The organism is Chromobacterium vaccinii (genome assembly GCF_000971335.1).
Lineage (GTDB): Bacteria > Pseudomonadota > Gammaproteobacteria > Burkholderiales > Chromobacteriaceae > Chromobacterium > Chromobacterium vaccinii.
Genome location: NZ_JZJL01000002.1, coordinates 112273 through 167842 on the forward strand (window position 1 = coordinate 112273; position 55570 = coordinate 167842).

The 55570-nt window shown below is 64.5% G+C and carries 55 protein-coding genes, 2 tRNA genes and 1 riboswitch (2 of these 58 running past the window's edge); of the genes, 18 read left to right on the top strand and 39 right to left on the bottom strand.

Annotated features, from left to right (window positions below; genetic code table 11):
• From VL52_RS01480 to flgA, 4 genes are all read right to left on the bottom strand, one after another.
• A protein-coding gene (locus VL52_RS01480) for a CobD/CbiB family protein (RefSeq protein ID WP_046155403.1) crosses the window boundary here: on the bottom strand, positions 1-34 show its 5' end (the start). The gene continues 887 nt to the left of window position 1, outside the view; 34 of the gene's 921 nt are visible here — the first part of the coding sequence; its start codon is at positions 32-34; its stop codon lies beyond the left edge, outside the window.
• Between the two features lie 143 nt (positions 35-177).
• Complete coding sequence (locus VL52_RS01485; protein ID WP_046155404.1) at positions 178-642, bottom strand: flagella synthesis protein FlgN; 465 nt, start codon at positions 640-642, stop codon at positions 178-180.
• A gap of 34 nt (positions 643-676) precedes the next feature.
• On the bottom strand, positions 677-976 hold the full coding sequence (gene flgM / locus VL52_RS01490; protein ID WP_021475492.1) for a flagellar biosynthesis anti-sigma factor FlgM: 300 nt from the start codon (positions 974-976) through the stop codon (positions 677-679).
• 89 nt (positions 977-1065) lie between these two features.
• Positions 1066-1743 (bottom strand): flagellar basal body P-ring formation chaperone FlgA, encoded by a 678-nt coding sequence (flgA, locus tag VL52_RS01495; protein ID WP_046155405.1) that lies wholly within the window; start codon positions 1741-1743, stop codon positions 1066-1068.
• 180 nt (positions 1744-1923) lie between these two features.
• Here flgA and VL52_RS25620 point away from each other — a divergent pair, with 180 nt between their 5' ends.
• Positions 1924-4014 carry an autotransporter outer membrane beta-barrel domain-containing protein gene (locus tag VL52_RS25620; protein WP_326980813.1) on the top strand — a complete coding sequence of 697 codons (2091 nt, stop codon included), beginning with the start codon at positions 1924-1926 and terminating at the stop codon, positions 4012-4014.
• 68 nt (positions 4015-4082) lie between these two features.
• On the opposite strand, the gene thrC is transcribed toward VL52_RS25620, so the two are convergent.
• From thrC to VL52_RS01520, 4 genes are all read right to left on the bottom strand, one after another.
• Positions 4083-5492 carry a threonine synthase gene (gene thrC / locus VL52_RS01505; RefSeq protein WP_046155407.1) on the bottom strand — a complete coding sequence of 470 codons (1410 nt, stop codon included), beginning with the start codon at positions 5490-5492 and terminating at the stop codon, positions 4083-4085.
• Positions 5492-5824, bottom strand: coding sequence for a hypothetical protein (locus tag VL52_RS01510; protein WP_046155408.1), 333 nt, complete (start codon positions 5822-5824; stop codon positions 5492-5494). The genes thrC and VL52_RS01510 overlap by 1 nt, the downstream gene beginning before the upstream one ends.
• Positions 5817-7127: a homoserine dehydrogenase gene (locus VL52_RS01515; protein ID WP_046155409.1), complete on the bottom strand. Its 1311-nt coding sequence runs from the start codon at positions 7125-7127 to the stop codon at positions 5817-5819. The genes VL52_RS01510 and VL52_RS01515 overlap by 8 nt, the downstream gene beginning before the upstream one ends.
• Positions 7128-7242: 115 nt before the next feature.
• Positions 7243-8475, bottom strand: coding sequence for a pyridoxal phosphate-dependent aminotransferase (locus VL52_RS01520; protein WP_046155468.1), 1233 nt, complete (start codon positions 8473-8475; stop codon positions 7243-7245).
• A gap of 235 nt (positions 8476-8710) precedes the next feature.
• On the opposite strand from VL52_RS01520, the gene VL52_RS01525 reads away from it, so the two are divergent.
• Positions 8711-9079, top strand: a complete 369-nt coding sequence (locus VL52_RS01525; RefSeq protein ID WP_046155410.1) for an Mth938-like domain-containing protein — start codon at positions 8711-8713, stop codon at positions 9077-9079.
• On the opposite strand, the gene VL52_RS01530 is transcribed toward VL52_RS01525, so the two are convergent.
• The 8 genes from VL52_RS01530 to queA all read right to left on the bottom strand — a co-directional run bounded on the left by VL52_RS01530 (position 9076) and on the right by queA (position 17182).
• Positions 9076-10389, bottom strand: coding sequence for an MFS transporter (locus VL52_RS01530; RefSeq protein ID WP_046155411.1), 1314 nt, complete (start codon positions 10387-10389; stop codon positions 9076-9078). The genes VL52_RS01525 and VL52_RS01530 overlap by 4 nt on opposite strands.
• Positions 10390-10648: 259 nt before the next feature.
• Complete coding sequence (locus VL52_RS01535) at positions 10649-11965, bottom strand: NAD(P)/FAD-dependent oxidoreductase (RefSeq protein WP_046155412.1); 1317 nt, start codon at positions 11963-11965, stop codon at positions 10649-10651.
• Between the two features lie 393 nt (positions 11966-12358).
• The gene (gene ubiB, locus VL52_RS01540; protein ID WP_046155413.1) at positions 12359-13885 is read right to left on the bottom strand and encodes a ubiquinone biosynthesis regulatory protein kinase UbiB; all 1527 of its coding nucleotides are present in this window, start codon (positions 13883-13885) and stop codon (positions 12359-12361) included.
• 7 nt (positions 13886-13892) lie between these two features.
• Positions 13893-14480, bottom strand: a complete 588-nt coding sequence (locus VL52_RS01545; RefSeq protein WP_046155414.1) for a ubiquinone biosynthesis accessory factor UbiJ — start codon at positions 14478-14480, stop codon at positions 13893-13895.
• 13 nt (positions 14481-14493) lie between these two features.
• Positions 14494-15009, bottom strand: a complete 516-nt coding sequence (locus tag VL52_RS01550) for a M15 family metallopeptidase (RefSeq protein ID WP_046155415.1) — start codon at positions 15007-15009, stop codon at positions 14494-14496.
• On the bottom strand, positions 15009-15743 hold the full coding sequence (gene ubiE / locus VL52_RS01555) for a bifunctional demethylmenaquinone methyltransferase/2-methoxy-6-polyprenyl-1,4-benzoquinol methylase UbiE (protein ID WP_021475505.1): 735 nt from the start codon (positions 15741-15743) through the stop codon (positions 15009-15011). The genes VL52_RS01550 and ubiE overlap by 1 nt, the downstream gene beginning before the upstream one ends.
• A gap of 2 nt (positions 15744-15745) precedes the next feature.
• Positions 15746-16117, bottom strand: a complete 372-nt coding sequence (locus VL52_RS01560) for a gamma-butyrobetaine hydroxylase family protein (protein WP_046155416.1) — start codon at positions 16115-16117, stop codon at positions 15746-15748.
• 42 nt (positions 16118-16159) lie between these two features.
• Complete coding sequence (gene queA, locus VL52_RS01565) at positions 16160-17182, bottom strand: tRNA preQ1(34) S-adenosylmethionine ribosyltransferase-isomerase QueA (RefSeq protein ID WP_046155417.1); 1023 nt, start codon at positions 17180-17182, stop codon at positions 16160-16162.
• Between the two features lie 272 nt (positions 17183-17454).
• Here queA and aroQ point away from each other — a divergent pair, with 272 nt between their 5' ends.
• From aroQ to VL52_RS01590, 5 genes are all read left to right on the top strand, one after another.
• Positions 17455-17925 carry a type II 3-dehydroquinate dehydratase gene (gene aroQ, locus VL52_RS01570; protein ID WP_186009440.1) on the top strand — a complete coding sequence of 157 codons (471 nt, stop codon included), beginning with the start codon at positions 17455-17457 and terminating at the stop codon, positions 17923-17925.
• Between the two features lie 41 nt (positions 17926-17966).
• Positions 17967-18425: an acetyl-CoA carboxylase biotin carboxyl carrier protein gene (gene accB, locus VL52_RS01575; protein ID WP_021475510.1), complete on the top strand. Its 459-nt coding sequence runs from the start codon at positions 17967-17969 to the stop codon at positions 18423-18425.
• Positions 18426-18547: 122 nt separating this feature from the next.
• A complete protein-coding gene (accC, locus tag VL52_RS01580) occupies positions 18548-19903 on the top strand; it encodes an acetyl-CoA carboxylase biotin carboxylase subunit (protein WP_021475511.1) in 1356 nt (451 codons plus the stop codon).
• Complete coding sequence (gene prmA, locus VL52_RS01585) at positions 19903-20799, top strand: 50S ribosomal protein L11 methyltransferase (RefSeq protein ID WP_046155418.1); 897 nt, start codon at positions 19903-19905, stop codon at positions 20797-20799. The genes accC and prmA overlap by 1 nt, the downstream gene beginning before the upstream one ends.
• Positions 20796-21863, top strand: a complete 1068-nt coding sequence (locus VL52_RS01590; RefSeq protein WP_046155419.1) for a DUF3426 domain-containing protein — start codon at positions 20796-20798, stop codon at positions 21861-21863. Before prmA ends, VL52_RS01590 begins: the two co-directional genes overlap by 4 nt.
• Positions 21864-21902: 39 nt before the next feature.
• On the opposite strand, the gene VL52_RS01595 is transcribed toward VL52_RS01590, so the two are convergent.
• Together VL52_RS01595 and VL52_RS01600 are read right to left on the bottom strand one after the other, a co-directional pair.
• Positions 21903-22223, bottom strand: a complete 321-nt coding sequence (locus VL52_RS01595) for an energy transducer TonB (RefSeq protein ID WP_052717286.1) — start codon at positions 22221-22223, stop codon at positions 21903-21905.
• 127 nt (positions 22224-22350) lie between these two features.
• A complete protein-coding gene (locus VL52_RS01600) occupies positions 22351-23238 on the bottom strand; it encodes a LysR family transcriptional regulator (RefSeq protein WP_046155420.1) in 888 nt (295 codons plus the stop codon).
• A 102-nt stretch (positions 23239-23340) separates the two neighbouring features.
• Here VL52_RS01600 and VL52_RS01605 point away from each other — a divergent pair, with 102 nt between their 5' ends.
• The 3 genes from VL52_RS01605 (at position 23341) to ptsG (ending at position 28621) form a co-directional block, all read left to right on the top strand.
• Positions 23341-23733 carry a DoxX family protein gene (locus VL52_RS01605; RefSeq protein WP_046155421.1) on the top strand — a complete coding sequence of 131 codons (393 nt, stop codon included), beginning with the start codon at positions 23341-23343 and terminating at the stop codon, positions 23731-23733.
• Between the two features lie 440 nt (positions 23734-24173).
• Positions 24174-26687: a phosphoenolpyruvate--protein phosphotransferase gene (gene ptsP, locus VL52_RS01610; protein ID WP_046155422.1), complete on the top strand. Its 2514-nt coding sequence runs from the start codon at positions 24174-24176 to the stop codon at positions 26685-26687.
• Between the two features lie 173 nt (positions 26688-26860).
• Positions 26861-28621, top strand: coding sequence for a PTS glucose transporter subunit IIBC (gene ptsG, locus VL52_RS01615; RefSeq protein WP_046155423.1), 1761 nt, complete (start codon positions 26861-26863; stop codon positions 28619-28621).
• Positions 28622-28689: 68 nt separating this feature from the next.
• Here the strand turns inward: ptsG and cfa are convergent, their stop codons facing one another.
• Together cfa and VL52_RS01625 are read right to left on the bottom strand one after the other, a co-directional pair.
• Entirely contained in the window at positions 28690-29844 is a 1155-nt protein-coding gene (gene cfa, locus VL52_RS01620) for a cyclopropane fatty acyl phospholipid synthase (RefSeq protein ID WP_046155424.1), read from the bottom strand.
• Positions 29845-29983: 139 nt separating this feature from the next.
• A complete protein-coding gene (locus VL52_RS01625; RefSeq protein WP_046155425.1) occupies positions 29984-30781 on the bottom strand; it encodes a Cof-type HAD-IIB family hydrolase in 798 nt (265 codons plus the stop codon).
• Between the two features lie 153 nt (positions 30782-30934).
• Here VL52_RS01625 and VL52_RS01630 point away from each other — a divergent pair, with 153 nt between their 5' ends.
• The gene (locus VL52_RS01630) at positions 30935-32134 is read left to right on the top strand and encodes an MFS transporter (protein WP_046155426.1); all 1200 of its coding nucleotides are present in this window, start codon (positions 30935-30937) and stop codon (positions 32132-32134) included.
• Between the two features lie 68 nt (positions 32135-32202).
• Here the strand turns inward: VL52_RS01630 and VL52_RS01635 are convergent.
• The 6 genes from VL52_RS01635 to hppD all read right to left on the bottom strand — a co-directional run bounded on the left by VL52_RS01635 (position 32203) and on the right by hppD (position 36638).
• Positions 32203-32278 (bottom strand) — tRNA-Phe (locus VL52_RS01635).
• A gap of 6 nt (positions 32279-32284) precedes the next feature.
• Positions 32285-32360 (bottom strand) — tRNA-Phe (locus VL52_RS01640).
• A gap of 156 nt (positions 32361-32516) precedes the next feature.
• Positions 32517-33161, bottom strand: coding sequence for a maleylacetoacetate isomerase (gene maiA, locus VL52_RS01645; RefSeq protein WP_046155427.1), 645 nt, complete (start codon positions 33159-33161; stop codon positions 32517-32519).
• Positions 33154-34131, bottom strand: coding sequence for a fumarylacetoacetate hydrolase family protein (locus VL52_RS01650; protein ID WP_046155428.1), 978 nt, complete (start codon positions 34129-34131; stop codon positions 33154-33156). Before VL52_RS01650 ends, maiA begins: the two co-directional genes overlap by 8 nt.
• A 175-nt stretch (positions 34132-34306) precedes the next feature.
• A complete protein-coding gene (locus VL52_RS01655) occupies positions 34307-35440 on the bottom strand; it encodes a homogentisate 1,2-dioxygenase (RefSeq protein WP_046155429.1) in 1134 nt (377 codons plus the stop codon).
• Between the two features lie 121 nt (positions 35441-35561).
• Positions 35562-36638, bottom strand: a complete 1077-nt coding sequence (gene hppD, locus VL52_RS01660; RefSeq protein WP_021476521.1) for a 4-hydroxyphenylpyruvate dioxygenase — start codon at positions 36636-36638, stop codon at positions 35562-35564.
• 422 nt (positions 36639-37060) lie between these two features.
• Here hppD and VL52_RS01665 point away from each other — a divergent pair, with 422 nt between their 5' ends.
• Positions 37061-37546, top strand: coding sequence for an Lrp/AsnC family transcriptional regulator (locus VL52_RS01665; RefSeq protein WP_021476520.1), 486 nt, complete (start codon positions 37061-37063; stop codon positions 37544-37546).
• A 60-nt stretch (positions 37547-37606) separates the two neighbouring features.
• On the opposite strand, the gene VL52_RS01670 is transcribed toward VL52_RS01665, so the two are convergent.
• The 3 genes from VL52_RS01670 to ahcY form a co-directional block, all read right to left on the bottom strand.
• Entirely contained in the window at positions 37607-38164 is a 558-nt protein-coding gene (locus VL52_RS01670) for a TIGR00645 family protein (RefSeq protein ID WP_046155430.1), read from the bottom strand.
• Between the two features lie 52 nt (positions 38165-38216).
• Positions 38217-39053, bottom strand: coding sequence for a methylenetetrahydrofolate reductase [NAD(P)H] (gene metF, locus VL52_RS01675; protein WP_021476518.1), 837 nt, complete (start codon positions 39051-39053; stop codon positions 38217-38219).
• A 123-nt stretch (positions 39054-39176) separates the two neighbouring features.
• A complete protein-coding gene (gene ahcY / locus VL52_RS01680; RefSeq protein WP_046155431.1) occupies positions 39177-40577 on the bottom strand; it encodes an adenosylhomocysteinase in 1401 nt (466 codons plus the stop codon).
• 72 nt (positions 40578-40649) lie between these two features.
• Positions 40650-40741, bottom strand: a riboswitch (S-adenosyl-L-homocysteine riboswitch).
• Positions 40742-40830: 89 nt separating this feature from the next.
• Here ahcY and VL52_RS01685 point away from each other — a divergent pair.
• On the top strand, positions 40831-42420 hold the full coding sequence (locus VL52_RS01685) for a histidine kinase N-terminal 7TM domain-containing protein (RefSeq protein WP_046155432.1): 1590 nt from the start codon (positions 40831-40833) through the stop codon (positions 42418-42420).
• A 50-nt stretch (positions 42421-42470) separates the two neighbouring features.
• On the opposite strand, the gene metK is transcribed toward VL52_RS01685, so the two are convergent.
• A complete protein-coding gene (gene metK, locus VL52_RS01690) occupies positions 42471-43640 on the bottom strand; it encodes a methionine adenosyltransferase (protein WP_046155433.1) in 1170 nt (389 codons plus the stop codon).
• A gap of 76 nt (positions 43641-43716) precedes the next feature.
• Between metK and VL52_RS01695 the strand changes: the two genes are divergently transcribed.
• The 5 genes from VL52_RS01695 (at position 43717) to VL52_RS01715 (ending at position 47343) form a co-directional block, all read left to right on the top strand.
• The gene (locus VL52_RS01695; protein WP_046155434.1) at positions 43717-44610 is read left to right on the top strand and encodes a lysophospholipid acyltransferase family protein; all 894 of its coding nucleotides are present in this window, start codon (positions 43717-43719) and stop codon (positions 44608-44610) included.
• Positions 44607-45473, top strand: coding sequence for a lipid A biosynthesis lauroyl acyltransferase (locus tag VL52_RS01700; RefSeq protein WP_046155435.1), 867 nt, complete (start codon positions 44607-44609; stop codon positions 45471-45473). Before VL52_RS01695 ends, VL52_RS01700 begins: the two co-directional genes overlap by 4 nt.
• A gap of 128 nt (positions 45474-45601) precedes the next feature.
• Entirely contained in the window at positions 45602-46270 is a 669-nt protein-coding gene (locus VL52_RS01705; RefSeq protein ID WP_021476512.1) for a CsgG/HfaB family protein, read from the top strand.
• A 32-nt stretch (positions 46271-46302) separates the two neighbouring features.
• Entirely contained in the window at positions 46303-46671 is a 369-nt protein-coding gene (locus VL52_RS01710) for a DUF4810 domain-containing protein (RefSeq protein WP_046155436.1), read from the top strand.
• Between the two features lie 9 nt (positions 46672-46680).
• On the top strand, positions 46681-47343 hold the full coding sequence (locus tag VL52_RS01715; RefSeq protein ID WP_046155437.1) for a DUF799 domain-containing protein: 663 nt from the start codon (positions 46681-46683) through the stop codon (positions 47341-47343).
• A gap of 63 nt (positions 47344-47406) precedes the next feature.
• Here VL52_RS01715 and VL52_RS01720 read toward each other — a convergent pair whose 3' ends face one another.
• From VL52_RS01720 to nuoH, 9 genes are all read right to left on the bottom strand, one after another.
• Positions 47407-48141, bottom strand: a complete 735-nt coding sequence (locus VL52_RS01720) for a ribonuclease T2 family protein (protein ID WP_046155471.1) — start codon at positions 48139-48141, stop codon at positions 47407-47409.
• Positions 48142-48288: 147 nt separating this feature from the next.
• Entirely contained in the window at positions 48289-48585 is a 297-nt protein-coding gene (locus VL52_RS01725) for a DUF2818 family protein (protein WP_046155438.1), read from the bottom strand.
• A 10-nt stretch (positions 48586-48595) separates the two neighbouring features.
• A complete protein-coding gene (gene nuoN / locus VL52_RS01730; protein ID WP_046155439.1) occupies positions 48596-50050 on the bottom strand; it encodes an NADH-quinone oxidoreductase subunit NuoN in 1455 nt (484 codons plus the stop codon).
• Between the two features lie 21 nt (positions 50051-50071).
• On the bottom strand, positions 50072-51571 hold the full coding sequence (locus tag VL52_RS01735; protein ID WP_021476506.1) for an NADH-quinone oxidoreductase subunit M: 1500 nt from the start codon (positions 51569-51571) through the stop codon (positions 50072-50074).
• Between the two features lie 40 nt (positions 51572-51611).
• Positions 51612-53663, bottom strand: a complete 2052-nt coding sequence (nuoL, locus tag VL52_RS01740) for an NADH-quinone oxidoreductase subunit L (protein WP_046155440.1) — start codon at positions 53661-53663, stop codon at positions 51612-51614.
• Positions 53664-53696: 33 nt separating this feature from the next.
• Positions 53697-54002 (bottom strand): NADH-quinone oxidoreductase subunit NuoK, encoded by a 306-nt coding sequence (gene nuoK / locus VL52_RS01745; RefSeq protein WP_011134506.1) that lies wholly within the window; start codon positions 54000-54002, stop codon positions 53697-53699.
• 28 nt (positions 54003-54030) lie between these two features.
• A complete protein-coding gene (locus tag VL52_RS01750; RefSeq protein ID WP_046155441.1) occupies positions 54031-54675 on the bottom strand; it encodes an NADH-quinone oxidoreductase subunit J in 645 nt (214 codons plus the stop codon).
• A 9-nt stretch (positions 54676-54684) separates the two neighbouring features.
• Positions 54685-55164, bottom strand: a complete 480-nt coding sequence (gene nuoI / locus VL52_RS01755; RefSeq protein WP_199776295.1) for an NADH-quinone oxidoreductase subunit NuoI — start codon at positions 55162-55164, stop codon at positions 54685-54687.
• 29 nt (positions 55165-55193) lie between these two features.
• A protein-coding gene (gene nuoH, locus VL52_RS01760) for an NADH-quinone oxidoreductase subunit NuoH (RefSeq protein WP_021476502.1) crosses the window boundary here: on the bottom strand, positions 55194-55570 show its final stretch. The gene runs 670 nt beyond the window's last position; the window shows 377 of its 1047 coding nt (coding positions 671-1047); its start codon lies off the right edge, out of view — the gene reads right to left on this strand; the stop codon is at positions 55194-55196.

The following is a 55570-nucleotide window of genomic DNA, read 5'->3' on the forward strand; positions in this document are numbered from 1 at the left end:
AAGCCAGGGCAAGAATCAGTGAAATCAGGGTCATGGATTCTGGTTAGCGGTTTTCACGGGACCGCTGGGGAAGATACCATAAAGGCAGGGGCGCGCCCACCCGAGATATCGCGGCCGCGCCAGAAACAACAAGGGGCGCCTCTCGCGCCCCGTGCAAATCTTTCCGGCAAAAACGGCTCAGGCGGACCCCAGCAAACGGCGTCCGGTCACCAGTTCCGGCGTCTGGCCGTCTCGGCCATAGCCCAGCGTCGCGGCGGCGGCGCTGCGCAAAACATCCAGCGACCCTTCAACCAGCGCAAGACGCTCGTTGACGAAAACGGCATTCAGCTGATTGATGCTCTGCGCGCGGTTCACCGCGTCCTCCAGCCGGGTCCACTCGACGCACGCTTCAGGCTTGTCCGCCAGCCAGATGTACAGCGTATCCTTGTCCTGCACGCCCAGCGACTCCATCAGCCGCCCTCGCTGCGACGACTGCGCGGCAAGCAGATCGAGCACCTCGCTCTTGCGATCCGCCAACCCTTCCAGCGGCAGGCTCTCGCCCTGGATCAGCAGCGCTTGCTCCTGCTCCAGCAAGTCGACCAGCCGGTCGACGATTTCGGTCTCGTCCCGGCAAAAATTGACGAACTGCTCGACGGCTGACATATCGCTTCTTCCGTTATCCGTCCCGGCCTAGGCCTCAACCATTCAACAACTCGCGGGCAGAGGAAATCAAGCCATCCGCGATCTTGTCTGCATTGATGTTGAAACTGCCGTTGGCGATCGCAGACTTGATCTGATCCACCTTGGCCGCGTCAAACGACGGCTGCTGGGTGCTGGGATCGTTTCCGATGGCGCTCAGCTTGCTAGCCAGCGAATCGATCTTCACGCTGTCGTCGCCAGCGCTCGCGCTGCTGCTGGAACTGGAGGAAGCACGGGGCGACGGCTTGCTCTGGGTGCTGTAAGTGCCCGACAGCTTGCCCGAATTGTCGATCTTCATGGCCTGACCTTCCCGTAGCTAAACTCAACTGATCCTATTATCGACCGAAAAAACAATCTCTTGAACTATTTTCTGCGAGATTCCCCAGTCTAGAAAACCACGGCCACGCTGCCGTCCGCCTGGACCGCGCCCCGAACCACCCGTCCGGTGCTCAGCCGCACGCTGATCTGCTCGCCCTGGGCCGCGTTGGCCAGCGCCGTGCCTTCGGCTTCGGCGCTGAAGCCATCGCCCTGCGCCAGGACCTTCACCCTTTGGTTGCTGCGCACAAGATACGGCGCGCGCACCATGAAGTTGCGCAGCCAGACGCCGGCCGGCGCGCCGGTCCGCAGCACCTGCCCCACCGCCTGGCTGGCGTCGGTCAGCACATTGCTGGCCAAGGCGGGATTGCTGATGTCCACCACCCGCACATCGTCGCCGCCGATGGTCTCGCCAGCCGCCATCGCGCGGTTCAGCACCACGCCCAGCCGCTTTTCATTGATCCTCACCGGAATGCGGAAGGACCAGCCCAGCTCCTGGCAGGACACCGCCACGAAAGTGGATCCGGTGGTCACGCCCGGCGTCGCCCAATCCGCTTTCGGCGCCTTGCAAGCCGGCACCGCCAACCGGCGGTCCAGCTGCCCCAGCGTCCATGTGGCGGCGCGCATTTCCAGCTCGCGCTTCAGAAACAGATTCGCCAGACGCTCCAGCTGCGCCAGATCCTGCGTTCCGCCGCCCCAGGCGAGGCCAGCGGCAAGCAGCCAGCACAGGCCGATGATTAGTCTTCGCATGTCGGCATTTTAACCGATGCTCCCTCCCGGCGCGACGGCGATTGACAAACGGTCGTCATATTCGAATAATCGTTTGATTAGAGCTTAGACTCTTGACACTAAATAACAGCAGACAACACCCCGAACGAAAAGAGGAACATGATGCGCAACCGCTTGACCACACTCGCCCTGGCCACCGCGATGGCTCTGCCCGCAGCCGCCCATGCTTACAGCAATTTCTATTTTTTCGGCGACAGCCTAACTGACACAGGTGCCTTTGGCGGACTAGGGGGCCTGCCCGTAAACGCGCGCTGGACCTTGGGGGTCAACACAGGCACCAACTGGTCTCAAGTTTTTGCAGGTCATTATGGTTTGACGGTCAGCGCCAACAATCCCGCCAATGCTGCTCACACAAGCAGCAGCGGGAACAACTATGCGCAAGGCGGAGCCCAAGCCCAAGCAGCCAGCCCGGCCACCCGCGAACCCAGCGATATCACGGACACCCCAACTGCAGACGCCATCAACGTCGCTGACTTGCAAGGTCAAGTACAAACCTACTTGGCGCAAACTGGCGGCAAAGCCGACCCAAATGCAATCTACTCGGTATGGATTGGCGGAAATGATGTAATCGCCGCAGCGACAAAAGCAGGCTCCGCCTATCAGACTGCTTACATCAACGCCCTGACAGGAGGCGCCAGCCAAACTGCAGCGGCAGCTGCGGGCAATGCCGCTGCGACGACCGCTGGGACAACATATCTCACGACCTCGGCCACCGCTACGATCCAATCAATCGGGGCCTTACGCGTCGCAGGTGCAAACCTAGTTCTGGCCCCCAATTTGCCAGATATCTCCGCTGCGCCGCTGGCAGTTCTCGCTACTCTCCAGGCCGCAGGCCTCAGCGGAAGCAATCTTCAGAATGCTTGGCAATCTGCATGGAGCGTCCTCAGCGCAGGACAAACCACAAACTCCAGCACACTTATTACTCAGGCCTTGAATGCCGCAGCATCCACATTGGGCCAGCCTGCTGGAACCTTTAACCAAACCAACTTGCTGACCCAAAACTTGCTGCAGCAATTGTCGGGTGGTTACAACCAATTGGTAGATAACGGCTTAGTTTCCGCAGGCTTGCAACACAATATCATTCGAGCCGACATCAATACGCTGTTTAAGGAAATCCTGGCCAACCCCCAAGCGTATGGCATTACCAATACATCTGGCTCGGCCTGCCCTCAATCCGCAATTTATTGCTATCAAAATACAAAAACAACACCTGGACTGATCTATCTATTCACCGATGCACTGCATCCGACCCCTACTGCCTATAAAATAGTCGGGGATTACTATTATGGTTTAACTCAGGCCCCCTACTTCGCCGCCGCCATCCCGGAATCGTCGCTGAACAACGCCCGCCAGCTCGGCGGCGCGCTGGACGCCCGCTACCAGGCCATCCGCTCGCAGAAGCGCGCGGTCGGCACGGTCAGCGCCTTCGCGGACGGCGCCTTCAGCGCCGACAAGGCCAGCTACGGCGGCCTGTCGGCCAAGCCCAAAGGCCAGCTGTACACGGTGGGTCTGGACTTCCAGGCGACACCAGCGCTGAGTGTCGGCCTGGCGATGTCACGCCAGCAGGGCAAGACTGATGTCGACAGCGTCGGCACGCCGGGCAGCATCAACGACCGCACCACGCTGATGAGCGGCTTCGCCAGCTACAACCAGGACAAGTTCTGGGTGGACGGCGACCTGCACCTCGGCTCCGGCGATCTCGACACCCACCGCAACGTGACCCTGGGGCCGACAACGGTGGGCATCGACGGCAAGACCCGCGCCACCCAGTTCGGCCTGCGCGCCGCCGGCGGCTATCGGATGCAGTACCGGGGCGTCACCACCGGGCCGGTAGTCGGCCTGGACTACGCCTACGCCAAGGTCGCCGGTTTCGCCGAACAAGGCGGCAACAGCAGCAGCATGAACTTCTCCAGCCAGAACGTCAGCTCGCTGGTGGGCCGCGTCGGCTGGCAGCTGGACGCAGACGTCGGCAGGTTCAGCCCCTACGCCAAGGTCAGCCTCGCCCACGAGTTCAAGCAGGACGACCGCAACGTGACCGCCGGCCTCGCCACCACCGTCGGCGACTGGACCACCAATCTGGGCAAGCCGGACGCCAACTGGGTGGAATGGACCGCCGGCGTCAGCGCCAACTTCAACAAGACCATCACCGCCTTCGGCCAACTGACCGCCACCAGCGGCAAGAACGGCGGCAACCAGACCGGCGGCAACATCGGCGTCGCCATGTCGTTCTGATCGTTTTGCTCAAAACGAAACAGGCTCCCTCGGGAGCCTGTTTTTTTTGCCTGAGCGCCGGGCTTGGATCAGCCCAACGTCTTCTCGATCAGCGCCTTCACCTGGCCGGCGTCCGCCGGCAGCGTCACCACCCGCTGCGGCAGCGATTCCAGCGCCTCGAACCCGGCCGGACGCGGCGGATCGCGGTCCAGCGCCTCGCGTATGGTCTCGGCGAACTTGGCTGGCAGCGCGGTTTCCAGGCACACCACGTTCTCGCCGCCGCGGCGCAGTTCGCGCGCCACCTTGATGCCGTCGGCGGTATGGGTGTCCACCACCACGCCGTCCTCGGCATCCACCTGGCGGATGGTCGCGATGCGGTCGGCGTGCGCGCTCTTGCCGGAGACGAAGCCGAACACGTCGCGCACGCGCCCCATCGCTTCCGCATCCAGCTGAAAGCCGCCGCCGGCGTCCACTTCTACCCACAATTGCTTCACTTTCGCCCCGTCGCGGCCGACCAGATCGAACACGAAGCGCTCGAAGTTGGACGCCTTGGAGATGTCCATCGACGGGCTGGAGGTGACGTAGGTGCGCTCGCTGCCGCGCGGCGCGTAGCGGCCGCTCTTGAAGAATTCGTCCAACACGTCGTTCTCGTTGGTGGCGACGATCAGGCGCTCCACCGGCAGGCCCATGCTGCGCGCCACGTGGCCGGCGCAGACGTTGCCGAAGTTGCCGGACGGCACGCAGAAGCTGACTTTCTCGTCGTTGCCGGCGGTCGCGCGGAAATAGCCGTTGAAGTAATACACCACCTGGGCGACGACCCGGGCCCAGTTGATCGAGTTGACGGTGCCTATCTTATGGCGCGCCTTGAAGGCGTGGTCGTTCTGCACCGCCTTCACGATGTCCTGGCAGTCGTCGAACATGCCCTGGATGGCGATGTTGTGGATGTTCTCATCCTGCAGGCTGTACATCTGCGCGCGCTGGAAGGCGCTCATCTTGCCGTCCGGGCTCAGCATGAACACATTGATGCCGCGCTTGCCGCGCATCGCGTATTCGGCGGCGGAGCCGGTGTCGCCGGAGGTGGCGCCCAGAATGTTCAGCGTCTCGCCGCGCTGGTCCAGCACATACTCGAACAACTGGCCGAGGAACTGCATCGCCATGTCCTTGAACGCCAGCGTCGGGCCATTGGACAGCTCCAGGATCGCCAGGCCGTCATGCAGGCGCTTGATCGGCGTGATGGCCTCGCTGCCGAACGTTTCCGCGCGATAGGCGCGCGAGACGATGCCTTTCAGGTCGTCCGCCGCGATGTCGTCGGCGAACAGGCGGATGATCTCGAACGCCAGCTCGGCGTAGCCCAGGCCGCGCCAGGCGTCCAGCGTGGCGCGGTCGATCCGGGGATAGCGCTCCGGCAGCAGCAGGCCGCCGTCCGGCGCCAGGCCCATCAGCACGGTTTCGCAGAACGGCAGCGGCGCCATGCCGCCGCGGGTACTGATATATCGCATCAACGTTGTTCCAGGTATTGGCCGCAGGCGGCGGAGGCTTCCTTCAGCCTCTGCTTGCCGCGCGGATCGTCCTTTTTGATCTGGCCGGTGACCACCCCCATCACGTCTTCCTCGGAGAAGGTGCCGGCCAGCTTCTCGCTCGCGCACTGGCAGTAGCGCTGCACCTGCTCGTTGCCGGGCTGGCCGACGCCGTCGGACGCCGGCGTGCGCTTCAGGCAGCTTCGCATCAGGAAGCCCTGCAGCAACTGATGCTGGCCGGAACTGAGCGGCGTCGCGGCGGCCATGCCGGAAAGCAGCGCGGCGCACAGGCCGGCTTGCAAGAACTTAGTCATTCAACTCTTCCATTCGCAAACGCACCACTTTGCCGTCGACGCTGTCCAGCGCCTCGATGCCGGCGATGGCGCGGTTGATCGCCTTCTCCAGCACCCGGTGGGTCAGGATCACCACTTCGGCCGTGCCGGCGCTGATCGAGCCCTTCTGGATCAGCGCCTCGATCGAGATGCCGTTCTCCGCCAACAGGCGGGTGATATTGGCCAGCACGCCGGCGCGATCGATCGCCCCGATCCGCAAGTAGTAGGAGCTGGTCACCTCAGCGATCGGCAGGATGGGCAGATCCTGCAACTGGTCCGGCTGGAAGGCCAGATGCGGCACGCGGTGTTCCGGGTCCGAGGTCAACAGGCGGGTGACGTCGACGATGTCGGCCACCACCGCGGACGCGGTCGGCAGCGCGCCGGCGCCGGCGCCGTAGTACAGCGTCGGGCCCACCGCATCGCCCTTGACCAGCACCGCGTTCATCACGCCGTTGACGTTGGCGATCAGCCGGCCTTCCGGGATCAGCGTCGGATGCACGCGCAGCTCCACCCCCTTGTCGGTGCGGCGGGTCAGGCCCAGTAGCTTGACGCGGTAGCCCAGCTCCTCGGCGTAGCGGATGTCGCGGCCGTCCAGCTTGCTGATGCCTTCCAGATAGCACTGGTCGAACTGCATCGGGATGCCGAAGGCCAGCGCCGCCATGATGGTCAGCTTGTGGCCGGCATCGTGGCCTTCGATGTCGAATGTGGGGTCCGCCTCGGCGTAGCCCAGCTTCTGCGCCTCGGCCAGCACGTCGGCGAAGCTCGCGCCTTTGTCGCGCATCTCGGTCAGGATGAAGTTGGAGGTGCCGTTGATGATGCCGGCGATCCATTCGATGCGGTTGGCCGCCAGGCCTTCGCGCAGGGTCTTGATGATGGGGATGCCGCCCGCTACCGCCGCTTCGAACGCCACCATCACGCCTTTTTCCTGCGCGCGGGCGAAGATCTCGGTGCCGTGCAGCGCCAGCAGCTTCTTGTTGGCGGTGACCACATGCTTGCCGTTTGCGATGGCCTTCAGCACCAGTTCCTTGGCGATGGCGTCGCCGCCGATCAGCTCGACCACGATGTCCACTTCGGGGTTGTCGACGACCTGATGCGCGTCGTCCACCACAGACACCTCCGGCCCCAGCGCGGCGCGCGCCTTGGCCGCGTCGCGGCTGGCGGCCACCAACAGGCGGATCTCGCGGCCGGCGCGGCGGCTGATTTCGCCGGCGTTCCGTTTCAGCACGGTGGCGGTGCCGCCGCCTACGGTGCCCACGCCCAGCAGGCCGATATTGATCGGTTTCATGCACATCTCCATTCAGTCCCTGGTTTTATTCCGGCCGAAGGCCGTCTGGACAGGCCGAGCCTGTCCAGACAGTCCTCAGGCGGCGGAGGACTGTCCGCCGCCCTAGGTCAAACGCTTACTCGGCGGCGCCGTGACGCTTGCGGTAGCTTTCCAGGAAGCGCGCGACGCGGCCGATGGCCTCGATCAGATCGTCCGAGTTGGGAAGGAATACCACGCGGAAGTGATCGGGCGCAATCCAGTTGAAGCCGCTGCCCTGCACCAGCAGCACCTTCTCCTGCTGCAGCAGTTCCAGGATGAACTGCTGGTCGTCGGCGATCGGATACACCTTGGGATCGAGCTTGGGGAACAGGTACAGCGCGCCCTGCGGCTTGGTGCAGGACACGCCCGGAATCTCGGTCAGCAACTTGTGCGCCAGATCGCGCTGGCGCGCCAGGCGTCCGCCAGGCGCCACCAGATCGTCTATGCTCTGGTAGCCGCCCAGCGCGGTCTGGATCGCGTGCTGCGACGGCACGTTGGCGCACAGCCGCATCGAGGCCAGCATGTTCAGGCCCTCGATGTAGTCCTTGGCGTGCTTCTTCTCGCCGGACAGGATCATCCAGCCTGCGCGGTAGCCGCAGGCGCGGTAGTTCTTCGACAGGCCGTTGAAGGTCACCACGAACAGATCCGGCGCCAGGGACGCGATCGAGGTGTGCTTGACCTCGTCGTACAGCACCTTGTCGTAGATCTCGTCGGCGTAGATGATCAGCTGATGCTGGCGCGCCACTTCGACGATCTGCTGCAGCAGCTCGGGCGGATACACCGCGCCGGTCGGATTGTTGGGGTTGATGATGACGATGGCGCGGGTGGACGGCGTGATCTTGGCGCGGATGTCGTCGATGCTGGGGAACCAGCCCTGCTCCTCGTCGCAGACATAGTGCACCGCGCGGCCGCCTGCCAGGCTCACCGCGGCGGTCCACAGCGGATAGTCCGGCGCCGGCACCAGCACTTCGTCGCCGTTGTCCAGCAATGCCTGCATCGCCATCACGATCAGCTCGGACACGCCGTTGCCGACGATGATGTCGTCCATCGCCACATTCGGCAGATGCTTCTGCTGCGCGTAGTGCATGATGGCCTTGCGCGCGGCGAACAATCCCTTGGAATCGGAATAGCCGGACGCCGCCGGCAGATTGGCGATCACATCCTCGATCAACTCGTCAGGCGCGAAGAAGCCGAACGGCGCCGGGTTGCCGATGTTCAGCTTGATGATGCGATGGCCCTCGTCCTCCATCTTCTTCGCGTGTTCGAGCACCGGACCGCGGATGTCGTAACAGACGTTGGCGAGTTTCTGCGATTTGTGTACTGGCTGCATGGCGGCGGCGGTTTCCGTTTCGGGCCGCCCGCCGGACGGAACGGTCTTGCGCTGGCGGTGTGGTTGTTTCATGGGATCTCTTGTCATTGTCCGGCCGACTGGAAACCACGCTTCGCGCGTGGTCGCGCCGGCCCCGGGTCTGGGTATAATCCTATCCCAATCTTTGGTGCGCTGCACAGCGCCGCCGCGCGGCCCGCCCGCCGCGCCACCAACACACGCCCATGGAGCCATTCCGATGAAAATGCATCAGTCGCTGGGACAAGGCAAAAACCTGTTCACCGGCTACGGCGAAGGCCACGTGCTGATCAACGCCGAGCGCCGCGACGGCAACCTGATCGTCAGCGCCGACGAGGTGGCGGCCTGGTCCGCGCCGGATTTCGCCAGCCTCGCCGCCGAACACTTCGAGGCACTGCTGGCCTACCGGCCCGAAGTGGTGCTGTTCGGCTCCGGCGCCGCCCAGCGCTTCGTCCATCCCCGGCTGTACGCGGCGTTGACCCAGGCCCGCATCGGCGTGGAATGCATGGACACCCAGGCCGTCTGCCGCACCTTCAACATCCTGCTGGCCGAAGACCGCCGCGTGGTCGCCGCGCTGCTGGCGATTTAAAGCGCCGCGCGCTTTCGCGGCCCGCCGCCGTCCCGGTGGTAGGCCCACACCACCGCGGCCGAAGCCAGCGACACCAGCGCCAGCAAGGCGAACAGCGCCGCCTGGCTCCAGGCCAGGCCGATCAGCACGCCGCCCAGCCACGGCCCCAACACCGAGCCGACGCGGCCGATGCCCAGGCTCCAGCCGACGCCGGTGGCTCTCAGTCCGGTGGGATAGGCGCTGGCCGCCAGCGCGTTGACCGCCGGCTGGCCGCCGATGATGAAGAAGCCGACGCAGAACAACAGCGCATACAGCCACAAGGCCTGCCCCTCCACCTGCCCCAGCAGCCACAGGCCGAGCGCGGCCAACAGAAAGCAAGGCGGCAACGCGCGTTGGAACCCGCCGCGGTCTATCCACCACCCCAACAGCAGCGTGCCGGCCACGCCGCCCAACTGCAGCATGCTGCCGGCCAGCAGCGCGTCGCGCATCTCCAAACCCTGCGCCCGCAGCAGCGACGGCATCCAGTTGGACAGGAAATACAGCACGATCAGGTTGAGGAAACTCAGCAGCCACAGCAGCAGCGTTCGCCGGGCCAAGCCGCCGCCAAACAGCGCGGCCACCGAGTTCCCGGCCAACGGCGTCTCCGCCAGCCACGGCCGGCAATCCGCCGGCAGGCCCGGCTCCATCCGCCGCAGCCAGAACAGGGCCTGGGGCGCGCGGCCGCGCAGCAGCAGAAAGCGCGCCGATTCCGGCAGTCCGCGCAGCATCGGCAGCCACAGCAGCAGCGGCGCGACGCCGCCGAACACGAACACCGCCCGCCAGCCGTGCGCCGGAATCAGCCACGCCGCCAGCAAGCCGCCCAGCAGCGCGCCGGCGGTGAAGCCGCAGGAAATGATCATCATCAGGCTGGCGCGCCGCCGCGCCGGACTATACTCGCCGGCCAGCGCCATCGCGTTGGGCATGATGCCGCCCAAGCCCAGGCCGGTGAGAAAGCGCAGAACGATCAGCTGCGGCAAGGTCTGCGCCGCAGCCGTCGCCAGCATGCCCGAGGCGAACATCAGCGTGCAGGTCAGCAAGACCGGCCGGCGGCCGACCAGATCGGACAAGGCGCCGAACAACAGCGCGCCCAGCAGCAGCCCGAACAGCCCGGCGGCGAACACCGGCCCCAGCGCCGATTTGGCGATGCCCCAATCCTCCAGCAGGGCCGGCGCGACATAACCCATCGCCTGCACGTCGAAGCCGTCCAGAATCATGCAAAGCCCGCCCAAGACCAACAGCCGGTGCTGAAATCCGCCCAACGGCCGCTCATCCAGCCACTTGCCCAACTCCATGCCCACCCCTTCGATATGCGAATGTCAAAACAGCATCGAAGAAAGGCGGCAATGGGTCAAGTTGCGGCGCAGCACACATTCAAGCGGATGCTATTTTTTGCCGGCGCGTGCCGAAGGGGGTATGGTCGCCCATCAGCCATCTACACGAACGCCAAAACCGGCAAACGTCCACTGCTTTGTCGCCAAAGAAAATGCCGCTCGCCAAATAGGCGAACGGCATCGATGCAGACGGGCTCCGCCCCCCCCCCCCAGATCAGCCTCAGTGCAGCTTCAACGCCGGCCGCGCCGCGCGGCGCAGCTTGTCGCCAATGAACAGCAGAATCGCCAGCGCCCAGCCATGCACGGCCGCCTGGTGCATCCGGTACAGCGACGCGTAGATCAGCTTCGCGCCGCGGCCTTCCACGTGGTAGTCGCGCTTCGGGCCCACCACCGCCGCCAGGCTGCCCACCGCGGTGTGCTTGCCCAGCGACACCATCATGCCCTGCGGCTTGAAGGCGAACGGCCGCGCCGGCTTGTCTTCCAGCCTGCGCGCCAGCTCGTCGGCCAGATAGCGCGCCTGCTGGTGAGCCACCTGGGCGGTGGCGGCCAGCATGCGGCCGCTGTCGCCGTCCGGCGCGGCCGCGCAGTCGCCCATCGCGTAGACGCAGTCGCCGCCGGCGCAATGCAGCCGGGTATCCACCACCAGCTGGTTGACGCGGTTGGTTTCCAGTCCGTCCAGGCCGGCCAGCCAGCTCGGCGCCTTGACGCCCGCCGCCCACACCGTGATGTCGGCCTCCACCTTGCGGCCATCGGCCAAGGCGACGCCGTCCGCCTCCACCGCCGCCACCCGGCTGCCGGTCAGCACCTGAATGTGCTTGCCGGCGAGCTGCTCCTCGGCATAGGCCGACAAGGACGGCGGCGCGGCGGCCAGGATGCGGTCCGCGCCTTCGATCACGCTGATTCTCACCCGTTCCGGCTGCAAGCGCGCGCCGTAGTGGTGCAGCTCGCACATGGTGTGGTTGAGCTCCGCCGCCAGCTCCACGCCGGTGGCGCCGCCGCCGACGATGGCGATGGACAGCGCGCGCGCCGGGGCTTCGCCGCTGCTGGCGCGGAAAGCCTGCTCCAGCACGCGGTGGCGCAGCTTCTCGGCGTCGTTTGGGGTATTCAGGAACATCGCGTGCTCGGCAACGCCCGGCGTGCCGAAATCGTTGGCCTCGGCGCCGACGGCGATCACCAGCCAGTCGTAGCCGATCTCACGCTCGGGGCTCAGCAGCTGGCCGTCGCTGCCGGGTATCGCCGACAGGCGGATGGTGCGGCGCTTCTGGTCCAGGCCCTGCATGAAGCCGAACTCGAAATCGTAGCCGTTGCGGTAGCCATGGGCGAAGTAGTTGACCTCGTCCTCGCCGGTGTTAAGCGCGCCGGTAGCCACTTCATGCAGCAACGGTTTCCAGATATGGGTGGGCGAGCCGTCCACCAGCACGACCTGCGCGCGATGGCGCGCGCCCAGCGTGCGTCCCAGCCGGGTGGCCAGCTCCAGCCCCCCGGCTCCGCCCCCGACGATGACGATGCGCGGCACGGCCGCGTTGCGGCTTAACATAAGCAGCTCCTGATGAGTGGTATTTTTTGCCAAGATTACCGCATTTTTCGTCCCGCCAGCGGCGTCCGGAGAAAATTAGCACCATGCCATGGAAACTTCATGCCGATAGCCTGGCCCCGCGGTCATTTGGCGGCGGCCGACGCCAGGCCGACGCCAGAAAATATGTCTTTGGCTCGCATCCGACGACGCTCGCAATACAACAGGCGCGGCGCGAAGGCGCAACACAGGATCAGGGCTTGGGCTCGCGTCTCTTATCCACAGCCACGCGCCGAACCGCCACTTGTCCACAGCCTAAACGCTCCTGGCATGAAAAACGGGCCGCGGCCGATGGCCGTTGCCCGTTTGCGCCGCAATCATCCAGGGAGGCGGCATGCTCCCATCGAAGACGCCTCCCTACCAAAGCATCTTCGCCAGCAGTCCTGCCAACAGGATGGCGATCAGCATCAGCAGGAAATTCTGCCGCTTCTGCTCGCGCATCAGGTGCATATAGCCTTCCACCAAGAGATCAGTCTTGGCCGAGCCCAGGGCCTCGTTCAATTTGCGCGGCAGGGTCGGCAGCGTGGTCGCCCACTGCGGCGCCTCGTTCTTCAGCGTCCGCAGCAGGCCGCGCCAGCCGATCTGCTCGTTCATCCACTTGGTCAGGAACGGCTTGGCGGTGTCCCACAGGTCCAGCTCCGGATCCAGTTGCCGGCCCAGGCCCTCGATATTGAGCAGGGTCTTCTGCAGCAACACCAGCTGCGGCTGGATCTCGACGTTGAAGCGGCGGCTGGTCTCGAACAGGCGCAACAGCACCATGCCGAACGAGATCTGGCTCAACGGCTTCTCGAAGATCGGCTCGCACACGGTGCGCACCGCGGCCTCCAGCTCTTCGGCGCGGGTATCCTTGGGCACCCAGCCGGATTCGATGTGGGCGGTGGCCACGCGGTGGTAGTCGCGGTTGAAGAAGGCCAGGAAGTTGACCGCCAGGTAATGCTTGTCGGAATCGGTCAGGCTGCCGACGATGCCGAAATCCAGCGCGATGTAGCGGCCGTCCGGCGCGACGAAGATATTGCCCGGGTGCATGTCGGCGTGGAAGAAACCGTGGCGGAACACCTGGGTGAAGAAGATCTCCACGCCGAAACGGCTGAGCTTCTTCAGGTCGACCCCGGCCTCGCGCAGCCTGTCGATCTGCCCCACCGGGATGCCGTGCATCCACTCCAGCGTCAGCACCTCGCGGCTAGAGTAGTCGTAGAACACCTCGGGCACGATCAGCATGTCCGAACCCTTGAAGTTGCGCCGCAGCTGCGAGGCGTTGGCCGCCTCGTGCATCATGTCCAGCTCGTCGTGCAGGTATTTGTCGAACTCGGCCACTACCTCGCGCGGCTTCAGCCGCTTGCCGTCGGAGAACAGCCGCTCCACCCAGCCGGCCAGCGTCCGCATCAGGGACAGATCCTGCTCGATCACCGGCAGGATGCCGGGCCGCAGCACCTTGACCGCCACCTCGCGGCCGCGGCGGCCGTCCGGCTGGCGCAGCCAGGCCTTGTGCACCTGGGCGACCGAGGCGCTGGCCACCGGCTTCAGGTCGAAATCGACAAACAGCTCCTCCACCTTGCGGCCCAGGCTGCGCTCCACCACCTGGCGGGCAATTTCGCCGTCGAACGGCGACACCCGGTCCTGCAGCCGCGCCAGCTCGTCGGCGTACTCCGGCGGCAGCAGGTCGCGGCGGGTGGACAGCACCTGGCCGAACTTGACGAAGATCGGCCCCAGGCCTTCCAGCGCCAGCCTCACCCGCTGCGGCAGCGGCGCCGAGGTGTCGCGGCGGACCGGACACAGGCCGAACAGCTTGTGCAGGAAGGCGAGCCTGGAATGCCCCTCGAGGAAATCGTCCAGGCCGTAACGGTACAGGGTGGCAACAATCTTCAGCGAACGCGATATCGACATAAATCCGTCAGGTCTGGGAATTCTGTTTATTGTTGAACGCGGCTTCCAAGAGCTCCAGCCGCTTGCCCAAGCGGCCGGCGTCGTCGCGCAGATGGTCCACTTCGGCGACGAAGCGCTGCACCAGATGGCGGCTGGCCAGCAGCGGCGCTTCCTCGCGCAGATGCTCGATCCAGCCGTCGGCCAGGCGGAAGGCCAATTGGCCCTTGAAGCCGAACAAGCCGCGCGCCAGGTTTTCCATCCGCTGCGCGGCCACGTCGCCGAACACCCGCGACAAGTCCTCGCTGGCGTGCCAGTGCAGCTGGCCGACGATGCGCCCCACCGCAGACGCCAGCTCGGCATCGCCCTCCAGCGCGATGTCCGCCAGTTTCGGCGCCTGGCCGGTCAGATGCGACAGCACCGCGCCGTGACGCAGCTTCAGCCTGGCCTCGGGCTCGCCGTCGCAGGCGGCCAGCCAGCCTTCTTCGGTGATCACGCCGGCCACGTGCAAGGGCGGCAGCGCGATCGCCACCCGGCGGCCGGCATGGGCCGCCAGCTCGGCGCGGCGCGCCGGGTGCTGGTTCAGCAGATGGTTGAAGGCTGCGATGGTCAGGGCCATGTGTCTGCTCCCACTATGCCCGCCAGCGCCAATGCCAGGGCTCGTATAAATAGCCGCTGGCGTTGCCGCGCGGGTAGCTCAGATGAAAACCGAAATCCGCAGCGCGGCGGCTCAGCCAGTCGAAAGCGGCGCTGGTTTCGAACACTTCGTCCAGCGGCGGCGATCCCGGCGCGCCGATATCGACGGCGCAACCGGTATGGTGTTCGCTGAAACCGGGCGCGGCACTGACGCGCAGTATCTCTCCCAGGCCCTGGCCGCGCGCCAGCTTGGCGGCGATGATCTCGTGCTGGCGCTCCACGCTGCGAAAGGCGGACAGCAGGTATATCTCCACGCTATCCTCCACCGCCGCGCTCCGCATCCTCTGCCAGGCCTCTGCCGCGGCGGGCACGAGATAAAACTCGCGCTCTTCCGCGTTGAGTTCCACCAGAGCCAGCTCAGCCGGCTCGGCATGGATTTCCAGCCCCCGGGCCTGCAGGATGGCCAAATCTATGCCCAGCTCAGCCAAACGCGCCGCTAGCTCGGCCTGCATCAGAACTTGACGCCCTTGTGCAGCGCAACGACGCCGCCGGTCAGATTATGGTAGTCCACCTTGCCGAAGCCCGCGTCCAGCATCATCTGCTTCAGCGTTTCCTGGTCCGGGTGCATGCGGATGGATTCGGCCAGGTACTGGTAGCTGTCAGCGTCGCCCGCCACCAGCTTGCCCATCACCGGCAGCGCCTTGAACGAGTAGAAGTCGTAGAACGGCGACAGCGGCTTCCATACCTTGGAGAACTCCAGCACGAACAGCTTGCCGCCCGGCTTCAGCACCCGGCACATCTCCTTCAGCGCCCCGTCCTTGTGCGTCATGTTGCGCAGGCCGAAGGCCACCGACACCGCGTCGAAATAATTGTCCGGAAACGGCAGCTTCTCGGCGTCGGCCAGCGATACCGGCAGGATCACGCCCTCGTCCAGCAGGCGGTCGCGGCCCACGGTCAGCATCGAGCTGTTGATGTCGGTCAGCCACACTTCTCCGGTCTTGCCGACGCGCTTGGCCCAGCCGCGCGACAGGTCGCCGGTGCCGCCGGCGATGTCCAGCACCTTGTCGCCGGCGCGCACGCCGGAGGTGGTCAGCGTGAAGTGCTTCCACACCCGGTGCAGGCCGCCGGACATCAGGTCGTTCATCACGTCGTACTTGCCGGCCACCGAGTGGAAGACTTCGGCCACCTTGCCGGCCTTGTCGCTCTCCGCCACGGTCTTGTAACCGAAATGCGTGGTCTTATCCATGTTCACTCCCTGCTCGCGCCGGCGGCGGCGAGCTTGTCCAGATATTGCTGCCAATACTGGCCGCGCTTGGCGCCCAGCTCGTATAGGTAGGTCCAGCTGTAGAGGCCGCTGTCGTGGCCGTCGTCGAAGGTGATTTTCAGCGCGTAATGGCCGACCGGCTCCAGCGCCGTGATGCCCACATGCATCTTGCCGGTCTGCAGCGTCTCCTGGCCGGCGCCGTGGCCGCGCACTTCCGCCGACGGCGAGTGGACGCGCAGGTATTCGCACGGCAGCTCGAAACGGGCGCCGTCGTCGAAGGCGATCTCCAATATCTTGGACACCTGGTGCAACTGGATTTCCACCGGCTGGGCGGCGTCGGGCGCGAGTCCGGACATGGGCATGATCCCTCTATATCTGATTGGACCGCGGCGGCGCGGTCAGGCCTTCTTTTCCAGCAGCATGGCGTCGCCATAGCTGAAGAAACGGTATTCCTTCTCCACCGCGTGGCGGTAGGCCTGGAAAATCTCGTCATAGCCGGCGAAGGCCGACACCAGCATCAACAGCGTCGATTTCGGCAGATGGAAATTGGTCAGCAGGCGGTCCACCACGCGGAAACGGTATCCTGGCGTGATGAAGATGTCGGTCTCGCCGCGGCCGGCGGTCAACTCGCCGCCGCGGGCGGCCGATTCCAGCGCGCGCACGCTGGTGGTGCCGATGGCCACCACCCGGCCGCCGCGGGCGCGGGCGGCGGCGACGGCGTCCACCGTGGCCTGCGGAATGTCGTAAATCTCGCTGTGCATCTTGTGCTCGGCCACGTTGTCCACCTTCACCGGCTGGAAGGTGCCGGCGCCGACGTGCAGCGTGACGAAGGCGGTTTCCACGCCCTGGGCCTTCAGCCCGGCCAGCATCTCGTCGGTGAAATGCAGGCCGGCGGTCGGCGCCGCCACCGCGCCCTGCTCGCGGGCGTAAACGGTCTGGTAGCGCTCGTCGTCGTCGTGCTCGGCGCTGCGCTCGATATAAGGCGGCAACGGCAGCCTGCCGGACGCCTCCAGGATGTCGTAGACGTTTTCCTCGGCCAGGAAGCGCAGTTTGAACAAGGCGTCGTGGCGCTCCACCATTTCCGCCTCCCAGCGGCCGGCGAAGATCAGCCGGCTGCCCGGCTTCGGCGATTTGGAGGCGCGGACATGGGCCAGCGCGGTGTGGTCGTCCAGCACCCGCTCGATCAAGGCCTCAACCTTGCCGCCGCTGGCTTTTTCGCCGAACAGGCGGGCGCGGATCACGCGAGTGTCGTTGAACACCAGAAGATCGCCGGCTTGCAGCCGGGACGGCAGGTCGGCGAAGCCCAGGTCGGACAGCGTCATGCCGTCCACGTGCAACAGGCGGCTGGCGCCACGCTCGGCCGGCGGGTGCTGCGCGATTAGCGCCTCGGGCAGGTGGTAGTCGAAATCGGAAAGCTGCATTGCGGAAACTATCGTTCTGAATCGGCGAATTATACCCGCGCCCACTCTCCGGGCACAGTGCCGCGCGTCGACAGCCCTTGCCATCTCCGACTTTTCGCCACAGTATTCTCCCGGCATGGCGAAAACGCGCGCGCCCGAAAAAACGCCGAAAAATCTAGGGCCTTCACTCTAAACCGCGCGAAGCGATGCGCGGCGCGGCGCACCAAACAACCGTTTTAAATCCCGCAAACGCTGGACATCTTGCGGCGAATTGCGGCAAACTCGCGGCCAAGATGAAAAACAGGAGCCTGGCCTTGAGCCAATCCATCCTCGTGCTGCACGGCCCCAACCTCAACTTGCTTGGCGTTCGGGAACCACAACACTACGGCCGGGACACCCTTGACGACATCAATCGGCGCCTGACTCAGCAGGCCAAAGCGGCGGGCTTTTCCCTGTCCGCGCTGCAGAGCAACGCCGAGCACATACTGATAGAACGCATACACCAATGCCTGGATGACGGCACCGCCTTCATCCTGATCAATCCGGCGGCGTTCACCCACACCAGCGTCGCGTTGCGCGACGCGCTGGCCTCGGTGAAGGTCCCGTTCATTGAAGTACATCTATCCAACGTCCACGCCCGCGAACCGTTCCGCCAGCATTCGTATTTCTCCGATCTGGCGATCGGCGTGATCTGCGGTCTGGGCGCCCATGGCTACGAACTGGCGCTTGCGCACGCGGTACGACACCTGTCCGCGCAAGCCTGACCATCGTTACAGAACAGAATATCCAAATCGAAGGATCGACAATGGACCTGCGTAAACTGAAAAAACTGATCGACCTGGTCGAAGAGTCCGGCATCGCCGAACTGGAAGTGACCGAAGGCGAGGAAAAAGTCCGCATCACCCGCGTATCCTCGGTCGCTCAACAAGCTTTTGTCCAGCCGATGGCGCAGATGTACGCCGCTCCGGCCGGCACCCCGGCCGCGGCTCCGGCAGCGGCAGCTCCCGCCGCAGCCCCGGCCGCCGACACCCAGAACGCGATGAAGTCGCCGATGGTCGGCACCTTCTACCGCTCGCCGAGCCCGGGCGCCAAGTCCTTCATCGAAGTGGGCCAGAGCGTCAGCGCCGGCGACACGCTGTGCATCATCGAAGCGATGAAGCTGATGAATGAGATCGAAGCCGACCGCTCCGGCGTGATCAAGGCCATCCTGGTGGAAGACGGCCAGCCGGTAGAATACGGCGAACCGCTGTTCGTCATCGAGTAAGCGCTCGGACGACATCGCGAGATTCAGGGCACGGCCAAGGTCTGTGCCCTTGTCGTTTGACGTGACAGCATGGGCCCGGACCGGCCAAGCGCCCGGACCGGATCAGCCCGCGGAGAGATTCCATGTTCGAAAAAATTCTGATCGCCAACCGTGGTGAAATCGCGCTGCGCATCCAGCGCGCCTGCCGTGAAATGGGCATCAAGACCGTGGTCGTGCACTCCGAGGCCGACCGCGAAGCCAAATACGTGAAGCTGGCCGATGAATCGGTCTGCATCGGCCCGGCCCCGTCGGCCAAGAGCTACCTCAACGTGCCCGCGCTGATCGCCGCCGCCGAGGTGACCGACGCCCAGGCCATCCACCCCGGCTACGGCTTCCTGTCGGAAAACGCCGATTTCGCCGAACGCGTCGAACAGTCCGGCTTCGTCTTCATCGGCCCGCGTCCGGACACCATCCGCACGATGGGCGACAAGGTGTCGGCCAAGCACGCGATGATCGCGGCCGGCGTGCCCTGCGTGCCCGGCTCCGACGGCGCGCTGCCGGACGATCCGGTCGAAATCGCCAAGATCGCCAAGAAAATCGGCTACCCGGTCATCATCAAGGCCTCCGGCGGCGGCGGCGGTCGCGGCATGCGCGTGGTCCACTCCGAAGGCGCGCTGATCAGCTCGGTGCAGATGACCCGCACCGAAGCCGGCGCGGCCTTCGGCAATCCGACCGTGTACATGGAAAAATTCCTGGAGCTGCCGCGCCACATCGAGATCCAGGTGCTGGCCGACGAATACGGCAACGCCATCTATCTGGGCGAGCGCGATTGCTCGATGCAGCGCCGCCATCAGAAGATCATCGAGGAAGCGCCGGCCCCGGGCATCACCGACAAGCAACGGCAGAAGATCGGCGAAGCCTGCGCCGAAGCCTGCCGCCGCATCGGCTACCGCGGCGCCGGCACCTTCGAGTTCCTGTACGAGAACGGCGAGTTCTACTTCATCGAAATGAACACCCGCGTGCAGGTGGAGCATCCGGTGACGGAAATGATCACCGGCGTGGACATCGTGCAGGAACAGATCCGCATCGCCGCCGGCGAGAAACTGCGCTATAAGCAAAAAGACATCGTGTTCGCCGGCCACGCGATGGAATGCCGGATCAATGCCGAGGACCCGTTCACCTTCGTGCCGTCCCCGGGCAAGATCGAGAGCTACCACCCGGCCGGCGGCCCCGGCATCCGCATCGACTCGCACATCTACCAGGGCTACACCGTGCCCTCGCACTACGACTCGATGGTGGGCAAGCTGATCGCTTACGGCGACACCCGCGACCAGGCGATGGCGCGGATGCGCGTGGCGCTGTCGGAGATGGCGATCTCCGGCATCAAGACCAATATTCCGCTGCACCAGGAGCTGTTCCTGGATGCGGCCTTCCAGCGCGGCGGCACCAGCATCCATTATCTGGAGCACCGCCTGCAGCAGAAAAAAGGGGAAGCCTGATGGCATGGTTGCAAGCCACCATTGATTCCGATTCCGCCGTCGCCGAACGGCTGGCCGACGCGCTGATGGATGCCGGCGCGCTGTCCACCGCCATCGAAGACGCCTGGGCCGGCACCGACCGCGAGCAGCCGATCTTCGGCGAACCGGGCGAGCCGGTGGACCAGTTGTGGAGCCAGAGCCGCATCATCACCCTGTTCGACGAGAACGCCGAAGTGGCGCTGCTGATCGCCGCCGCCGCCAATGCCTGCCAGCTGGCCATGCCGGCCTACAGCGTCGAGCGCGTGGAGGAGCAGGACTGGGTGCGGCTGACGCAGTCGCAGTTCGAGCCGATCCGCATCTCCGACCGGCTGTGGATCACCCCGACCTGGCACGAGGCCCCGTCCCCCAATGCGGTGAACCTGCAGCTGGACCCGGGCTTGGCCTTCGGCACCGGCAGCCACCCCACCACCCGGCTGTGCCTGCAATGGCTGGACAAGCAGCTGCAGGGCAACGAAAGCGTGCTCGACTACGGCTGCGGCTCCGGCATCCTGGCCATCGCCGCGCTGAAGCTGGGCGCGGCCTCGGCCGTCGGCATCGACATCGACCAGCAGGCGGTTCGCGCCAGCAAGGACAATGCCGAGCAGAACGGCGTGGCGGCCGATTTCTTCCTGCCGGACGCCAATCCGCAAACCCAGTACGACGTGGTGCTGGCCAATATTCTGGCCAATCCGCTGCGCATGCTGGGCGACCTGCTGGCAAGCCATGTGAAAACCGGTGGTAGAATCGTGCTTTCCGGCATCCTCGCCGAACAAGCCGAAGAACTGTCCGCCATCTACAGCCAATGGTTCGAGATGGACCCGCCGGTGTTCGACGAAGGATGGACTAGACTGACAGGAACCCGACGCGCCGCCGTATGACATACACGACACAGTGCCCCAACTGCCAGACCCGCTTCAAGGTCAATGACAGCCAGTTAGCAGCCGCCAATGGACTGGTGCGCTGCGGGCGCTGTTCCCATGTATTCAAGGCCCCGGACCATTTCGTCATCACCCGCCTCGAGCCGTCGCCGGCTCTGGCGGCGCCCCCGGCTCGCGATCCGATGGACGACTTCGAGCTGGAAGTGCCGGACTTCGATCCTCAGGCCCAGCAAGGCGATGTCCAGATCCTGCCGGACCCGGTCGCCGCTCAGCAACCGCGCGCGGCGGCCGCTCCCGTTCAGGCCGAAGCGCCGCCCCCAAGGCAGGAAGACGTGGAAGCCTTCCAGCGCGCGCTGTCCGAGGCGATGCAGAACCGCCATGTCTCCACGCCGATCGGCAATCCCTTCGACGATCCCGAACCGCCGCCCGCCCCGGCCCGGCCCGAGGTGTTCGGCAGCCGCCGGCGCGCCGAGGCTGCGCATGCCGAGGAAGCGCCGCCGGCGCATGTCGAATTCGATGAGCCGCTGTTCACCGACGCCGACGCGGTGGAGGAGGAAGCGGCCCGCACCCACAAGCCGGCCGGCCCCTGGCTGAATGGCCTGCTGGCCGCGCTGGCGGTGATCGGCGCGCTGTTCCTCGCCGCGCAGCTGGTCTACATCAATCGCACCCGCATCGCGGCGGAAGTGCCGGAATCCCGGCCGACGCTGGAACATCTATGCCGCGCGCTGGATTGCGAAGTGCCATGGCCGACCGACATCGCGCTGATCCGCACCGAATGGTCGGAGCTGGCCTTCGTCCCCGACTACCCCAACCTGATCCAGCTGTCGGCGACGCTGAAGAACCATGCGCAGTATCCGCAGGCGTATCCGATGCTGGAAGTGACGCTGAAGGACAGCGACGACCAGGTGCTGATCCGCAAGGTTTTCGCGCCCAAGGAATACCTGAAGCCGGACGACCTGAAGCTGAACCGCTTCAACGCCAACAGCGAGGTCAAGGTCACCATGCGGCTGGATGCCGGCAAGGTGCATGCGATGGGTTACAGCCTGTACTGGTTCTACCCCTGAGAACGGACGGCGCTCCCGCGCCGCCCCGTATCTAACGCCTTACTCCTCCATCTTGAAATCGAATTCCTGGCTCAAGGTCGCGCTCGGCGCGCAGCGGTATTCGCGCAAGGCCTTGGCGATCTCCGAACGGAAGCCGCTGCGGTATTGCGGCGGAATCGCCGCGCTGAACGTCGCGCTTCTGATGCCGGATACCGAGCCGTCGGCGCCGGTCTTGAACGTCACCTTGACCACCCCGGCCACGTCATCCCTCATCGCCGCCACCGGATAATCGGGCTTCTGCTGCTTGGCGCAACCCGCCGCCGCCGCAGTCATCGTCGCGCCCAACACCAGCAAACCGGCCACCATCATCTTTGTTTGCATGACCTACTCCTTCCCGATACACGGAGCGCGTGCCTACGCGCGCCGGCTTCCGTTATAGGAAAAGAGATGATTGTCCGCATACAAACATTTATATTGAAAATCAATCAGTTGGCATGAAAAACCCACCTCAGCCGCGGAAGAATTCCGCCAGGTATTCAACGAACACCCTCACCTTGCCCGGCACATGGCGGCGCACCGGATAGACCACCGACAGGTCCAGGCAATGCCAATGGTAGCCGGGCAGCACCGGCACCAGCCTGCCGTCGGCCAGCTCCTCGTCCAGCAGAAAGCGCGGCTGCAGCACGATGCCCATGCCGTGCACGGCGGCGTCGGTCAGCACGTCGCCGTTATTGGCCTTGAGTCCGCCCCGGACCTTCACCCTACCCTGGCTGCCGTCCGGCGCCTGGTAGTCCCAGACATTGGGCTGGGATGTCAGCGCGTACAGCAGGCACTGGTGGTCGACCAGCTCGGCCGGACTCCCCGGCGCGCCGTGGCGCGCCAGATAATCCGGCGAGGCGGCCAACAGGTCTTCGATCTGCGCCAGCTTGCGCGCCACCAAAGAGGAGTCGCTTAGATTGGACACCCGCAACGCCAGATCGAACCCCTCCTCCACCAGGTCCACCCGGCGGTCGTTCAGGCTCAGCTCCACCTCGATCTGCGGATGGCGCTGGTGGAAGCCGCCGATGATGCGCCCCAGGTAGCGCATGCCGAAGGACACAGGCGCCGATACCCTGAGCCTGCCCACCGGCTCGCTGGCGCCGTGGGACAGCAGCGCGTCCAGCTCGTCCAGCTCGCCCAGCAGGCTGCCCGCTTGGGCCAGATAGGTTTCGCCGGCCTCGGTCAGCGACAGCTTGCGCGTGGTGCGATGCATCAGCCGCACGCCCAGCCGGTTCTCCAGCGCCGCCACCAGCTTGGTCACCATCGCCCGCGACAGCTCCAACCTTTCCGCCGCGGCGACGAAACTGCCCAGCTCGGCCACGCAGACGAAGGCTCGTATCTCGGAGAATCTATCCATATAATTTCTTATAGAGAAATAATAATTTTCAAATTGTAGTATTTATTGAATATAAAGCTGATGGTCAAATAGCGCCATACCAATCTGAACTGGAACGCAATCATGAACCGTCTGCAAAACCCCTGCCTGGCCGCCCTGGTGCTGCGCGTGGCGCTGGGCCTGATGTACCTGTCTCACGGCGCGTTGAAGCTGTTTGTCTTCACCCCGGCCGGCACCGCCGAATACTTCGCCAGCCTGGGTCTGCCGGGCTTCGTCGGCTACTTCGCCATCCTGATCGAGATCGGCGGCGGCCTGCTGCTGCTGGCCGGCATCCAGGCGCGCTGGGTGGCGCTGCTGCTGATTCCGCAACTGCTGGGCGCCATCGTTCTGGTGCACGGCGCCAAGGGCTGGATGTTCACCAACGAGGGCGGCGGCTGGGAATACCCCGCCTTCCTGATCGCCAGCTCGCTCGCGCTGTTCCTGCTGGGCCAGCCGGAACGGCAGCGCCAAGCCTGACCAAGCCCGATCACCGATCTCCAGCCCCGCTTCCGCGGGGCTTTTCGCTTTTTAGAGTTGCATTACAAAAATGCAACAGCGCCGGTCTTTCCCCCCTGCTCCCCAAGTCCGCAATATTCAAGCGCTATCTCGCGCCAGCCCAGCAATATGCTGCAATGCAGCAGACAATCAAGACAATTCCGACTTGCACATTTTCTTGATTGCCATCAAGCTGCTGCGTGATTTGTATGTAGTTAAACTACAAAATAGGCAAGATACGAACAAGCCCAGTCGCCGGCCCGACAAGGCGACTGCCTGTATATAATTGTCAAAACCCCGTCAGGACAAGCCAGCACAACAAAAGCATGCCGCAGCGCGGCCATCGCCCGGCCCCCATCCAACGGCTTGATTGACGCTCGTAATAAAACGACTGGAATTATCCACGAATTGAGGAGTTTCTCATGGGCACCACCGCACCAAGATTAGATGTTCTGGCCCCCCTTTCCGGGTGGCTGGTCCCCTTGGACAGCGTTCCGGACCCCGTGTTCGCCGGCAAGATGGTCGGCGACGGCATCTCGCTCGATCCCACCTCGGGCAGTCTGCTGGCTCCGGTCAGCGGCGTGGTCAGCAATCTGCATTCCTCCCACCACGCGCTGACCATCACCACCGCCGAAGGCGTGGAAGTGATGGTGCACATCGGCATCGACACCGTGATGCTGAAAGGCGAAGGCTTTTTCCCCCTGGTCGAGCAAGGCCAGCAAGTTGCCGTCGGCCAGCCGGTCATCGACTTCGACCTTGACCTGGTCGGCCGCAAGGCCGCCAGCCTGCTGACCCAGATCATCGTCACCAACGGCGAAACCGTGGCCAGGATGAGCCTGGCCGACGGCATGGTCGACGCCGGCAAGAGCGTGGTGCTGTCGCTGCAGCTGGCCAACGGCAAGGTCGTGTTGCCTACCGAAACCGCCGAACCCCAACTGTCCGCCGACATCGCCATCGGCAACCCCGCCGGCCTGCATGCCCGTCCGGCGGCGGTATTCGCCAGCAAGGCCAAGACCTTCTCCTCCGACATCCAGCTGCTCTTGGGCGACAAGGAAGCCAACGCCAAATCCGTGGTCGCCATCATGGGTCTGGCCACCAAACTGGGCGACCTGGTGCGCGTGCGCGCCGCCGGCGGCGACGCCTCGGCCGCCATCGCGGAACTGACCCAACTGCTGAATGACCGCTGCGGCGAGAAGGCCGACGAGGCGCCGATCGCCCCGGCCGCCGCGCCGGTCTTCGCCCAGCAGCAGGACAGCGACAGCCAGCTGGCCGGCGTCGGCGCTTCGCCCGGCATCGCCATCGGCCGCATCGTTCACCATCGCCTGCAGGAATTCGACGTGCCCGAGCACGGCAAGGGCGCCAATGTGGAACAACAGGCGTTCTCCCGCGCCGCCGAGGAGGCTTCGGCCCAGCTGGATCTGGTCAAGGCGCAGCTGACTGACCCGGCGAAGCAGGCCATCCTGTCCATGCACCAGGAACTGCTGCAAGACCCGGACCTGCTGGCGCAAACCTATACCGGCCTGGCCGACGGCAAGTCGGCCGCCTGGTCCTGGCGCGCCGCCTTCAGCGCCTATTCCGCCCGCCTGGAAGCGCAGGACAACGCCCTGCTGCGCGAACGCGCCAACGACATCCGCGACGTGGGCCGCCGCGTGCTGGCGCTGCTGGCCGGCGTGAAGCAGGCCGCGCTGGAACTGCCGGCCGGCTCCATCCTGATCGCCGAAGACCTGGCGCCGTCCGACACCGCCGCGCTGGATCCATCCAAGGTGATGGGCTTCTGTACCCGCACCGGCGGCGCCACCAGCCACGTGGCCATCCTGGCCCGCTCGCTGGGCATCCCCGCGATCTGCGGCATCTCCCAGACCGCGCTGAAGCTGCCGGAGGGCCTGCAGGTGATCCTGAACGGCAACGAGGGCACGCTGGCCATCGCGCCGACCGCGGACGACATCGCCGCCGCCGAGCGCGACATCGCCCGCCTGGCCGAGCGCCGCGCCGCCGAGGCCGAAAGCTCGATGCGTCCGGCCGCGACCCGCGACGGCGCCCGCATCGACGTGGTGGCCAATATCCGCAACGCCGCCGACGCGCGCGAAGCTGTGGCCAAGGGCGCCGAGGGCGTGGGCCTGCTGCGCTCGGAATTCCTGTTCGACAACCGCGACACCGCGCCCACCGAAGCCGAGCAAGCCGCCGAATACTGCGCGGTGGCCGAGGCGCTGGGCAAGGAGCGCCCGCTGGTGGTGCGCACGCTGGACGTGGGCGGCGACAAGCCGCTGTCCTACCTGCCGCTGCCCAAGGAAGACAACCCCTTCCTCGGCCTGCGCGGCATCCGCGTCAGCCTGGAACGCCCCGACCTCTTGCGCACTCAGTTGCGCGCCATCCTCCAAGCCGCTCCGCTGACGCAGCTGCACATCATGTTCCCGATGGTGGCCTCGCTGGAAGAACTGCGCGCCGCCAAGGCGGTGCTGGCCGAAGAGCAGGCCGCGCTGGGCGTGTCCGGCGTCAAGGTCGGCATCATGGTGGAAGTGCCGTCGGCCGCGGTGCTGGCCGCGCGCTTCGCGCCGGAAGTGGACTTCTTCTCCATCGGCACCAACGACCTGACCCAGTACGTGCTGGCGATGGACCGCGGCCACCCGCAGCTGGCCAAGCAGGCCGACGCGCTGCACCCGGGCGTGCTGGCGATGATCGCGCTGACTTGCGAAGGCGCGCGCGCCCACGGCAAGTGGGTAGGCGTCTGCGGCGGCCTGGCATCCGACGAGCGCGCCGCGCCTCTCTTGGTGGGCATGGGCGTGACCGAGTTGTCGGTCAGCACCCCGGCGGTCGCCTCGGTGAAAGCCACGCTGGCGCGCTGGAGCATGGACGAGTGCCGCGAGCTGGCGCGCGAGGTGCTGGCGCTGTCCACCGTCACCGACGTCCGCCACCATCTGAATCAACTCGCTCGTTAACAGAATAAGCCTCGGCGCGGGCCAGGTTCGCGGCGCCGGGCGGGGAGACCGCCGGGGAAACCCGGCGCCGTCCGGCGCCACTCAAGCGGCTTGGCGCGCGAAGAGGCTTTATAGAGGGGACGGCGTCACAGCCGCTCGACATTCCATAAGCATGTCAAAGCAGGATAATAATCATGTTTAGCTCAGCATTCGCTAACTTGCAGAAAGTAGGCAAGTCCCTGATGCTACCGGTGGCCGTGCTGCCGGTGGCCGGTCTGCTGCTTGGTATCGGCGCGACCGACTTCCACACCCAGAACGCCGTGCTCCTCGCGATCCTGTCGCTGATGAAGCACTCCGGCGACGTGATTTTCGGCAACTTGCCGCTGATCTTCGCCGTCGGCGTGGCGCTCGGCTTCACCGAGAACGATGGCGTCGCCGCCATCGCCGCGGTGATCGGACACTTGGTCACCACCGTCACACTGGGCGTGATGGCTACGCTGATGGGCGTGAAAACCGCCATGATCATGGGCTTGCCGTCTATCCAGACCGGCGTGTTCGGCGGCATTCTCGCCGGCGGCCTGGCGGCCTATATGTTCAACCGCTTCTACCGGATCAAGCTGCCCGAATACCTGGGCTTCTTCGCCGGCAAGCGTTTCGTGCCCATCATCACCGCCATCGGCGCCATCGGCTTGGGCGCGGTGCTGTCGGTGGCATGGCGTCCGATAGGCGAAGCCATCGAGACGTTCTCGCACTGGGCCGCCGTCAGCGATCCGCGCACCGCGGCCACCGTGTACGGCTTCGTCGAGCGGATGCTGATTCCGTTCGGCCTGCACCACATCTGGAACGTGCCGTTCTTCTTCGAAATGGGCGACTTCGTCGACGCCGGCGGCAAGCATATCCACGGCGACATCAACCGCTTCTTCGCCGGCGACCCGACTGCCGGCGTGCTGTCCGGCGCCTTCCTGTTCAAGATGTTCGGCCTGCCGGCCGCGGCCATCGCCATCTGGCACTCGGCCAAGCCGGAAAACCGCGTCAAGGTGGGCGGCATCATGATTTCCGCCGCGCTGACCTCCTTCCTGACCGGCATCACCGAACCGATCGAATTTTCCTTCCTGTTCGTCGCCCCGGTGCTGTACCTGATCCACGCCGTGCTGGCCGCCTCCACCCAGTTCGTGGCCAATACGCTGGACATGCACATGGGCTTCACCTTCTCGCAAGGCGGTCTCGATTTCCTGCTGTTCAACCTGATCGGCGACAAGGCCAAGCACGCCGGCTACGTGTTCATCCTGGGGCCGATCTACGCGGTGGTTTATTACTCGGTGTTCCGCTTCGTGATCGCCAAGTTCAATCTGAAGACGCCGGGCCGCGAAGATGAAAGCGCCGAAAGCATCGGCGCCGTCAGCGAGGACCAGCGCGCCCGCCAACTGGTGCTGGCCTTCGGCGGCCGCTCCAACATCCGCAGCCTGGACGCCTGCATCACCCGCCTGCGCATCGCGGTGCAGGACACCGCCAAGGTGGACCAGCCCAAGCTGAAAGCGATGGGCGCGTCCGGCGTGGTGGTGGTGGGCAGCGGCATCCAGGCCATCTTCGGCCCCTTGTCCGAGAACCTGAAGACCGATATGGAGATCTATCTGCGCGGCGCGGGCAGCGATGCCGAGCTGTCGTCCGCCCCGGTTGCCGCTCCGGCTCCGGCCGCCGCGCCCGCGGCCTCCCCGGCAGCCGCCAAGGCCGACGTCTCCGCGCTGAAGCAGGCGCTGGGCGGCCCGGCCAACCTCGGCAAGGTGGAGGCCATCGCCCACACCCGCCTGCGCGTGGAGCTGAAGGACGCCGCCCGCTTCAACGAGGCCGCGGCCCGCGCCGCCGGCGTCTCCGCCGTCACCCAGGTGGCGCCGGGCGTGCTGCACCTGATCGTCGGCGAGCAGGCCACGGCGCTGGCCGCCGCGCTGCAGGGCTGACCATTCCCAGTCATGCCGCAAACAAAAACGCCAGCGAATCTCGCTGGCGTTTTTCATTTCCCCATCCCTCAGCGCGCCCCCCTCAGCCCGCCCTCTACTCCCTCCCGGCTGAACAGCACCTGCCACAACTGCAGGTCGCGCGCGCGGAAAGCCCCGGCGCAGGCGTTCAGGTAATAGGTGAACATCCGGTAGAAGCGGGACGGGTAATGGGCAGTCAACTGAGGCCAGACCTGCTGAAAGCGCTGCAGCCAGGCCATCAGCGTCAGGTCGTAGTCGGCGCCGAAATTGTGCCAGTCCTCCACCATCCAATAGCGCTCGCTGGCCCGGGCGATATGCGAGACCGACGGCAGGCAGCCGTTGGGAAAAATGTATTTCTCTATCCACGGGTCGATGCGCAAATCGGTCGTCTTGGCGCCTATCGTGTGCAGCAGGAACAGGCCGTCCGGCGTCAGATTGCGCGCGGCGGTCTCGAAATAGGCATCGTAATTGCGCGGCCCGACGTGCTCGAACATGCCCACCGAGACGATGCGGTCGGCCCTAAGCGCCAGGTGGCGGTAATCCTGCAACAGGATGTCCACGTCCAGCCCGGCGCAGCGCTGCAGCGCCAACTGCCGCTGCTGCTCGGAGATGGTGATGCCGGTGACCCGGACGCCGTAATGGCGCGCGGCGTAAGCGGCCAGGCCGCCCCAGCCGCAGCCTATGTCCAGCAGGTGCATTCCGGGTTTGAGCCCGAGCTTGTCGCAGATCAGCCTGAGCTTGGCCTCCTGCGCCTCCTCCAGCGTGGCGGCGTCCTTCCAGTAGCCGCAGGAGTACTGCATGTTCGGGTCCAGCATCGCGGCGAACAAGTCGTTGCCCAGGTCGTAATGGTGTTCGCCCACCTTGCGGGCCCGCCGCAAGGACTGGTAATTGACCAGCCTGGCCGCCATCAGGTACAGCGTGTCGCGCCAGCGCCGCGGCAGCCTATTCTCCAGGCCGGCGCGCATCACCCGCTGGAAGAACGCGTCCAGCCGCTCGCACTCCCACCAGCCGTCCATATAGCTTTCGCCCAGGCCCAAGGAGCCCTGCTGCAGCACGCGTCGGTAGAACTGCGGATGGTGGACTTGAATGTCGAACGGACGGCTGCCGTTGACGGCGACGCCGGCGGCGGCCAGCATTTCCTCGATGATGGCGCGCCCCGGCAGGCGGGCGTTTCCGCTCTCATTTTCCAGACACGATGAATTCATGGCGATCCCCCCGGCATGGCCACTCAGCACAACGAACTCGATCGACGATCAGAAACAAGGACAGACGTTTTACCTAGCTTAACGCGCTCCCGCCCCGCTTGGCCAGCGGGAGAAATCCAGTCTGCGAACGCGCCGCCGGCTACAGCGTGAACAGCTCCCGCAAGTGCAGCGCCACGCCCGACTCCGCATGGCTGCCGATGCGGCGCGCCTGCGGCAGCATGTCGCTGAGCCGCGGATGCGCGTTCCCCATCACCCGCGGATGGCCTGCCGCTTGCAGCAGCTCGATGTCGTTCTGGCCGTCGCCGAAAGCGAGGCACGCGTCCGCCGGGATGCCCAGCCGCTCCAGCACCCGTTCCAACGCATGGCCCTTGGACACGCCGGCCGCCATCACCTCCAGGCAATGCTCCAGCGAGAAGGTGATATAGAGCCTGTCGCCGAAACGCTCTCGCAGCTTGCGCTCCACGCCCAGCAAATGCTCGTGCGGCGCGATGTACAGCACCTTGCCCACCCCCTCGCCGCCGTGGCGGGCCAGATCGCACACCCGATACGCGGTGCCGGAATCCTTGTGCATGTCCAGCAGTTCCTGGCAGGGTTCGCTGATCAGCCACTCGTCGTCGAGATAGAAATTGACGATGGCGCCGGCGGCGAACTCCGGCTGCGAAATGACGCGGACCAGCTCCGCGTCGATGTTCCGCCGATAGATCAAGGCATCGTCAGGATCATGCACCCGCGCGCCGTTGGAAGTGATCAAATGGGCGCGCACGCCCAGCGCCTGGCGGATGCCCCTGACGTCCAGGTAATGGCGGCCGGTGGCGAGCGCGAACCGCACGCCGCGTTTTTCCAGACGCTGCAGGGTTGCGGCGGTCAACGGGGTCACGGCGTGATGCTGGTCCAGCAGGGTGCCGTCCAGATCGGAGGCGATGAAACGGTAAGGCATGTGAGCTCCGGCGCAATACAAGCTGCCGATTATACGCCGTCGAACCAAGACCTCCGCCGACCGTCCTCAAATTGACAAAGACATATGGCCTGGATAACTTGACCTATCCGCATGACCCCCCGCTACGCTCGGAAAACCGCAAGGAGAACTCCCATGGCCAATCGATACGGCCAATTATTCCGCACGCCGGGCGTTACGGCGCTGGCGCTGGCCGGCTGGGTGGCGCGCCTGCCCAGCACCATGGTGGGGGTCGGCATCATCACCATGCTGTCGCTGACCCGGGACAGCTACAGTCTCGCCGGATCGGTGGCCGCCACCTTGATGCTGGCCACCGCCCTGCTGACGCCGCAGGTGTCCCGCCTGGCCGACCGCTATGGCCAGAGCCGGGTGCTGCCGCCGGCCACCGGCATCGGCGCTCTCGCCCTGCTGGCGCTGGTCCAGTGCAGCCGCCTGGACGCGCCGCACTGGACGCTGTACCTGTGCGCGGCGCCGGCGGGCTGTCTGCCCAGCATCCCGGCGATGACACGGGCCCGCTGGGCGAAGCTGCTGGAGGGGCAGACGCTGCTGCCGACGGCGTTCGCGCTGGACAGCGTGCTGAGCGAAATCGCCTTCGTCATGGGCCCGCCGCTGTCGATAGGCCTGTGCATGGCCTGGTTTCCCGAAGCCGGTCCGCTGACGGCCGCGCTGCTGATCCTGTTCAGCGTCTTCGCCCTGTTGCGCCAGAAAGCCACCGAACCGCCGGCCCACCCCGCCGCGCCGGGCAGCGGCCGCTCAGCGCTCTTCCTGCCGCCGGTGCCGGTTCTCGCCCTGCTGATGGGCACGCTGGGCGCCATCGCCGGCATCATCGATGTCGCGGCCGTGGCTTTCGCGAAGGCGCAAGGCTCGCCGTCCGCGGCCGGCTGGGTGCTGGCGCTGTACGCCCTGGGCTCCGGCATCGGCGGACTGGCCTTCGGCGCGCTCAAACCGGCGCTGCCGCTGGGCAGGCTGTTGCTGTGCTGCTGCGCGGCCACGGCGGCCAGCTCCGTCTTCATCTCGCTGGCGCCGAATGTTTTCTGGCTGGCTGCCGTGATGCTGCTGTCCGGACTGTCTTTCGCGCCGACGCTGATCGTGGCGATGGAAATGGTGGAGAAAGCCGTGCCGCGCGCGCGGCTGACAGAAAGCCTGACCTGGCTGGTCACCGGCATTCTGCTGGGCGTGGCCGGCGGCGCTTCCTTGTGCGGCCTGACGATCGATGCCTACGGCGCCCGCGCCGGACTGAGCCTGACGCTGGCGGCGGGCGCCTGCGCGCTGCTGATCGCCGCCGCCCTCCCCCGCGCGCCCTCGCCCAAAAGCGCCGTGGAGGACGCCTGCTGAGGCTGCCTGGCGCCATCCCGGCGCCCAATGCAAAAAGCCGAACCCTTGCGGATTCGGCTTTTTCAATCTGGTGGCCAGTCGCGGAATCGAACCACGGACACGCGGATTTTCAATCCGCTGCTCTACCAACTGAGCTAACTGGCCTTGCTGTGGTGGCCAGTCGCGGAATCGAACCACGGACACGCGGATTTTCAATCCGCTGCTCTACCAACTGAGCTAACTGGCCACTTTTACCTTCAGCGCTACCGCGCCGTCAGAGCCACGCATTTAATCAGAGGACGCTATTCGCGTCAAGGAATAATTGCAAAAAAACAGCCTGTCACCGCCCTGTGAAAACAAGCGGCCCGGCCGCTCTACGCGGCCGGGCCTTCAGATCAAAGACTTACATCGCGTCCGGCTGACGGGACGGATGCGCTTCGGCGAATGCCTGCAAATGCTCAAGCGCCTCCGCGACGCGGACGATGTTCGGATACGGCGCCAGATCCACGCCGAAACGGCGGGCGCTGAACACCTGCGGCAGCAGGCAGACATCGGCCAGCGTCGGCAGATCTCCGGCCGCGTAACGGCCCGGCGACTCGGCCATCTGCTTTTCCAGCGCGTCGAAGCCGGTGCGAATCCAGTGGCGTATCCACTCCGCCTTGCCCTCCTCGTCCTTGCCGTACTCGGTCTGCAAATACTTGCCGACCCGGGTGTTCTGCAAAGGATGGATGTCGGCGGCGATGGCCAGCGCCAGCGAGCGCACCCGCGCCCGCGCCGCCGGCTCAGCCGGCAACAGCCGCGGCGTGTCCGGGTAAGCCTCGTCCAGGTATTCGCAGATGGCCAGCGACTGGGCGATCCTGACGCCGCCGTCGTCCAGCAGCGGCACCAGGCCTTGCGGGTTGATCGCCAGGTAGTCGGCGCTGCGCTGCTCGCCCTTAAGCAGATTGATCGGCCGATAGCGGTAATCCAGCCCCTTCAGGTTCAGCGCGATGCGCACCCGGTAGGCGGCGCTGGAGCGGAAATAGCCGTACAACACGCGATCAGTCATGTTTCACCACGGTCTGTTCGATCACGCCGAAGATGCTATCGCCGGCCGCGCTCCTCATCTCGATGCGCACCGTGTCGCCCACCTTCATGAACGGCGTCTTCGGCGCGCCCTGCTCGATGGTTTCTATCATCCGTTGCTCGGCCAGGCAGCAAGAGCCGACCGAGCGGTCCTTGTTGGAGATGGTGCCGGAGCCGACAATGGAGCCGGCGGCCAGCTCGCGGGTCTTGGACACGTGGGCGACCAGTTGCGGGAAGTTGAATTGCATCTCAACGCCGCAATCAGGCTTGCCGTAGAAAGCGCCGTTGTAGTCGACCAACAGCGGCAGATGCACCTTGCCGCCGTCCCAGGCTTCGCCCAGCTCGTCCGGCGTGACGGCGACCGGCGAGAAGGCGGTGGCTGGCTTGCTCTGGAAGAAGCCGAAGCCCTTGGCCAATTCCGGCGGGATCAGGCCGCGCAAGGTCACGTCGTTGACCAGCATCAGCAGGCGGATGTGCTTGGCGTCGGCCGGCGCGCCCAGCGGCACGTCGCCGGTGACCACCGCCACCTCGCCCTCGAAATCCAGCCCCCAGGCCTCGTCGCGCAGCGGGATGTCGGCCGTCGGCGCGAGGAAGGCGTCGGAGCCGCCCTGGTACATCAGCGGGTCGGTGTAGAAGCTTTCCGGCACCTCGGCGCCGCGCGCCTTGCGCACCAGCTCGACGTGGTTCAGGTAGGCGCTGCCGTCGGCCCACTGGTAGGCGCGCGGCAGAGGGCTCATGCAGCGATGGCTGTCGAAAGGCACTTCGTCCGGCACTTGGCCGTGGTTGATCGCGTTGTAGACTTCTTTCAGACGCGGCTCGGCCTGGGCCCAGTTGTCCAGCGCGGCCTGCAGCGTGGCGGCGATGGCGGGCACTGCCACGGCGCGGGTCAGATCGCGGCTGACCACCATCAATTGGCCATCGCGGGTGTGGTTGTGATAAGTGGCTAATTTCATCTTGATGTTCTTTCTGCTAGCGGCCGCTGCGGGCCGTTCCTCTATATCAATTTTTCAGCTTGGCCTGAACGCGATTGCGTCGCGAGCGGGCCGAGGTCGACGGGAGAAGCCCTGCGGTACACATCGTACCGCGAGCATCGCAGCGCTGAGATCGGCTCTCGCAGCAGCAATGGCGTCAGGCCTGCTTGGGTTTCCAGCTGTCCACGTAGCCTTGCCACTCCACGCTGGCCAGGCCCGGGCCCTGCTCCAGCGCGTCGCGCGCGTCTATCATCACGGCCACTTCGTCGGTGAACTTCTTCGGGTCGGTCATCGCCTTGGCGAAGGCCTTCGGGTGCGGGCCGTGGGTGAAGCCGGCCGGGTGGAAGGTCAGCATGCCGGGCTTGATGTTGTCGCGGCTGAAGAAGTCGCCGGCGTGGTAGAAGATCACTTCGTCGTAATCGTCGTTGTTGTGATAGAACGGCACCTTCAGCGCGCCCGGATCGGACTCGATCGGCCGCGGCACGAAGGTGCAGATCACGAAACCGTCGGCGACGAAGGTGGTGTGCGCCGACGGCGGCAGGTGATAGCGGTGGCTCATCAGCGGGCGGATGTCGCGCCAGTTGACCCGCGCCACCGACAGATTGCCGTGCCAGCCGATGGCGTCCAGCGGGTTGTACGGGTAGGTGACGGTGGACAGCGCGCCGCGGCGCTTGATCACCACCTGCCATTCGTCCTCGGTCTGCTGCGCGCGGAAGGCGTCGTCGATCGCCGGCACGTCCAGCACCGCCTCGTCGAAGATGGCGTGCGGGCCGACCAGGCCCTTTTCCGGCAGCTGGTAGGCGCCGTTGCTGGTTTCCACCAGCAGCATGGTGGTCGGGCTAGCCGGCTCGATGCGCCAGCTGGTGGAGCGCGGCACCAGGATGTAGTCGCCGTCGCGGTAGCTCAGGTGGCCGTAGTCGCAGAACAGCTCGCCGCTGCCGGCATGGATGAACAAGAGGTCGTCGCCGTCGGCGTTGCGGAACAGCTGGGTCATCGCCTTGTCGCAGCGCCAGATCCGCAGCTTGCACTGGGCGTTGTGCAACACCAGCGGCGCGTCCCACGGCGCCGGCGCGCCGTGCGGCAGCTCGTTCAGATCGAAGGCGCGCGGGCGCAGCGGGCCTTCCCAGGCGCTCCAGCCGGTCGGCGGGTGCTTGTGGTGCAGATGGGTGGCCGGGCCGAAGAAGCCGCTGCGGCCGACTTCGCGCTCGTATATGGCCTCGGCCGGAAAGTCGGCGTGGGCCTGCCGCGAGATGGTGCCTTCGCGGTGCGGGTAACTGATCCATTTACGCATTTTGGATGTCCTGTCGGCACGGCCTGCGACGCACAGGCCGCGCCATTGCATGATGCACATACGGCAAGACGCCGCGGCGCCCGCCCGGAAGTCCGGAGCCGGCCGCCGCGGCGGGAATGGATCAATCGGCCTTCAGCACGCCGCGGCGGATCTGGTCTTCCTCGATGGACTCGAACAAGGCCTTGAAGTTGCCTTCGCCGAAGCCCTCGTTGCCCTTGCGCTGGATGATCTCGAAGAAGATCGGGCCGATCACGGTCTCGGTGAAGATCTGCAGCAGGATGCCTTCCACCGGCGCGCCGTCGATCAGGATGCTGTTCTTGTGCAGGCGGGCCACGTCCTCGCCGTGATCCGGCACGCGGGCGTCCACCTTCTCGTAATAGGTGTCCGGCGTATCCAGGAAACGGGTGCCGCGCGCCTTCAGCGTTTCCACCGTGGCGTAGATGTCGGCGGTGGTCAGCGCGATATGCTGGATGCCTTCGCCGTTGTACTGGCGCAGGAATTCCTCGATCTGGCTCTTGTCGTCGGACGACTCGTTGATCGGGATGCGGATCTTGCCGCAGGGGCTGGTCATCGCCTTGGACACCAGGCCGGTCAGCTTGCCTTCGATGTCGAAGTAGCGGATCTCGCGGAAGTTGGCGATGCCGGTGTAGAAATCGGCCCAGGTGGCCATATTGCCGCGCGCCACGTTGTGGGTCAGGTGGTCGATCTCGGTCAGGCCGACGCCGTACGGATGCTGGTCCACGCCTTCCAGCGGCACGAAGTCGATCTCGTAGATGTCCTTGTCCTTGCCGTAGCGGTCGACGAAATACAGGGCCGAGCCGCCGATGCCTTCCACCGCCGGGATGTTCAGTTCCATCGCGCCCACCGGACGCTGGTACGGCTTGGCGCCGTGCGACAGCGCGTATTCGTACGCCTTGGCGGCGTCCTTGACGCGCCAGGCCATCGCACAAGCCGACGGGCCATGCGCCTTGGCGAATTCGCTGGCCGGCTGGCTGCGTTCGGCGTTCAGGATGAAGTTGATGTCGCCCTGGCGGTACAGGCGCACGTCCTTGCTGCGGTGGCGGGCCACTTCAGTGAAGCCCAGCGACAGGAACAGCTGGTTCAGCTTCTCCACGCCCTCGGCGTTGGGAGCGGTGTATTCGACGAACTCGAAACCGTCGGTAGCGAGCGGATTTTGCAGCATGGCTTCCATTTTCATCTGTTTCTCCTCTGTTTATAGCCCCATACCTGTCAATGGCGGCATGGACTATCAATTTTCGTTCAGACTTTTGTAAACGTGCGCGGACGGTCCGCGTTATGTAAGCTGACCGCATGCCTATCCGCAGGGCGGAGGAAGCGGTTCGACGGGGCGGGAGGAAGCAGAGACAAGGGGAAGCGGAACGCGCGATGGGACACGCGCGCCGACGCCGGCCGCCAAAAACGGCACGGCTTGGCTCTCCTCCGAACGAATCGTTGTCTGCTGTCACACACCATCGACATGCATCGGCAGTCTTGCGCCGCCGTTTGCGATTTAGGCTTTTTATTCTATGGAAAGCGGGCGGCAATTATCTTGCTAAATGGATTTTGCCGAGCGATATTGAGGAATAAAATGTCTCAACAAACCGATTATCAGGAGAAAATATGCCAAGTCTCACATTAGATAAGACAGACTTGCGTATTCTGGCCGAGCTGCAGCTTGACGGCCGGTTGACCAATGTCGAGCTGGCCGAACGCGTGGCGCTGTCGCCGTCGCCCTGCCTGCGCCGGCTTAAGCAACTGGAAGAGTCCGGTGTAATCCGCCAGTACGTCGCCCTGCTCGACCCCGCTCACATCGGTTTAGGCCTGCAGGCCTGGGTGCGCGTCACGCTGGAAAAACGCGGGAATATGCATTTGCAGAGCTTCATCGACGCGGTGCAAAACTGGCCGGAAGTGATCAACTGCTTCGCGATGACCGGCGAGATGGATTACCTGCTGCAGGTGTATTTCGAAGACATGGAGCACTTCTCGCGCTTCGTGATGGACGAGTTGCTGCAGCATCCGGGCGTCGAGGACGTGAAGTCCAGCTTCGTGCTCAAGGAGATCAAGCGCACCACCGCGCTGCCGCTGGGACAGATGCGCGGCATGTAAGCTGCGCGCGCCCCAAAAACAGAACGGCCCGAAAGGGCCGTTTTGTTTTGGCTGCGCCGATCAATCGCGCTGATGATGGGCGGTGGCGCCGGCCAGCAGCTTGTCTGTGTAGGCGATGGCCGCCGCCGACAGCAGGAAGGCCAGGTGCAGGAACAGCTGCCACTTGATGGTGTGCTCGTCGATGCGGCTGGCGTTGATGAAGGTCTGCAGCAGATGGATGGACGAAATGCTGATGATGGCCATCGACAGCTTCACCTTCAGCACCGAGGCGTTGACGTGGTCCAGCCACTCCGGCTGGTCCGGGTGGCTGTCGATGCGCAGCCGCGACACGAAAGTCTCGTAGCCGCCCACCGTCACCATCACCAGCAGGTTGGCGATCATCACCACATCGATCAGGCCCAGCACCGCCAGCATGATGTCGGTCTCGGTCAGGTGGTTCAGCCCTTCCAGCAGCTCCCACAGCTGCGCGAGAAATTTCCACGCATAGACGCCCTGCACCACGATCAGGCCCAGATAAATGGGCAATTGCAGCCAGCGGCTGCTGAAGATCACCTGGCCGAGCAGCGATTTCCTGGGTTCGGATTGAATTTGTCGTTGAACGTATTGCTGGTCTTGCATGGGCTTTCCTGTCGTTCGCGGCCGCGGGCGGCTTTGCGCCGCCCGCTCGCCGTCACAGGCCCAGCCTCTGCCAGATGGTGGAGACCAGGCCCGCCTGGTTCAATGTGTAAAAATGCAGACCGGGCGCGCCGCCTTGCAACAGGCGGTCGCACAGCTCGGTCACCACGTCCAGTCCCAGCGCGCGGATGGACGCGGTATCGTCGTAATAGGCCTGCATGCGCAGGCGCAGCCAGCGCGGCACTTCCGCCCCGCACATGTCGGAGAAGCGGCACAGCTGGCCGAAATTGGAGATCGGCATGATACCCGGCACGATGGGAATGTCCACCCCGCGCGCGCGCGCTTCGTCGACGAAGCGGAAATAGCTGTCGGCGTTGAAGAAGTACTGAGTCATCGCGGAGTCGGCTCCGGCCCGGACCTTGCGCACGAAGTTGGCGAGATCGTCTTCGGCCGAGCGCGCCTGCGGATGGAATTCCGGATAAGCCGCCACCTCGATGTGGAAATGGTCGCCATGCTCGGCGCGGATGAACTCCACCAGCTCGTTGGCGTAGCGGAATTCGCCGGCGGCCACCATGCCCGACGGGATGTCGCCGCGCAGCGCCACCAGGTGGCGGATGCCGTTGCCGCGGTATTCGTTCAGGATGGCGGCGATGTTCTCGCGGGTGGAGCCGATGCAGGACAGGTGCGGCGCGGCGGCCTGCCCTTCGCTGCGGATCTCCAGCACGGTGGACAAGGTGCCGTCGCGGGTAGTTCCGCCGGCGCCGAAAGTCACCGAGAAGAACTGCGGCTTGAACTGGGCCAGCTGCTGGCGCGTGGTGCGCAGCTTGGCCACGCCCTCGGGCGTTTTGGGCGGAAAGAATTCGAAACTGAAGGTGCGCGGCGTCTGCGTCATGGTGATCCTCTCTATCGCTGTCCTGGCTGCCGGCCTCTGTGTGCCGTTGGTCGTCTGGTTTGCCCGAAAAAAAACGGACAGATCCATTCTATGGGGCCTGTCCGTTTCACCTAGGTTCAATAATCAATAACGATAGTGATCCGGCTTATAAGGACCTTGCTTGGGCACGCTGATGTAAGCGGCCTGCTGATCGGACAGTTCGGTCAGGCGCGCGCCGATGCGGGAAAGGTGCAGACGGGCGACCTTCTCGTCCAAATGCTTGGGCAGCACGTACACCTTCTTATCGTATTGCTGGCCATTGGCAAACAATTCGATCTGCGCCAGCACCTGGTTGGTGAAGCTGTTGGACATCACGAAGCTCGGGTGGCCGGTGCCGCAGCCCAGGTTCACCAGGCGGCCTTCAGCCAGCAGAATGATGCGCTTGCCGTCGGGGAAGATGATGTGATCGACTTGCGGCTTGATGTTCTCCCACTGGTACTGGCGCAAGCTGGCGACCTCGATCTCGCTGTCGAAGTGGCCGATATTGCAGACGATGGCGTTGTGACGCATCTTCTTCATGTGATCGTGGGTGATCACGCCGACGTTGCCGGTGGAGGTGACGAAGATGTCGGCCTGATCGGCCACCTCGTCCATCCGCACCACGCGGTAGCCTTCCATCGAAGCCTGCAGCGCGCAGATCGGGTCGATCTCGGTCACCCACACGGTGGCGCCCAGGCCGCGCAAGCTCTGCGCGCAGCCCTTGCCCACGTCGCCGTAGCCCAGCACCACCGCCACCTTGCCGGCCACCATCACGTCGGTGGCGCGCTTGATGCCGTCCACCAGGCTCTCGCGGCAGCCGTACAGGTTGTCGAACTTGGACTTGGTGACGGAGTCGTTGACGTTGATCGCAGGGAACGGCAGCTGGCTGTCCTTCTCCAACTGGTACAGGCGATGCACGCCGGTGGTGGTTTCCTCTGTGACGCCCTGGATGTGCTGCAGGCGCTTGGAGTACCAGCGCGGGTCGATGGCCAGATGGCGCTTGATCGACGCGAACAGCGCGGTCTCTTCCTCATTGGTGGGGTGGGCGATTGCGCCGATGTCCTGCTCGGCCTTGCTGCCCAGCATCAGCAGCAGCGTGGCGTCGCCGCCGTCGTCCAGGATCATGTTGGCCGGCTGGCCCTCGGGCCATTCGAAGATCTTGTGGCTGAATTCCCAGTACTCGTCGAGACTCTCGCCCTTGAACGCGAACACCGGAATTTCGGCGGCGGCGATGGCGGCGGCTGCGTGGTCCTGGGTGGAGAAGATATTGCACGAAGCCCAGCGCACTTCGGCGCCCAGCGCCGTCAGGGTCTCGATCAGCACCGCGGTCTGCACCGTCATGTGCAGGCTGCCGGCGATGCGCGCGCCGCGCAGCGGCTGCGCGGCGTGGTATTCGTCGCGGACCGCCATCAGACCGGGCATTTCGGTCTCGGCGATGTTCAGTTCCTTGCGCCCCCAACCGGCAAGCGCGATGTCTGCTACATGGAAATCGGAAAAATCAGCCATCGTGAAGCATCCTTGTTCACGCGGCCAGCCAGGATGCGGCCCACCCGTCATCCCGTGCCGCCACGGTCATGAGTCAGGTGAGCGCCGTTGGGTCGCTGGCTGGTGAAACGGCCTGCGGCTGCCCGAGCCTGGGGAGAAGACTCCTCGCAGCGCTCCTCGGGTGACCGGGACATTATACCCAGTCGAATCGGAAAAGGTAGGACTTGTCATGTCAAAGCGATAAACTAAGGGCCTGTCCCTCCCCCGGACCGCCATGAGTTTCGTGTTCACCCCGCTGGCCGCGCTATCCGGCCTGGCCGCGTTGCTGGCCGCCGCCATCAGCATCATCGCCTGGAGCCGCAGGCAATTCGCCGGCGTGCGCTGGCTGGCGCTGCTGATGGCCTCGGTCGCGTTCTGGGCGGCTGGCGCGATGTGCGAACTGTCCGTCACCAGCATAGCCGCCAAGCTGTTCTGGTCCAAGGTGGAATACCTGGGCACGCTGAGCACCCCGGTGCTGTTCCTGCTGCTGGCGCTGGACTACAACCACATCTCGCTGCCGCGGCGTGGACTGGCCCTGCTGTTCGCCATTCCCGCCGTCTGCCTGCTGCTGGCGGCCAGCAACGAGCGCCACCACTTGGTGTGGACCAGCTTCCAGCCCAGCCCCTCGGGCCACAACCTGCTGATCTACGGCCACGGTCCGGCGTTCTGGCTGGGCGTGGCCGGTTATTCCTATCTGATGATGCTGCTGGGCAGCCTGCTGCTGATCCGCGCGCTGCACTACTTCCCCGCCCATTTCCGCGGGCAGTCGCTGACGCTGATGCTGAGCGCGATCGCGCCGTGGTTCGGCAATATTCTTTACCTGACTAGCGCCTTTCCTCTGCAAGGCCTGGACCCGACGCCGCACTCTTTCGCCTTCACCGGCCTGATCTTCGCGATCGATCTGCTCTACCTCCGCCAACTGCACCTGGTGCCGGTGGCGCGCGCCCGGGCCTTCGAAGCCATGGGCGACGGCATGGTGGTGGTAGACCACCAGCTTCGCATCCTCGACATCAACCCGTCCGGGATCCGCATGCTGGGCGGCGCGCCGGCGGACTGGCCCGGCCAGCCGCTGCCCGCCCCATGGCTGGAGGCCAGCATGCTGGAAACCGGCGCGCATCTGGAGCTGACGACGCCGGACGGCGGCCGCATTCTGGACATCCGCGCCTACGAAATCGAGCCTTTCCACAAGCCGGCGCGCACCCGCATGCTGGTGATGCGCGACATCACCCAGCGGCGGCAAGCCGAAGACGCTCTGCGCGAGGCCAATCTGCAGCTGACCGACAGATTGGCGCAAATCGAAACGCTGCAGGCGGCGCTGCGCGAACAGACGCTGCGCGATCCGCTGACGCATCTGTTCAACCGCCGCTACCTGGACGAAACCTTCGAGCGCGAACGCGAGCGCGCGGAGCGCGAGGCGAAGCCGATAGCGGTGGCGATGATGGATCTGGACGACTTCAAGCGCATCAACGACCTGCACGGCCACCAGGTCGGCGACAGGGTGCTGCAAGCGTTGGCCCGCCTGCTGCAACAGCAAAGCCGGGCCGCCGACATCGTCTGCCGGCTGGGCGGCGAGGAATTCATGGTGGTGCTGCCGGGCAGCGATGCCGAGCAGGCGCAACAGCGGGTTGAAGGATGGCGGCGCGATTTTCATCGCCTGGAACACGCCGGCGAACATACGTTCCGCGCCAGCTTCTCCTGCGGCATCGCCGCCCTGCCCGGCAACGGCCGCGCGCTGGAGGAGCTGTACCGCCGCGCCGACCAGGCGCTGTACCAGGCCAAGACGGCCGGCAAGAACTGCAGCGTGCGCGCCGCCAGTGGCCAATAAAAAAACCGCCAGTGGAAACTGGCGATTTTTTCGACTGCGGCCGGCCAGGGTTACAGGCCGGCGTCGGCGCGCAGCGCCTCGACCTTGTCGGTGCGCTCCCAGCTGAATTCCGGCTCCTCGCGGCCGAAGTGGCCGTAGGCGGCGGTCTTGCCGTAGATCGGACGCAGCAGGTCCAGCATCTGGATGATGCCCTTCGGACGCAGGTCGAAATGCTTCTTCACCAACTCGACGATCCTCTCGTTCGGAATGCGGTTGGTGCCGAAAGTATCCACCGCGATCGAGGTCGGCTCGGCCACGCCGATCGCGTACGACACCTGGATCTGGCACTGGCGGGCCAGGCCGGCGGCGACGATGTTCTTCGCCACGTAGCGTCCGGCATACGCCGCCGAACGGTCAACCTTGGACGGATCCTTGCCGGAGAACGCGCCGCCGCCATGCGGCGCCGCGCCGCCGTAGGTGTCGACGATGATCTTGCGGCCAGTCAGGCCGCAGTCGCCCATCGGGCCGCCGATGACGAAGCGGCCGGTCGGGTTGATCAGGAACTTGGTTTCCGGCGTGATCATTTCCGGCGGCAGCACCGGCTTGACGATGTCTTCGATCACCGCGTCGGACAGCGTCTTGTGATCGATGTCCGGGCTGTGCTGGGTGGACAGCACCACGGTGTCGATGCGCTTGGGCAGGCCGGTGGCGGCGTCGTACACGCAGGTGATCTGGCTCTTGGCGTCCGGGCGCAGCCACGGCAGGCGGCCGTCCTTGCGCAGTTCGGCCTGACGCTGCACCAGGCGGTGAGCGTAGTAGATCGGAAACGGCATCAGCGTCGGCGTTTCGTCGCAGGCGTAGCCGAACATCAGGCCCTGGTCACCGGCGCCCTGGTTCAGGTCCAGGCCCTCGCCTTCGTTCACGCCCTGGGCGATGTCCGGCGATTGCTTGTCGTAGCAAGCCATCACCGCGCAACCGCGGTAGTCGAAGCCCAGCTCGGAATCGTCGTAGCCGATGCGCTTGATGGTCTCGCGAGCTATCTTGATGTAATCGATGTTGGCGGTGGTGGTGATCTCGCCGGCCAATACGACCAGGCCGGTGTTGACCAGCGTTTCGGCCGCAACGCGCGCGTGCTTGTCCTCGCGCAGGATCGCGTCGAGGATCGCGTCGGAAATCTGGTCGGCTACCTTGTCCGGATGGCCTTCCGAGACCGATTCGGAGGTAAACAGGTATTCACTCATTTATTATGCGTTCCCAAAAAATACAAAACCCCGTGATGGTAGAATAGGCCGCTTTCAGACCAAGACCGCTCAGCTTATGTCCAAGCTAGTCCAACTGCTACTGACCTTCCTGGCGAGCCTCCCATTATCCTGGCTACAAGGTTTGGGTGCCACTCTGGGGCGGCTGACTTATCTCTCGTCCCCGCGGTTCGCGGCGCGGCTGCGGGAGAATCTGGGTTCTAGTAAAACCTTCCAAAACTATCAGCTTTTACCGCGCCAAGTCAAACTGGCGGCGGCGGAAACCGGCAAGGGCGCGCTGGAGCTGGCCATCGCCTGGTGCCGCAGCCCGGAAGACATCGCCGCCATGGTCAAGCAGTGCCACGGCTGGGAGCATGTCGAGACCGCTCTGGAACAGAATAACGGCATCGTCTTCATCACGCCACATCTGGGCAGCTACGACATCGCCGGCCGCTACATCAGTTCGCGGCTGCCGTTTCCGCTGACCGCGATGTACCGGCCGCCCAAGCTGCAGTGGCTGGAGCCGGTAATGCAGGCCGGCCGCGCGCGCGGCAAGGGCCGGACCGCGCCGGCCACCGCCGCCGGCGTGCGCGCGCTGATGAAGGCGCTGAAATCCGGCGAAGCCACCATCATCCTGCCCGACCAGGTGCCCGGCAACGGCGAGGGCGTGTGGGCGCCGTTTTTCGGCCGCCCCGCCTACACGATGACGCTGGTGCCCAGGCTGGCGCAGATGAGCAAGGTGACCACGCTGTTCTTCGTCGGCGAGCGCCTGCCCGGCGGCCAGGGCTTTGCCGTGCACATCGAACCGCTGGCCCAGCCATTCACCGGCGACAAGGAAGCCGACTGCGCGCGGATGAACGCCCAGGTGGAAAACCTGATCCGCCGCTTCCCCAGCCAATACCTGTGGAGCTACAACCGCTACAAATGCCCGGCCGGCGTCACCCGGCCGGACGCAGAACAAGGACACGCATGAAAATCGCTTTCGCCCTGCTATGGCTGATCCGCCTGCTGCCGATGCGGGCCATCGGCCTCATCGCCGCCGGCCTGGGCAATCTCGCCTACCTGCTGGCGCGCGGCCGCCGCCGCGTCGGCCTGATCAATCTGCGGCTGTGCTTCCCGGACATGCCGCTGGCCGAACGCAAGCGGCTGATCCGCAAGAACTGCCAGCACATGATACGGATGGTGCTGGAGTACGGCGTGTGCTGGTGGAGTTCGGCCAAGCGGATCGACAACCTGGTGGACATCAAGAACCTGCATTACGTCACCGATCTTCGCGACAAGGGCGAGGATGTGATTCTGTTTTACCCGCACTTCGTCGGCTTCGAGATGTGCGTCTACGCTCTGAACCAGTACATTCCGCTGGTCAGCGTGTATTCCCACCAGAAGAACGAAGCGCTGGACAAGCAGATCTACGCCGGACGCCAGCGCTACGACAACGCCTACATCGTGTCGCGCCAGGAGGGCCTGCGCCCCATCATCAAGGCGATGCGCAAGGACCACGCGCCCTTCCTGTATCTGCCGGACCAGGACTTCGGCGTCCGCGACTCCCTGTTCGTCGATTTCTTCGGCGTCAAGGCGGCCACCATCACCGGGATGTCGCGCATCGCCAAGCTGGCTCGCGCCAAGGTGGTGCCGGCGATCCCCCGCCGCGTCGGCGATCGCTTCGAGCTGGAGTTCTACCCGCCTTGGGACGGCTATCCCAGCGAAGACATCGAGGCCGACACCCGCCGCATGAACGCTTTCCTGGAAGACCGCGTCCGCGAAATTCCAGATCAGTATTTCTGGCTGCACAAGCGCTTCAAGAACCGCCCGCAGGGCGAGACGCGCGTCTATTGATCCGGCAGGCCGGACGCTTGCCCGGCCTCAAATGTCAATCACCTAATCCGATGACAGTCTTCCGACTTACGGTATATTGTTAACCGCCGTTAACATACGCACACGTATTTCAAACAGGAAGATTGTTAATGATAAAACAAACTCTTTTCACCGCCGCTCTGGCAGCCGCCCTTCTGTCCGGCTGCGCCACCGAGTCGTCCCAGACGCTCGCGGTCGCGCAGGTCGCCAGCGCCAACAAGCCCTACAACGGTCCGCGCGCGCCGATTTCGGTCGGCAAGTTCGACAACCGCTCCAGCTTCATGCGCGGCATCTTCTCCGATGGCGTCGACCACCTGGGCAGCCAAGCCAAAACCGTGCTGATCACCCATCTGCAACAGAGCAACCGCTTCAACGTGCTCGACCGCGACAACCTGGCGGAAATCAAGCAGGAAGCCGGCCTGAAGAAGCAGGCGCAAGCGCTGAAGGGCGCCGACTACGTGATCACCGGCGACGTCACCGAATTCGGCCGCAAGGAAGTGGGCGACCACCAGCTGTTCGGCATCCTCGGCCGCGGCAAGCAGCAGATCGCCTACGCCAAGGTCAGCCTGAACGTGGTCAACACCCAGACTTCCGAAGTCGTCTTCTCCTCCCAAGGCGCCGGCGAATACTCGCTGTCCAATCGCGAAATCATCGGCTTCGGCGGCACCGCCAGCTACGATTCCACGCTGAACGGCAAGGTGCTGGATCTGGCCATGCGCGAAGCGGTCAACAACCTGGTCAACGGCATCGACTCTGGCGCCTGGACGCCTGGCAAATAAGCCTCAACCCATACAAAAACAAAACCGAGACAATGAAAACGAAAAGCATCAAGTCGCATCGCCGCGTGATCGGCATGCTCGCCGGCTGCGCGCTGCTCAGCGCCTGCGCGACCGGCCCCAAGACTCTCTATCAATGGGAGTCGTACCAACCGGAAGTGTATGAATACCTGAAAGGCGACGGCGCGGACGCTCAGAAGCAGATCTCCGTGCTGGAAGAAGGGCTGCAGAAGATCCGAGCCAAGGGCAATCAGGAGCCGCCGGGCTATCACGCCCATCTGGGCATGCTGTACGCAAACGCCGGCAACACCGACCGGATGGCACAGGAGTTCGAGGCCGAGAAAAAGCTGTTCCCAGAATCGGCTTCCTATCTGAACTTCCTGATGAGCAAGCTGAAAAAATAAGAGGACATCATGCTCAAACATCTCGTCAAGGCGACGCTGATCGCCTCTTTGGCCGCGTTGGCCACCGGCTGCGCCGCCCCGGTCGTCAATCGCGACTACACCGCCTACAAGCAAAGCCGTCCCCGCGCCATCCTGGTCCTGCCGCCGGTCAATGACTCGCCGGAAGTCAACGGCCCCAACGGCGTGCTGTCGCAGATGACCTACCCGCTGGCCGAAGCCGGCTACTACGTGGTCCCCGTCGCGCTGATGACGGAAACCTTCAAGCAGAACGGCCTCTCCACCGCCAACGACATTCAGGCTGTCTCCCCAGTCAAGCTGCGAGAGATCTTCGGCGCAGATGCCGCGCTGTACACCACGGTCAAGCGCTATGGCGTGCGCTACAGCGTGCTGGACAGCGTCGCGGAAGTGGAAGTGCAAACCAAGCTGGTGGATCTGAAAAGCGGCCAGGAGCTGTGGGCCGGCAGCGCCGCCGCCAACAACGCCAACAGCAACAACAATAATGCAGGCGGACTGGTGGGCATGCTGATCAACGCCGCGATCAAGCAGATCGTCAACAGCGCCACCGACGCCACCTATCCGGTCGCCGGCATGGCCAGCAATCAGCTGCTCTCCGCGGGGCACGCCAACGGCGTGCTGTACGGCCCCCGCTCGCCGCAATACGGCACCGACTGAGCGCTTGGCTTACGAATGGAATAGCCGCCCGGCCTCACGGTCGGGCGGCTTTTTCATGCCCGCTTACCACTTGGGCAGCAGGAAGGGCTGGGAGCAGGTGTCCTCACGCTCCGCCGCCGGCGTATCCATGAAGCTGTCCACCTCCGGGAAGCTGTCCAGCTTGTCCTTCTTCAGCGTGAACCACAGCTCGGTCAGCACGTTGCGTCCCTTGGCGTCCTTGGCGCAGCGCAATTGCAACGCGCCGCGCTCGCCGGTGGCGTAGCCCTTGGTGAACGCGTCCTTCACTTCCGCGCCGGTGCCGGTCTGGCCGGCCTGGGCGCTCAGGTAGCGGCCAAAGTCGCTGTCCACCACCGCTTCGCGCATCTGCAGAGCGGTGGAGAAGAATTCGTTGGCGTCGTAGCCGAAGCACTGCACGTGCTTCACGTATTCATGGGTCTGCAGATCGCTGGCGAGCTGCGGCATCGTTTCCTTCAGCCTTTGCCGCAGTTCTTCGGACAGCAACGGGACCGCCGTCACATGCGGCAGCATCGAGCAGCCCGACGCCCACCATTGCTGCACTTTCACGCCCTTGTCTTCCAGGCTCTTGGGTTCCGACGCCCACAAACCGTGCAGGCCGATCAGTTCCTCCTTGGGCTGGCTCGGCAGACAACCCTCTCCGCCCGCGGTGCAGAAGCCCGGCAGCCACGCCAGCGCGAAGGTGTAATGGGCGAAATCGCCGTGGCGGGCCGGTTTCAGCTCATCGGCCTGGGCAACGCCCGCCAGCAGGACGAGCAAGGAAACTGTCAGTAGTTTGCGCATGATGATGACCATTGAGTTTTCACCGCATTTCATGCGGATATAAAATGTCAATTTCATTCAAAATGAGATATTAAGCAAGCAGCCGCAACAAATGACAATAAAAAAGCACTGCCGAGGCAGTGCTTTGTGGCTTGCGCGTTAGCGCGGCTATTGTCCCGGCTTGCGCCAGAAATAGCGGTAGACGAAACCCGGAAAGGCCGCCACCACGAACAGCGCGAAAGTGGTGACGTAAAACTGCCAATTCTGCGCATGCACCGGCATCGTCTGCGCCTCCAGCAGGCGGGCCAGCAAGCCCACCAGCAGATACAGAACGACGAGCTCCAGCGCCTGCCAGCCGAAATGCTTGCGCGCCACCTTGAACACGCAGGCCACGCGGGGGGTGGCGAACGGCAGATTGGCGGCCGCCAGGGCCAGCAGCAGCAGGATCACGATGCCGGTCTGCATGGTCCAGTCCTTACATCATGCCCAGAGACTGGCGCATCACTTGCGCGCACAGCTCCAGCAGCGACTGCGGCAGGATGCCCACCGCCAGCAGCGCCAGCGCGTTCAGCGACAGCACCAGCTTCATGTCGGCGCGAACGTTGATCGGGGCGTTGTCCTGGGCGTCGTCGAAGTAGATGGCCTTGACCACGCGCAGGTAGTAGAAGGCGCCGATCACCGACATCAGCACGGAGAACACGGCCAGCTTGATCATGCCGATCTGCACCACGGCCTGGATCACCGCGAACTTGGCGTAGAAGCCGGCCAGCGGCGGAATGCCGGCCATCGAGAACATGGCCAGCAGCATCAGCAGCGCGTACCAGCTGTTGCGGCTGTTCAGACCCTTCAGATCGTCGATCTTCTCGCATTCGAAGCCCTTGCGCGACAGCGCCAGGATGATGCCGAAGCTCACCAGCGACATCGCCACGTACACCACCGCGTAGAACAGCGCGGCGGAGTAGCCCTGCTTGGTGCCGGCCAGCACGCCCAACAGCAGGAAGCCCATGTGCGAGATGGTGGAGTAAGCCAGCATCCGCTTGATGTTGGTCTGCACGATGGCGGTGATGTTGCCGATGGCCATCGACAGCACGGCCACGATCATCAGCATGCCCTGCCAGTCGCCCACCAGCGCGTCCAGGCCCTGGGCCAGGATGCGCAGCACGAACACGAAAGCGGCCAGCTTGGGGGCGGCGCCGACCATCAGCGTGACGGAAGTCGGCGAACCCTGGTAGACGTCGGGCACCCACATGTGGAACGGCACGGCGCCCAGCTTGAAGCTCAGGCCGGCGACGATGAACACCAGGCCGAAGATCAGCAGCACGCCGTTGGCGGAGTGCGACTTGATCGCCTTGGCGATGGCCGCCAGCTCCAGCGAGCCAGTGGCGCCGTAGATCATCGAGATGCCGTACAGCAGCAGGCCGGAGGCAAGCGCGCCCAGCACGAAGTACTTCATCGCCGACTCGGTGGCCGGCACGGAGTCGCGCTGCAGCGCGATCAGCGAGTACAACGCCAGCGACAGCAGTTCCAGGCCCATGTACAGGGTCAGGAAGTGGGACGCGGACACCATCAGGTTCATGCCCAAGAGCGCGAACAGCGACAGCGAGAAGTACTCGCCCTTGAACAAGCCGCGGTCGGCGGTGTACTGGCGGCTGTACACCAGCACGATGGCGGTGACGCCGTACATCGCCAGCTTGACCAGCGCCGCCAGCGGATCGGCGACGAACATGCCGGAGAACGTGGTCACCGGGTACGGGGTAAAGGTGCATACCTGCGCGACGGCGGCGCCGACCAGGGTCAGCAGCGTCAGGCCGTAGGTGACGCAGCGCTTTTCATCCGAGATGAAAAGATCCAGCATCAGCACCACCAGCAACGCGCCGATCAGGAACAGCTCCGGCATCGCGGGTATCAGGTTGAGATCAGCCCAATTCATTTGTGTGTATTCCTTCCGTCCTTACGGCAGCTTGGTCTGCGCGACGTGCGTGATCAGGTCGTTGACCGCCAGGTGCATCTTGGCGACGAAAGCCTGCGGATACAGACCCATGCCCAGCACCATCAGGGCCAGGATGGCCAGCACCAGGAACTCGCGCTTGTTGACGTCGGACAGCTCGGCCACATGCTCGTTGGCCACGTCGCCGAAGATCACGCGCTTGTACATCCACAAGGTGTAGGCGGCGCCGAAGATCAGCGTGGTGGCGGCCAGCGCGGCGTACCAGAAATTCACCTGCACCGCGCCCATGATCACCATGAACTCGCCGACGAAGCCGGAAGTGGCCGGCAGGCCGGAGTTGGCCATCGCGAACAGCATCATGAAGGCGGCGAAGATCGGCATCTTGTTGGCCACGCCGCCGTAGTCGGCGATGTTGCGGCTGTGCACGCGGTCGTACATCACGCCGATGCAGAAGAACATCGCGGCGGAGACGAAGCCGTGGGACACCATCTGCACCAACGCGCCTTCGACGGCCCACTGGTTCAGCTCGCTGCCGGTGAACAGGAACAGGCCCAGAGTCACGAAGCCCATGTGGGAGATGGACGAGTACGCCACCAGCTTCTTCATGTCGGACTGAACCAGCGCCACCAGGCCGATGTAGACCACCGCCACCAGCGACAGGCCGATGATGATGGGCGACAGCTCGCGCGCGGCGTCCGGCATGATGGGCAGGATGAACCGCAGGAAGCCGTAGGCGCCGATCTTCAGCGTGATCGCGGCCAGCACCATGGAGCCGCCGGTCGGCGCTTCCACGTGGGCGTCGGGCAGCCAGGTGTGGACCGGCCACATCGGCACCTTCACCGCGAAGGACATGAAGAAGGCGACGAACAGCAGGATCTGCACCGTCAGCGAAATCTTGGCGATGTCGTGGAAAGCCAGGATCTCGAAGCTCTTGCCAGCCTGGAAGTACAGGTAGATCAACGCGACCAGCATCAGCAGCGAGCCGAGCAGCGTGTACAGGAAGAACTTGATCGACGCATAGACGCGGCGCGGACCGCCCCAGACGCCGATGATCAGGTACATCGGGATCAGCATGCCTTCGAAGAAGACATAGAACAGGATGGCGTCCAGCGCGGCGAAGGCGCCGTTGATCAGGCCGGACATGATCAGGAAGGCGGCCATGTACTGCGACACGCGCTTCTGGATCACTTCCCAGCCGGCGATCACCACCAACAGCGTGGTGAAGCTGTTGAGCACCACGAACAGCATCGAGATGCCGTCCACGCCCAGGTGGTAGTTGATGTTGAGCGAAGCGATCCACGGCTTCATCTCTTCGAACTGCATGCCGCCGTTCAGGTTGTTGAACTCGGTGAACAGCGGGATCGACAGCAGGAAGCCCGCCAGGGCTCCCGCCACCGCCAGCCAGCGCGCCAGCGGCGCGCGCTGGTCGCCGCCGGTGGCCAGCACTACCAGGCCGGCCAGTATCGGCGTCCAGATCACCAGACTTAACAGATTTGTGAACATAGTCAAACCTATATTGTTATTTCAATCCCGGAATCCGGACTCAGCGCAGGATCAGCGGCAGGAACCACCAGGTCATCAGACCCAGCACGCCGATGATCATCGCGGTGGCGTAGCTGTAGATGAAGCCGGTCTGCATGCGGCGCACCACGCTGGAGAACCAGCCCACCAGCTTGGCGGTGCCGTTGACCAGCAGGCCGTCGATCAGCAGCGTGTCGCCCACCTTCCAGAACAAGGTGCCCAGCGCGCGCGAGCCCTTGGCGAACACGGCGAAATAGATCTCGTCCAGGTAGTACTTGTTTTCCAGCAGCTTGTGGATCGGGGCGCACTTTTCCTTGATGGCGGCCGGGATGTGCGGCGCCTTCATGTAGAAGTACCAGGCCACGACGACGCCGGCGATGGCCAGCCACAGCGGCAGCGTGGTGAACGAGTGCAGCGTCATGGCGAAGGCGCCGTGGAATTCGTGCGCCAGCTCTTCCATCCCCGGGTGCGCTTCGTGGTTGACCGCGATCACGCCCTTGAAGAAGTCGCCGTAAACCAGCTTGTCGATGGCGAAGTAGCCCACCAGCACCGACGGAATGGCCAGCAGCACCAGCGGCAGCGTCACCACCCACGGCGATTCGTGCGGCTTGTCGTTCGGGCCCAGTCCATGGTGATGGTCATGGGACACTTCCTCCTCATCGCTGTCGCCATGGTGCTCGTGGTGCGAGCCATGGTTCTCCATCCAACGCTCCTTGCCGTGGAAGACCAGGAAGTACATGCGGAAGGAGTAGAAGGCGGTGATGAACACACCGGCCACCACGGCGAAGTAGGCGAAACCGGCCGCGGACAGATGCGAAGCGGCGACCGCCTCGATGATCGAGTCCTTGGAGTAGAAACCGGAGAAGAACGGCGTGCCGATCAGCGCCAGCGAACCCAGCAGCGAGGTCAGCCAGGTGATGGGCATGTACTTGCGCAGGCCGCCCATGTTCCGCATGTCCTGGTCGTGGTGCATGCCGATGATCACGGAGCCGGCCGCCAGGAACAGCAGCGCCTTGAAGAAGGCGTGGGTCATCACGTGGAACATCGCCACCGAGTACGCCGAAGCGCCCAGCGCCACGGTCATGTAGCCCAGCTGCGACAGCGTGGAATAAGCCACCACGCGCTTGATGTCGTTCTGGACGATGCCGAGGAAGCCCATGAACAGCGCGGTGATCGAGCCTGCCACCATCACCACGTTCAGCGCGGTGTCGGACATCTCGAACAGCGGGCTCATGCGCGACACCATGAAGATGCCGGCGGTCACCATGGTGGCCGCGTGGATCAGCGCCGAGATCGGCGTCGGGCCTTCCATCGAGTCCGGCAGCCACACGTGCAGCGGGAACTGGGCGGATTTACCCATCGCGCCGATGAACAGCAGGATGCAGGTGACGGTCAGCAGCGACCATTGCTGGCCGGGGATGATCTCGATGGTCTTCTGCGCCAGCGCCGGCGCGGCGGCGAACACGTCGCTGTAGTTCAGCGAGCCGCCGAAGTAGGCCAGCACCAAGCCGATGCCCAGCAGGAAGCCGAAGTCGCCGACGCGGTTGACCAGGAAGGCCTTCAGGTTGGCGAACACCGCGGTCGGGCGCTTGAACCAGAAGCCGATCAGCAGATAGGACACCAGGCCCACAGCTTCCCAGCCGAAGAACAGCTGGACGAAGTTGTTGCTCATCACCAGCATCAGCATCGAGAAGGTGAACAGCGAGATGTAGCTGAAGAAACGCTGGTAGCCCGGATCGTCCTGCATGTAGCCGATGGTGTAGATATGCACCATCAGCGACACGCTGGTGACCACCACCAGCATCATCGCGGTCAGCGAGTCGACCAGGAAGCCGACCGAGTACTCGTAGCCGCCGACGGTCAGCCAGGTGTAGACCGGTCCGTTGAACACTTCCGCGCTTCCGTTGAGGAAGCCCAGAAGCACCTTGAGCGACAGCGCGGCGGACAGCGCCACGCCGGCTATCGTGACGACGTGCGAGGCGCGCCGTCCGATCGCCCATCCAAACAGGCCCGCAATGATGGAACCCGCCAACGGAGCGAGTGCAATCAGCAGGTATAAGCTCTTCATATCCATGCTTTTGTGCTTTGTAATGGTTCCGGTTTGCCGTTAGCCCTTGAGGCTGCCCAAGTCTTCAACGTTGATGCTCTGCAGGTTGCGGAACAGCACCACCAGGATCGCCAGACCAATGGCGGACTCGGCGGCGGCAACCGTCAGGATGAAGAACACGAAGATCTGGCCTGCCGAATCCGACAGGTAGTGCGAGAACGCGATGAAGTTGAAGTTCACCGCCAGCAGCATCAGCTCGATGGCCATCAGCAGTATGATCAGGTTTTTCCGGTTCAGGAAAATCCCGAGCACGCTGATGGCGAACAGGATGGCGGCCAGCACCAGAAAGTGAGTCAGTGTCAGCACGTTTCCTCCCTTATTGGTTGATTGGCCGTCAGGCCTGTTGCTCACCGGAATCGGCCTGTTCGGCCTCTTCCACTTTTTTCACGGCGTCCATCTTGACGATGCGAACGCGGTCTTCGCGGCGCACCTTCACCTGGACGGCGGGGTCGATCGTCTTGCTGTCCTTGCGCGCGCGCATGGTCAGGCCGATGGCGGCGATCATCGCCAGCAGCAGCACGACCGCCGCGATCTCGAACGGCAGCAGATAGGTGGTGTACAGCTGGCTGCCCAGCATCTTCACGTTGCTGAAGTCGGCGGCCAGCGGCGCGGCGGCCTTGTACTGCGACAGCGCGGCCTGCGGGCTGACCAGGATCAGCGCCATTTCGAACACCATGATGGCGCCGACGGTGGCGGCCACCGGCAGGTTCTTCCAGAAGCCTTCTCGCAGCTTCTCGATGTTGATGTCCAGCATCATCACCACGAACAGGAACAGCACCATCACCGCGCCGACGTAGACCAGCACCAGCGTGATCGCCAGGAACTCCGACTCCATCAGCAGCCAGTGGCCGGCGCTGGTGAAGAAGGCCAGCACCAGGAACAGCGCGGCGTGCACCGGGTTCTTGGCCGTGACCACCCGCACGCCGGCGAAGATCAGGATGGCGGACAGAACGTAGAAAATTACCGTAGTTAGGTTCATGGCCTCCCCTTAGCGATACTTGGCGTCAGCCGCCTTGTTGGCGGCGATTTCGGCCTCGTACTTGTCGCCGATGGCCAGCAGCATCGGCTTGGTGTAGTAGAGGTCGCCACGTTTTTCACCGTGGTATTCGAAGATGTGGGTTTCCACGATGGCGTCCACCGGACAGGCTTCCTCGCAGAAGCCGCAGAAGATGCACTTGGTCAGATCGATGTCGTAGCGCGTGGTGCGGCGGGTGCCGTCGTCGCGCTGCTCGGACTCGATGTTGATGGCCAGCGCCGGACACACCGCCTCGCACAGCTTGCACGCGATGCAGCGCTCTTCGCCGTTGGCGTAGCGGCGCTGCGCGTGCAGGCCGCGGAAGCGCGGCGAAATCGGCGTCTTCTCTTCCGGGAACTGCACAGTGATCTTGCGGGCGAAGAAGTAGCGGCCAGTGACCATCAGGCCCTTGACCAGCTCCACCAGCAGGAAGGTCTTGAAAAAGTTGCGGATCGAATTCATTTTTTCACCTATCCCCTGTCTCAGTGCCAAATGGACAGCGGGGTAAACATCCACACGCCCACCACCAGGATCCACGCCAGGGTCACCGGGATGAACACCTTCCAGCCCAGACGCATGATCTGGTCATAGCGATAGCGCGGGAAGGTGGCGCGGAACCACAGGAAGCAGAACAGCACCATCGACACCTTGATCGCCAGCCAGTGGAAGCCGCCGGCGCCCAGGATGCCCCACGACGCCGGGAACGGCGACAGCCAGCCGCCCAGGAACAGCAGCGCGGTCAGCGCGGCGACCAGGATCATGTTGGCGTACTCGGCCAGGAAGAAGATCGCGAACGCCATGCCCGAATATTCAACGTGGAAACCGGCGACGATTTCCGACTCGCCTTCCGCCACGTCGA

Bases quoted from the DNA above. Each gene is read 5' to 3' on its own strand.
- VL52_RS01700 (WP_046155435.1), top strand. From the start codon at position 44,607: ATGAAAATCGCTTTCGCCCTGCTATGGCTGATCCGCCTGCTGCCGATG.
- metK (WP_046155433.1), bottom strand. From the start codon at position 43,640: ATGAGTGAATACCTGTTTACCTCCGAATCGGTCTCGGAAGGCCATCCG.
- VL52_RS01670 (WP_046155430.1), bottom strand. From the start codon at position 38,164: ATGCAAGACCAGCAATACGTTCAACGACAAATTCAATCCGAACCCAGG.
- VL52_RS01510 (WP_046155408.1), bottom strand. From the start codon at position 5,824: ATGACTAAGTTCTTGCAAGCCGGCCTGTGCGCCGCGCTGCTTTCCGGC.
- VL52_RS01715 (WP_046155437.1), top strand. From the start codon at position 46,681: ATGCTCAAACATCTCGTCAAGGCGACGCTGATCGCCTCTTTGGCCGCG.
- VL52_RS01560 (WP_046155416.1), bottom strand. From the start codon at position 16,117: ATGTCCGGACTCGCGCCCGACGCCGCCCAGCCGGTGGAAATCCAGTTG.
- VL52_RS01710 (WP_046155436.1), top strand. From the start codon at position 46,303: ATGAAAACGAAAAGCATCAAGTCGCATCGCCGCGTGATCGGCATGCTC.
- nuoN (WP_046155439.1), bottom strand. From the start codon at position 50,050: ATGAATTGGGCTGATCTCAACCTGATACCCGCGATGCCGGAGCTGTTC.
- VL52_RS25620 (WP_326980813.1), top strand. From the start codon at position 1,924: ATGGCTCTGCCCGCAGCCGCCCATGCTTACAGCAATTTCTATTTTTTC.
- VL52_RS01530 (WP_046155411.1), bottom strand. From the start codon at position 10,389: ATGGAGTTGGGCAAGTGGCTGGATGAGCGGCCGTTGGGCGGATTTCAG.
- ptsG (WP_046155423.1), top strand. From the start codon at position 26,861: ATGTTTAGCTCAGCATTCGCTAACTTGCAGAAAGTAGGCAAGTCCCTG.
- ptsP (WP_046155422.1), top strand. From the start codon at position 24,174: ATGGGCACCACCGCACCAAGATTAGATGTTCTGGCCCCCCTTTCCGGG.
- accB (WP_021475510.1), top strand. From the start codon at position 17,967: ATGGACCTGCGTAAACTGAAAAAACTGATCGACCTGGTCGAAGAGTCC.
- VL52_RS01735 (WP_021476506.1), bottom strand. From the start codon at position 51,571: ATGTTCACAAATCTGTTAAGTCTGGTGATCTGGACGCCGATACTGGCC.
- VL52_RS01485 (WP_046155404.1), bottom strand. From the start codon at position 642: ATGTCAGCCGTCGAGCAGTTCGTCAATTTTTGCCGGGACGAGACCGAA.
- metF (WP_021476518.1), bottom strand. From the start codon at position 39,053: ATGACGCAGACGCCGCGCACCTTCAGTTTCGAATTCTTTCCGCCCAAA.
- queA (WP_046155417.1), bottom strand. From the start codon at position 17,182: ATGCAGCTTTCCGATTTCGACTACCACCTGCCCGAGGCGCTAATCGCG.
- VL52_RS01590 (WP_046155419.1), top strand. From the start codon at position 20,796: ATGACATACACGACACAGTGCCCCAACTGCCAGACCCGCTTCAAGGTC.
- VL52_RS01665 (WP_021476520.1), top strand. From the start codon at position 37,061: ATGCCAAGTCTCACATTAGATAAGACAGACTTGCGTATTCTGGCCGAG.
- VL52_RS01655 (WP_046155429.1), bottom strand. From the start codon at position 35,440: ATGCGTAAATGGATCAGTTACCCGCACCGCGAAGGCACCATCTCGCGG.
- aroQ (WP_186009440.1), top strand. From the start codon at position 17,455: ATGAAAAACAGGAGCCTGGCCTTGAGCCAATCCATCCTCGTGCTGCAC.
- VL52_RS01550 (WP_046155415.1), bottom strand. From the start codon at position 15,009: ATGCAGGCCGAGCTAGCGGCGCGTTTGGCTGAGCTGGGCATAGATTTG.
- VL52_RS01525 (WP_046155410.1), top strand. From the start codon at position 8,711: ATGAAAATGCATCAGTCGCTGGGACAAGGCAAAAACCTGTTCACCGGC.
- VL52_RS01630 (WP_046155426.1), top strand. From the start codon at position 30,935: ATGGCCAATCGATACGGCCAATTATTCCGCACGCCGGGCGTTACGGCG.
- VL52_RS01705 (WP_021476512.1), top strand. From the start codon at position 45,602: ATGATAAAACAAACTCTTTTCACCGCCGCTCTGGCAGCCGCCCTTCTG.
- ahcY (WP_046155431.1), bottom strand. From the start codon at position 40,577: ATGGCTGATTTTTCCGATTTCCATGTAGCAGACATCGCGCTTGCCGGT.
- cfa (WP_046155424.1), bottom strand. From the start codon at position 29,844: ATGAATTCATCGTGTCTGGAAAATGAGAGCGGAAACGCCCGCCTGCCG.
- VL52_RS01600 (WP_046155420.1), bottom strand. From the start codon at position 23,238: ATGGATAGATTCTCCGAGATACGAGCCTTCGTCTGCGTGGCCGAGCTG.
- accC (WP_021475511.1), top strand. From the start codon at position 18,548: ATGTTCGAAAAAATTCTGATCGCCAACCGTGGTGAAATCGCGCTGCGC.
- VL52_RS01685 (WP_046155432.1), top strand. From the start codon at position 40,831: ATGAGTTTCGTGTTCACCCCGCTGGCCGCGCTATCCGGCCTGGCCGCG.
- prmA (WP_046155418.1), top strand. From the start codon at position 19,903: ATGGCATGGTTGCAAGCCACCATTGATTCCGATTCCGCCGTCGCCGAA.
- ubiB (WP_046155413.1), bottom strand. From the start codon at position 13,885: ATGTCGATATCGCGTTCGCTGAAGATTGTTGCCACCCTGTACCGTTAC.
- ubiE (WP_021475505.1), bottom strand. From the start codon at position 15,743: ATGGATAAGACCACGCATTTCGGTTACAAGACCGTGGCGGAGAGCGAC.
- maiA (WP_046155427.1), bottom strand. From the start codon at position 33,161: ATGACTGATCGCGTGTTGTACGGCTATTTCCGCTCCAGCGCCGCCTAC.
- hppD (WP_021476521.1), bottom strand. From the start codon at position 36,638: ATGAAAATGGAAGCCATGCTGCAAAATCCGCTCGCTACCGACGGTTTC.
- flgA (WP_046155405.1), bottom strand. From the start codon at position 1,743: ATGCGAAGACTAATCATCGGCCTGTGCTGGCTGCTTGCCGCTGGCCTC.
- VL52_RS01750 (WP_046155441.1), bottom strand. From the start codon at position 54,675: ATGAACCTAACTACGGTAATTTTCTACGTTCTGTCCGCCATCCTGATC.
- VL52_RS01625 (WP_046155425.1), bottom strand. From the start codon at position 30,781: ATGCCTTACCGTTTCATCGCCTCCGATCTGGACGGCACCCTGCTGGAC.
- VL52_RS01695 (WP_046155434.1), top strand. From the start codon at position 43,717: ATGTCCAAGCTAGTCCAACTGCTACTGACCTTCCTGGCGAGCCTCCCA.
- flgM (WP_021475492.1), bottom strand. From the start codon at position 976: ATGAAGATCGACAATTCGGGCAAGCTGTCGGGCACTTACAGCACCCAG.
- VL52_RS01650 (WP_046155428.1), bottom strand. From the start codon at position 34,131: ATGAAATTAGCCACTTATCACAACCACACCCGCGATGGCCAATTGATG.
- VL52_RS01545 (WP_046155414.1), bottom strand. From the start codon at position 14,480: ATGGCCCTGACCATCGCAGCCTTCAACCATCTGCTGAACCAGCACCCG.
- VL52_RS01595 (WP_052717286.1), bottom strand. From the start codon at position 22,223: ATGCAAACAAAGATGATGGTGGCCGGTTTGCTGGTGTTGGGCGCGACG.
- VL52_RS01520 (WP_046155468.1), bottom strand. From the start codon at position 8,475: ATGCAGCCAGTACACAAATCGCAGAAACTCGCCAACGTCTGTTACGAC.
- nuoL (WP_046155440.1), bottom strand. From the start codon at position 53,663: ATGGATATGAAGAGCTTATACCTGCTGATTGCACTCGCTCCGTTGGCG.
- VL52_RS01605 (WP_046155421.1), top strand. From the start codon at position 23,341: ATGAACCGTCTGCAAAACCCCTGCCTGGCCGCCCTGGTGCTGCGCGTG.
- thrC (WP_046155407.1), bottom strand. From the start codon at position 5,492: ATGCGATATATCAGTACCCGCGGCGGCATGGCGCCGCTGCCGTTCTGC.
- VL52_RS01515 (WP_046155409.1), bottom strand. From the start codon at position 7,127: ATGAAACCGATCAATATCGGCCTGCTGGGCGTGGGCACCGTAGGCGGC.
- VL52_RS01535 (WP_046155412.1), bottom strand. From the start codon at position 11,965: ATGTTAAGCCGCAACGCGGCCGTGCCGCGCATCGTCATCGTCGGGGGC.
- VL52_RS01725 (WP_046155438.1), bottom strand. From the start codon at position 48,585: ATGCAGACCGGCATCGTGATCCTGCTGCTGCTGGCCCTGGCGGCCGCC.
- VL52_RS01720 (WP_046155471.1), bottom strand. From the start codon at position 48,141: ATGCGCAAACTACTGACAGTTTCCTTGCTCGTCCTGCTGGCGGGCGTT.